The organism is Brenneria rubrifaciens (assembly GCF_005484945.1).
In the GTDB taxonomy this organism is placed as follows: domain Bacteria; phylum Pseudomonadota; class Gammaproteobacteria; order Enterobacterales; family Enterobacteriaceae; genus Brenneria; species Brenneria rubrifaciens.
Genome location: NZ_CP034035.1, coordinates 2,651,456 through 2,709,126, shown reverse-complemented (window position 1 = coordinate 2,709,126; position 57,671 = coordinate 2,651,456). Strand labels below are relative to the sequence as shown.

The window sequence follows — 57,671 nt, the reverse complement described above, 5'->3', positions numbered from 1 at the left end:
CAGGGATCGTTGGCGCTGGGCGCCACGCTGTGGCAAACCTTGTGGCGTGTAGTGTTGCCGTCTGCCAGCGCCGGGATTTTTGCGGCGCTGATGCTGGGCTTTGGCCGCGCCGTGGGAGAAACCATGATTGTGCTAATGGCGACGGGCAATACCCCGATTATGGATGAAGGATTGCTTCAGGGGCTACGTTCACTGGCGGCGAATATCGCCATTGAAATGCCGGAAGCGGCGTTCGGCAGCAGTCACTATCGGGTACTGTTTCTGACCGCGCTGATACTCTTTGTCTTCACTTTTATCGTGAACACACTGGCTGAGTCGATTCGCCAGCGTTTACGCCAGCGCTATCGTGACGAAGGAGAAAACGCGTGAGGTATTGGTTACGTTCCGGCAGGCCGTGGATATGGTTGACCGCGTCGTCCATCAGTATCAGCCTGCTGGCAATGCTAACCATTTTCGTCCTGCTGGTCGGTCAGGGGATGCGTTATTTGTGGCCGCAACCCGTATGGCTATTCACCTTGCAAGACAGTATTGCGCAGAGTGAAACCCTATCGGACGGTTCAGGCGGGCCGAGGGCGCTGATCGGCGAAATTTACGGGGAGCAAACCCTGTCGCCAGAGCAGCTCAGCAATGCGGGATTGCCGGTGCAGGCAGGAAAATCCGAAACGCGCTATTTGATTAAAATCGGCCAGCGCGAAATCTACCGGCAAAGCTTTCGTACGCTGTTATCCCGCGATATCGCCAGTATGCGTAAACCAGCCGATTTGCTGGCGATTAAACGCGCCGGCAACGACATGGCCTATGGCTATTTGGCTGGCATGCTGGAGGATGGGCAGCCGATGCTGGCCAATGACTTGCCAGGCACCTTTCAGCGTCGAGTGAGTCAGGTTCAGGAATTGCTGGCGATGGCGCAATCGATTCGACTTGGCGATATGGAACAGCTGAATCAGCAGTTTGAGAAGTTGCGTCTGGAAGAAAAGCAACGACAGCGGGAAAATACGCTGGATAGTCAGGCGCAGGCCCGCCTGAACGCCGAACGAATTGAACTGCGGCGGCATTTTGATGAACTGTCACAGCAATTGAGCCTACTGAATCAGCAAATCAACCGTGACGAGGTGCAACTGCGTGATGCCAAAGGAACGGCTTATTTCGTGCCGTTGAAAGACATTGAGCAGGCCTGGTATCCCAACGCGATGGGGCTGGGCGATAAACTCCGGCACTGGGGGCGGCAGGTCGGGTACATGCTGACCTACTATTCGCCCGACAGTAACAGTTCGGGGCACCTGTTACCGGCAATTTTCGGCACGGTGTTGATGGTGATTCTGATGTCGATCATCGTCATGCCGCTGGGGGTGGTGGCCGCGGTGTATTTACACGAATATGCCGGTAAAAATAGTCTGACGCGCTGGGTAAGGATCGCCGTAGTCAATCTGGCTGGCGTGCCGTCCATTGTGTATGGCGTCTTCGGGCTGGGATTTTTTGTCTATCTTATAGGCGGTACGCTGGATCAGCTCTTCTATTCCGAGAGATTGCCCAGCCCGACGTTTGGCACCCCCGGCCTATTGTGGGCTTCCTTGACGCTGGCATTGCTTACGCTTCCGGTGGTGATTGTCGCCACGGAGGAAGGGTTATCGCGCATTCCGATGTCGGTGCGTTATGGTTCGCTGGCGCTCGGCGCGACCAAAGCGGAAACGCTGTGGCATGTGGTTTTGCCGATGGCGGTGCCCGCTATGCTCACCGGGCTGATTCTTGCCGTGGCGCGCGCGGCGGGTGAAACGGCGCCGCTGATGTTGGTGGGCGTAGTAAAATCCGTACCGGTATTGCCGGTTGATGATATTTTTCCTTACCTTCATCTTGAGCGGAAGTTTATGCATCTTGGTTTTCAGATTTACGATCTGGCTTTTCAAAGCCCCGATGTGGAAGCGTCGCGGCCGTTGGTTTATATCACCGCGTTGTTGCTGGTCTTGATTGTGGTTGGGCTGAATCTTGCGGCGATTGGCATACGCCATGTGTTGCGCGAAAAATATCGTACGCTGTCATTCTGAATGTAAGGCGAGGTTATGAGGTTAAAGACGCAGAGGGAAAGGTTGCCGCCGTTGGATGTTCACCAGCTAAGCGATGAGCAGACCGCGTTGGCCGTGGAGCATCTCAATCTGTTTTACGGCACGAAACAGGCACTGAACGACATTTCACTGCGGATTCCTAAAAATCAGGTGACGGCGCTGATCGGCCCTTCCGGTTGTGGCAAGTCGACTTTGCTGCGTTGCTTCAACCGCATGAACGATCTGGTCGATAACTGCCGGACGGAAGGAGATATCTGGCTGCATGGCATGCCGATAAACGATCCTCAACTGGATGTCGCGGTGCTGCGCCGTCGGGTGGGCATGGTGTTCCAGCGCCCCAATCCGTTTCCTAAATCCATTTATGAAAACGTTATTTACGGCCTGCGATTACAGGGGCTGCGGGATCGCCGTTTATTGGATGAAGCGGTGGAGCAGGCGTTGCGTGCGGCGGCGTTGTGGCATGAAGTAAAAGATCGGCTGGGCGATAACGCATTAACGCTTTCCAGCGGTCAGCAGCAGCGGTTGGTCATTGCCCGCGCCATTGCCATTGAACCGGAAATCTTACTGCTTGACGAGCCTACCTCGGCGCTCGATCCTATTTCAACGCTGGTGGTTGAAGAACTGATCGGCGCACTCAGGCAGCATTTTACGCTGGTGCTGGTAACCCATAATATGCAGCAGGCCGCGCGCGTTTCCGATTACACCGCGTTTATCAATCAGGGGAAATTGATAGAATATAATCAGACGGACGATTTATTTACCTCCCCTTCCCAACGGGGAACGGAAGATTATATTACCGGGCGCTTTGGTTAAGCCGTATTTTATTTTTTTGGCGGATCAAGATAATTGACGCAGGTCGCCAATTGTCCGTGTCATTTAAAAAACCGTTGATAAACTGCGAGCGGTTTATTCGACAGCACAACGCTAATCGCCAACCCGCCGCATCGACGCTTTCCGGCAGCTTACACGCCAGTCCCACGATAATGGCGATATCGGTATGGCGGCCTTGGCCTGTTTCAGGGACTGTGAGCCATACACATCCACCACGATGCTCGTCACCGATGAAATAAGCAATTTGCCGATCAGAGCGTCCGTAGACATTTTGCCAGCTTTCATCGGCCCCACGGTATGTTAACCGGATGGACCGATATCAATTTTGAACATATCAAATACGCCGACCATAGCGGCTTTCTTCAAAACACCGGTAGTTTGCGTTGCGTACCGGCGTTGAAATAAGCCAATCAGAGCGGAATGGCATTAACCAAACAGGCTGTAAACGATCGCGCTGATGGCGATTAGCCCTATGATGGTGACAAAAGCGTTACTGATTTGGCCGCTGTATTTTTTCATTGCCGGCACTTTCTGAATGGCATACATCGGCATCAGAAATAGCAGGCAGGCGATAATCGGGCCGCCTAGGGTTTCGATCATACCCAGAATACTTGGATTCAGTGTGGCGACCCCCCAGGTGGTGATCAGCATGAACAGCGCCGTGATACGGTTCAGTTTAGTGGCGGAGAGGGTTTTGCCTTTGCTGCGCAGGCATTTGACGATCATGCCGTTAAAGCCTTCGCCTGCGCCGAGATAGTGACCGAGGAAAGATTTGGAAATTGCGATAGTGGCGATGACCGGCGCCAGATAACCCATGATTGGATTATTAAAGTGGTTAGCCAGATAAGACAGAATGGAAATATTTTGTATTTTGGCTTCCATCAGTTCGGCAGGCGACAGGCTCAATACGCAACTGAAGACAAAGAACATCACTGTCAGCACCATCATGATGTGGCTGTAAGACAGAATGCGTGAGCATTTCTCCTCGGCTTTGTCGCCGTATTCTTTACGTTTGGCAACGGCGAAAGAGGAGATGATCGGTGAGTGGTTGAAGGAGAAAACCATCACAGGAATCGCCAGCCACAGCGTCGCCAGCAAACCATTGCCAGTAACATTTTTCGCCAGTGAAACATTTTCAAAAATCGAGGTATTCCAATGGGGGATCAAATATAACGCCAGCGTCATTAATACGGCGACGAACGGATAAACAAGAATACTCATCGCCTTAACGATCATGGCTTCGCCAAAGCGAACAATGAACATCAGGCCAAGAATTAATATTAACGATAGCACCGCTCTTGGCGGTGAAGGCAGATGAAGTTGGTGGGTAATAAAACTATCTACCGTATTGGTAATCGCAACGCTGTAAACCAGAAGAATTGGATAAATGGCAAAAAAATAGAGCAGGGTGATTAATTTACCGGCACCAACGCCGAAATGTTCTTCAACAACTTCGGTGATATCTTCATCGCCTTTTTTGCCGGATAATACAAATCGACATAGAGCGCGGTGGGAATAATAGGTCATTGGGTAAGCAATAATCGCCATAATAATTAATGGGATTAGACCGCCAATCCCTGCATTTATCGGCAAAAAGAGTACACCGGCGCCAATGGCCGTACCATAGAGGCCCAGCATCCACACCGTATCGCTTTTACGCCAGCCCGAAGCACGCGCTAAAATGTGGCTGTTATCATGAATTGTGCTCATGTTAGTTTCTCCTTATTGAACACAGATATAAAAATTCCAGTACCGGCAAGTTGCCGCGACAGGGATAAGAAATGAACAAAACATATAATTATTTCGATGAACGAATACTGTTTCGAGGGCTGCATTCTATATTGATAGGGTCAAACAATAATATTGCGACAATAACGTGAATGAATTAAAAGTCATTATTCTAAAGAATTTTTTCGGAAATTGAAATATCAATTCTGATACTTTATTTCAACGCTCTTTAATCGTTCTTAATTGATACTTTATTTGATGTCTGATGGGTAAAAAATAACCTGCAATAAGCCTTTTATTAAAAATATCGCCTGAATAATAAACATCAAATAGTAGGATGTCACACAGAAAAATTTATTTATGCTCCAGACAGACGATAAATCCGTTGCCTGGAGGCGGGGCGATTCATTCAGCAGACAGTTTTTCCTGCGCCCAACGCAGAGCGCTTTGGTATTCATCCGTCAACATGGCCGCCAGCGATTGCAATGTTTGCTGAAGCTGAACGTTATTCTGAGCCTGTAGGTTCAAATGTCCCACTTTCCGCCCCGGACGAACCTCTTTTTCGTACCAGTGCAGGTGCACCAGTGGCAACGAGAGCCAGTCGAGATTCACGGCGCTGCCGATAAGGTTGACCATTACCGATGCGGTGCCGACCACCGGCGTTGGCATAGGCAGATCCAGAATGGCGCGCAGATGCAGTTCAAACTGGCTGATGGATGCGCCATTTTGCGTCCAGTGTCCACTGTTGTGTACACGCGGCGCGAGTTCATTGATCAGCAGGCGATCGCCCACAATGAAACATTCCATCGCCATGACGCCCACATAATCCAGTTCGCTCATAATCGCCGATAGCATTTGTTCGGCCTGTTGCTGGAGTTGAGGCATCGGCCGTTGAAGAACCACGCTGGCGCGCAGAATGCCATCCTCATGCAGATTGTGCGTCAGCGGGTAGAACACGCATTTACCATGAGCGTTGCGCGCGCCAACCAATGACACTTCACCGGAGAAGTTAATGCCTTGTTCAACAATGCATGCGCCGTAGCAGTCGGTGGGCAACGTGTCTTGTTCACCTTCGCGCAAACGCCATTGACCTCGGCCGTCGTAACCGCCCACGCGGCGTTTGACGATAGCCAGTTCACCTAAAGTGGCAAAGATATGCGGCCACTCTTCCTCACTGGCAAGTAATTGCCAGGGGGCGGTCGCCAGACTCAGCGCATCCAACAGCTGTTTTTGTGTAAGGCGATCGGCCAGACGCGGGAAAATGTCACGGTTGACGAACGCGGCGTGCGCGGCCAGTTCACTCGTCAGCGCGGTTTCCGGCCAGCGTTCGATTTCGGCGGTGATCACACTGTTGTGAAACGGAACAGACTCCGGTTCCGCATCCAGACCCACCGGATAAACGGCAATGCCCAAAGGTTCGCCAGCCTGACGCAGCATTCTTCCCAGTTGACCATTACCGAGCACGCAAACCGGTTTCATGCTTCCTCCCGGGGATCGGGGTTAGCAAGCACTTCATCGGTTTGGCTCTGCCGCCAGTCAGCCAAACGCGTGGCGATGGCGCTATCATGCAAGGCAAGGATTTGTGCGGCCAGCAGTGCGGCATTGGCGGCGCCGGCTTTGCCGATAGCCAGCGTACCGACTGGAATACCGCGTGGCATCTGAACAATCGAATACAGGCTATCAACCCCGTTCAGGGCGGCGCTTTGCACCGGCACTCCCAGTACGGGAACCAGCGTTTTGGCTGCCAGCATACCCGGTAAGTGCGCCGCGCCGCCTGCGCCGGCGATAATCACATCGAAACCGTTCCGGGCGGCTTGTTCAGCGAAACTGAACAGTTTATCGGGTGTGCGGTGGGCGGAGACAACTTCAACATGAAAAGGAATATTCAGCGTGGTGAGAATCTCTGCCGCAAACTGCATGGTGGTCCAGTCACTCTTTGAACCCATGACGATGGCGATTTTAGCCGGGGCAACGTTGGATGACATGCCTGTAAAGCTCCTGTGATTTTACATGTTCGTGACGCGGAATAAGCGGTGCGTCGGCCAGATAGACGGTGCTCTGGCGTTGAGGGCGTAGAGCATACCATGACCTTATGGCGAGGAAAACGGTTGCGTATGGCTGGGCGGCAGAGCGCAGACGTGATAATGGCGTAACTTAATGGCAAGAAAAGCATTAACTGACCAGACACGTCACAACGGAAAAACGATCAGTTCAATGTCCTGCGCGGTCACTTTAATCATTGAGCCTTCATGGTGCCAGGCGCCCAGCACGGCACGTTGCGCTTTAACGCGATCGTTGACGATCTGATGAATCGCCGGGCGGTGGGTATGGCCGTGGATCAGGGTGTTAACCTGATAGTGCTGGAGTCGGCGGATAACCTCTTCAGGATTCACGTCCATAATCAGCGGGGATTTATGCTGATTGGCGTTACGACTGGCTGAGCGCATTTTTTCAGCGACGTTGAGTCGAAGGCGCAGGGGCAAAAGCAGGAAAAGGCGCTGTATGAAAGGATTGTGCACCCGGCGTCGGAAAGTCTGGTACGCGGGATCGTCGGTACACAGCGTATCGCCATGTAAAATCAGCACCTGCCGGCCATACAGGTCGAGCACCGTTTCCGTGGGCAACAGGGTTAGCCCGCTTTGCCGGGCAAAGCGCTTGCCGATCAAAAAATCACGATTGCCGTGTACGAAATAGCAGGGAATACCCTGTTGATGCAGTTCATACAAGGCATCGGCAACGGTCGCGTGCAGCGGTTGCGGATCGTCGTCGCCGATCCAGGCGTCAAACAGATCGCCCAAAATATAAAGCGCATCCGCGTTCACGGCTTGATGACGTAAAAAACGCAGAAAACCGGCGGTAATCGCCGGCTCGTGAAGATTCAAATGCAAATCGGCAATAAACAGCGTCGCCATAGTCTGCCGGGATTACTCGCCGACGGTTACGCGGGTGATCACCACGTCTTCTTTGGGCACATCCTGATGCATACCGCTGCGGCCGGTCGCGACGCCTTTAATTTTATCAACCACGTCCATGCCTTCGGTGACTTCAGCAAAGACGCAATAGCCCCAGCCATCGGCACGTTCCGTGCGAAAGTTCAGAAAGTCGTTGTCGACGACGTTAATAAAAAACTGCGCCGTGGCAGAATGTGGATCGTTGGTACGCGCCATCGCCAGTGTGCCGCGGGTGTTTTTCAGGCCGTTGTTGGCTTCATTCTTAATTGTCGCGTTGGTGCTTTTTTGCTCCATTCCCGGTGCGAAACCGCCACCCTGGATCATAAACCCATTGATAACGCGGTGGAAAATAGTGTTGTCGTAAAAACCGCTACGGCAGTAATTCAGAAAGTTTTCTACGGTAACCGGCGCTTTATCTGCGAAGGTGTTGATAACGATATCGCCGTGGTTGGTATGCAACGTAATCATAGTAATGAACCCCAGATAGCCATAATTAAAGAGAATGCTATTCACCGAACGCGGTGAACGATCAAGAGCGCCCTTATAACATAACTGGCTGGCCGAGTCAGCAGGGCCTTTTCTTTGGTTGTGACATGGATTAATCTGAGAATGATTCTTATTCCTCTTAATAGCGCAAATAGACAGGTGAGTTATGCTGAACAGTATTAATCGAGTATTAGATAAACCCGATTTCGGAAAATTGTTGCTTCGTTCGTCGTTCAGTATCCTGATGTTGCTCCACGGATGGCACAAGATACACAGCGGTATTGACGGCATTAAAGGCATGCTCACGGCGGCGGGTGTGCCGGCCTTTGTTGGATATGGCGTGTATGTTGGTGAAGTGATTACTCCCGTGCTGATGATTTTGGGGATTCTGACCCGGCCTTCGGCATTGATTTTCTCCTTCACCATGTTTGTTGCCGTTCTCTTGTCGAACCCGGCCGGTTTCACCATGCTGGCGAAAACCGGGGCATGGGCCGTTGAACCAGCGGCGGTGTTCTTCTTTGCCGGTATTGCGATTGCCTTCCTCGGTTGTGGCAAATACTCGGTGATGTCAAACCCGCGCTGGCGCTGATATCACATTGTTCAGGATCGATCAGGCCCGGATGATTCCGGGCCTGATTATTTTTATCCCTTGTCAATTATCTGCTTATTCCGCCGTATCAGTCTTGCAATAGAAGGGGGTTCAGGTTTCAATACGCCGTTAGGGTTGCGAGGCCCTTAGCATATTGATGCTATTCACGCTGACAGCGAACGATGATTCACCTATCCTGCGAACACCTGGAATGCCCCGATGCTAAAGATTTTTAATACGCTGAGTCGCCAAAAAGAGGAATTCAAACCTATCCACGCTGGTCAAGTGGGGATGTATGTGTGCGGGATCACCGTTTATGACCTGTGCCATATCGGTCACGGGCGTACTTTTGTGGCGTTCGACGTGGTGGCCCGGTATTTGCGTTATTTGGGATACTCACTGAAATATGTGCGAAATATCACCGATATTGACGATAAAATTATCAAGCGCGCGACGGAGAACGGTGAAACCAGCGAGCAACTGACCAGCAGAATGATTGCGGAAATGCATGCTGATTTTGATGCGCTGAATATTTTGCGTCCGGATGCGGAGCCGCGTGCGACTCGCCATATTGCCGAAATTATTGCGCTGGTTGAAAAACTGATTGCACGCCGCCATGCCTATGTCGCCTCAAACGGCGACGTGATGTTTTCGGTAGATACCGCACCGGGTTACGGCGCGTTATCCCGCCAGGATCTCAGTCAATTGCAGGCGGGCGCACGCGTAGAGATTACCGAGGTCAAACGTAACCCGATGGATTTTGTACTGTGGAAAATGTCCAAGCCGGGTGAACCGCACTGGCCTTCTCCGTGGGGAGCAGGTCGACCAGGCTGGCATATCGAATGTTCGGCCATGAACTGTAAACAGTTGGGTGAGCATTTCGATATTCATGGCGGCGGCTCAGACCTGATGTTTCCGCACCATGAAAACGAGATTGCCCAGTCCAGTAGCGCGCATGACGGGCCTTATGTGAATTTTTGGATGCATTCTGGCATGGTGATGGTTGACCGGGAAAAAATGTCGAAATCGCTGAATAACTTTTTTACCGTGCGTGATGTTCTCGCCTATTACGATCCGGAAACCGTGCGTTACTTTCTGATGTCGGGTCACTACCGCAGCCAGTTAAATTACAGCGAAGAGAATCTTAAACAAGCGCGTTCGGCGCTGGAGCGTTTATATACGGCGCTGCGTGGCACGGATAGCCGCGTGGCAGCACAGGGGGGCGACGCGTTTGAAGCTCGCTTTCGTGAAGCCATGAACGACGATTTCAATACGCCGGAAGCCTACTCCGTGCTGTTTGATATGGCGCGCGATGTTAACCGGCTTAAAACGGAAGATCCGCATGCGGCGAATCAGTTGGCATCGGCGTTGCGCAAGTTGGCTAACGTACTTGGTCTTTTGGGACAGGAGCCGGAAGTCTTCCTGCAAAGCGGCGCACAGGCGAATGACGACCAAGTCAGAGAAATTGAAGGGTTGATCAAACAGCGTAAAGACGCCAGAGCAGCCAAAGATTGGACGTTGGCGGATCAGGCCCGCGATAGATTGAACGAGCTCGGTATCATTCTGGAAGACGGGCCGCAGGGAACGATCTGGCGACGTAAATAATCCGTTACCCTGGTTTCATTATCTTCAGTAAACGAAAAGCCCGCAGGTGAATCGCATCGGCGGGCTTTTTTATGACGGGCCGTCTCTGCCCGTCACTGTCGTCGGTGAAAATCGCGCCTGGCAATTTTTATCTGGAATATCAGGCCGCGACTTCTACCGTCTCGCCGGCAAACTCAACTTTTTGTCCGGCGACAATCTTGCAGCGTTTGCGCGTTTCGGTCTGCCCGTCAACGGTCACGTCACCTGCCGCGATAGACAGTTTGGCCGCCGCGCCGCTCTCACTCCAGCCCAAGAGTTTCAACAGGTCGCACAGTTCGACATACGGGTGGTTTTCGAGATGAAAAGTGTTCATAACATCCTGATTTATAGGTGTTTATATAGACGGCCGATTATTCGGCGCTATCGTGATATTCTTCGCAAGCCTGCAACGTGTTCTGAATCAGGGTGGCGACCGTCATCGGTCCAACACCGCCCGGCACCGGACTGATATAAGAGGCTCTTTCCTGGGCGGTTTCAAATTCCACATCGCCGACCACTTTGCCATTTTCCAGGCGGTTGATCCCCACATCCAGCACGATCGCGCCGGGTTTGATCCACTCGCCCGGAATAAAACCCGGTTTGCCGACGGCAACCACCAGCAGGTCGGCGTTTTCAATGTGATGGCGCAGATTTTTTGTGAAACGGTGCGCCACGGTAGTGGTACAGCCTGCCAGCAGCAGTTCCAGACTCATCGGACGGCCAACGATATTGGAGGCGCCGACAACCACTGCGTTCAGGCCAAAGGTATCGATCTTGTAGCGTTCCAACAGCGTGATGATGCCGCGGGGCGTACAGGCGCGTAGCAGAGGAGCGCGCTGACACAGGCGGCCGACGTTATACGGATGGAAACCGTCGACATCTTTATTCGGCGCAATACGCTCAATGACGTTGGTGTTATCAATTCCTTCCGGCAGAGGAAGCTGAACCAGAATGCCGTCAATCGTTTCGTCCGCGTTCAGTTTATCAATAAGCGCCAGTAATTCCGGCTCGGTGGTTGTCGAGGGTAAATCATAAGAGCGGGAAATGAAGCCGACTTCTTCGCAAACTTTGCGTTTACTGGCAACGTAAATCTGTGAGGCCGGATTTTCACCGACCAGGACAACGGCCAGCCCCGGCGCACGTTTTCCCGCTGCCAGACGCTGCTTTACCTGCGCAGCGACTTCGTTTTTAACCTGCTGCGCAATCGTTTTACCATCAATAATCTTTGCTGCCATCTGAGATGAGATCCATCAGTATTGAGTACGGAAGATGGTGCTATTTTGTCAGAAGCGGCGCTTGCTGTCAGGCATTGCGTAAACATAAATTGAGTCAGTGAGGCTATTTTCGCCATTATGAATTGACCATAACGCAGTTTCTGCCAGCGTGTTTGGCTCGGTAAAGCGCTTCGTCGGCGATGTTGATTACCCATTCTGGATCGGGCAGGGGGATTTCGGCAGTAAAAACATGGACGCCAGCACTGATGGTCACGATTTTTTCAGAATACGACGTCAGTTCATGGGGTATCCTCTTTTGCCGAACGAGATCCAGCGCACGTTGGGCAAGGGTCAACGCCCCTTCTTCGCTGGTGTCCGCAATAATGATGGCAAACTCTTCACCGCCATAACGCGCGACCAAATCGTCGATACGTCGAGGCATGGCGTTCAACACGGCGCCAATTTTACGCAGGCACTCGTCACCGGCCACGTGCCCGTAGTAATCGTTATATTTTTTGAATGAATCGACATCGATCATGACCAATGCCATGGGGGTGGACATTTCAGCAGAGCGCAGCATGGTTTGTTGCAGCAAAATATCGAACTGCCTTCGGTTGGCCAATCCGGTTAATCCGTCGAACAGCGCCAGCGTATGCAGCGTATGATTGACCGTGGTGAGCTCATCGCGCACGACGGTCAAGTCGAACTGGCTTTTCAGATTGATCTTTATCTGTTTCAGCATCAAAAGGCCGAGAACGACTATCGTAAGCAGGAGAATCAGCGTGATGGTGCCATAAACCAGGCTGTCCGTTCGCCATTTATCCAATACTTGCTCACGATCGTAGCCGGCGGCAATCAAGATGGGATAACGCTTCAGGCGGGTATAACCATAGATGCGTTCAATATGATCGAGGTTGGAAATAAACGTTACCGTACCACTTTCCGACTGTTTCAGACGTCCTGAAAAGAGCGGGCCATTTGATACATCGCGGTTAATATAAGTGTCGTCATAAGGACGGCCGTAAAGAATATTGCCATCGGAAAGCATAATGGCGAGCACATCCATATTTCCCAGGGAGTAATAGCCGTAATACAGCCGGAAATAACTCAGTGAGATGGTGGCAAGCAGAACGCCGTTAAAACTTCCATCAGGGTTGTTGATTCTCATTGAAACCGGAATGATCAGATCGTCCGTTAAGCGGCTCTTCAGTACGCTGCCGATGTGTATATCCTTACTGATGTTATTTTGATGATATTTGAAATATTCACGGTCATCATTATTGGCGTTCGAGGGTATTTTCTCGCTGGAGGTAACAAGCCAGTTCCCGTGGGCATCATAAATAAATATGCCGTGTAATTGCGGCAGGGTGGTTTTACGGTTATGAAGAATCTCTCTCAGGCGGAGTAGTTGAGTAGGGGATATGCCATCCCCGTTAATCCTCTCCTGGATGTCCTGGAGCAAAATATCAACTTGCAGGAACGTGTCTTCGGCTTGCCGGGCAAGCGACAGCGAGAGGTTTTTTGCATTTTTTTGTGTAGATTCAATAAGTTGTTTATAAGTATTAAATACTGCCCACCCATTCAGCATCATAACGGTAGTGATGATAAAAATCATAAAAAGGATCATTAGCCGTTGCAGAGGAATACGTAAATTCTTGAGATCGGCTTCAAGATTCACTTTCATCTTATCGCGCATCCTTAGCCGGAATATGTAATAACGATAAGTGTAGACTCTCTTGGCATCTCATATGTCTTTTGTACTGAGAAAATGATCAACAGAAAAATAGTGTTAATAGCCGTGCGTTAAGTGTGAAAAAAGTCACGTCTCTTGGGCATGAATGGAGGATCTAGACGGATAGGACTTTCAATGGGATGGCGATGCTTCAATATCTTTCATCGGCGCGCTTTCCGGGTGGGTGATGATTACTTTCAGGTCAATATGATTGAAAATAACATTTAACATTATGATTTTCTGCAACAAATATAAATTTATATTCTATATTTAATTGGCTGGCTGTTATTGGCAATAAGATAAAGGGGTCTGTTATCAATCAGGCCGTCGACGTATTTGCCATCTACCTGCAATTTAGGATTTATTGGATATAACAAGGATCGTCCGATCGATGAAAAGGTGACTTGACAGCGATTTTTAATTCAGGGGAAAAAGAAATGGATGTGGAAACTCGGATGATCGAACTTATTGTTAAATCTGGAGAAACACGTTCCTGCTCAATGGAGGCGCTTCGTTCGGCCCGCAGAGGAGAATGGGAACAGGTCGATCAATTACTGAAAATGGCGGCGATGGCGTTGAGTAAGGCGCAACTTATCCAAAAAAGGTTCATTGGTGGTCAGGATAAGGAAAAAACGCCCCTCGACCTCATTGTGGTGCATGCGCAGGATCACTTGATGAACGCAATTCTTTGCCGCGAACTGGCCGAAGAGATTATTGCACTTAGGAAAGAGGTGTGTGGCGTAAAATAAAATGAAAAGGTCATCGATTAAACTCAACGCCATTTCGCGTGAAAAATGAAAGGCTTTACATTCGCAAGGGAACGCGTGGTCATGTTACCGTCTTTGTTTATTGAGTCAGGATAATGGCCTTGTACCTGTCTGAATTTTAGTTGAATGGCAAATCCTAAACGCCCCGTATCGGTCATGTCCGGTAACAGGGAAAGCTCGTCAGCCAGCAAACGCCACTCGTCCCTGTCATCAAAAGTCTGATCCTGTGTCAACATCCCCACTCCCTGAATTATCAACGGGTATTTGCTATAGCAACCATTTCACAGGTGAGTGACTTTTACTCAGATCCAGTTCAACAAAGTCAGATGTCGCATTTTGCAGCTTCGCTCCCACTAGGTCAGAAAGGCGGAACGCTACTGAGACATGGCGCCCAATATTGCAACGTTCGAGGCCAGTTTAATTTTAATGGCAGATATTTATCTGAGGTGACTGCATGTGACAATAAGACCAGCGGTTTAACGCGTGGTGATACCGTTACCGAAGGGAAGAGTTAGGCGGAAATTGCTGAGAAATTCATGGCTCCGTCCCGGCATGTTTACATGCGCACATATCGCATATACGGCGTTGAAAAAATTTATACACTTGCAACAAAAAACCTCAACATTGGTGTAATGCCGATCAGTTAAGGATCGGTTGACCGATCCAGTGGCTGTGTAAGAATCCGGAAATGCTCACCCGTTTCCGGATTTTTTTATGCACATTGGACAGGCTCTTGATCTGGTATCCCGTTACGATTCTCTGCGTAACCCGCTGACTTCTCTGGGTGATTATCTGAACCCGGAACTCATTTCCCGCTGTCTTGCCGAAGCCGGCACCGTCACCCTGCGCAAACGTCGTCTGCCGCTGGAAATGATGGTCTGGTGTATCGTCGGTATGGCCCTTGAACGTAAAGAACCCCTCCATCAGCTCGTTAATCGGCTGGACATCATGCTGCCGGGCCGTCGTCCCTTTGTCGCACCCAGCGCTGTGATCCAGGCCCGTCAGCGTCTGCGAAGCGAGGCCGTCCGCCGCGTGTTCACGCAAACAGCGCAGCTCTGGCATAACGCCACGCCGCATCCGCACTGGTGCGGCCTGACCCTGCTGGCCATCGATGGTGTGTTCTGGCGAACACCGGACACGCCAGAAAACGATATCGCCTTCCCCCGCCAGACGCATGGCGGGAAACCAGGACTCTACCCGCAGGTAAAAATGGTCTGTCAGATGGAGCTGACCAGCCATCTGCTGACGGCAGCTGCCTTCGGCACAATGAAAAACAGCGAAAATGAGCTCGCTGAGCAACTTATAGAGCAAACCGGAGATAACACCCTGACGTTAATGGATAAAGGCTATTACTCACTGGGGCTGTTAAATGCCTGGAGCCAGGCGGGAGAGCACCGCCACTGGATGCTTGCTCTCAGAAAGGGAGCTCAGTATGAAGAGGTCGGAAAACTGGGTAAAGGCGACCATCTGGTGAAGCTGAAAACCAGTCCACAGGCACGAAAAAAGTGGCCGGGTCTGGGAAATGAGATGACAGCTCGTTTGCTGACCGTGACGCGCAAAGGAAAAGTCGTCCATCTGCTAACGTCGATGACGGACGCCATGCGTTACCCCGGTGGAGAAATGGCAGACCTGTACAGTCATCGCTGGGAGATCGAACTGGGATACAGGGAGATAAAACAGACGATGCAGCTGAGCAGGCTGACGCTGAGAAGTAAAAAGCCGGAGCTTGTGGAGCAGGAACTGTGGGGGGTATTACTGGCGTATAATCTGGTGAGATATCAGATGATAAAAATGGCGGGACATCTGAAAGGATACTGGCCGAATCAGCTGAGCTTCTAAGAGTCATGCGGAATGGTAATGAGAATGCTGATGACCCTGCAGGGCGCTTCACCGGGGCGAATCCCGGAGTTGATGGGTGATCTTGAATGTCAACGCCAGGATTGTTGGCCGTTTTTCGCCATTTTTAATGTCCGCTATTGGTCATTAATGTTGCCCACTTTCCGCCATTTCATCATCACTGATTGGCGTGGCGTTTTTTGCCAGCACTCCGGCTTTGCGTTTTTCCTTTAACCGGTAGCTTTCTCCTTTGATGTTCAGTGTGGTTGAGTGGTGTAGCAGCCGATCCAGGATTGCCGTTGCCAGCACGTTATCGCCGAACATCTCTCCCCAGTCGGCGAACCCTTTATTTGACGTCAGTACGATACTTGCTTTCTCATACCGACGGTTCAGCAACCGGAAGAACAGACTGGCCTCCTCGCGGGTCATTGGCAGATAGCCTATCTCATCCAGTATCAGCACCCGGGCGTAACCAAGCTGCTGTAGCTGTTTTTCCAGCCGGTTTTCCTGCTTTGCCTTCATAAGTGTGGCGATCAGCTTATCCAGTGGCATGAACAGCACCCGGTGACCAGCATCAGCCGCTTTTACCCCGAGTGCTACTGCCAGGTGGGTTTTACCCACACCTGGCGGCCCCAGCAGGATCACGTTCTCGCTGCGCTCCACGAACGCCAGCCCGGCCAGTTCCCGGACGATCTTACGATCTATACCTGGCTGGAAGCCGAAGTCGAACTGCTCCAGCGTTTTGACCCACGGGAACCGTGCCTGTTTTAGCCGAGACTCCATACCTCGCTGATGTCTCCCGTTCCATTCCTGTTGCAGCGCCATACACAGGAACTCGCGGTAGTTCAGCTCTTTTTTGGCCGCCAGCTCCAGCAGGCTTTCGACGTGGTAGCCCAGATGTTCCATTTTCAGACGACCCAGCAGTGCCTCCAGTTCGTGCATCACAACAGCTCCTCATACGCACTTAGCGGGCGATGTTCCACCTGACTGACCTGCTGCCAGAGCGGGGCGTGATGCTCCGGCACGGTCTGCCAGCCGGATGAAGCCGAACAGAGCCGGTGCGATGCCATCTGCTGCTCATTACTGTAGATCCGCAGCTCATCATCCAGCGAGATCCGTATTGAGACCGGCTGACCACAAAGGCTTTCCGGTACGCTGTAACGGTTTCCGCCAACCTCGATATAGCCATCCCAGGAGACATGGCGGATATCGAAGTAGCTGGTATCGAAGTCAGTATCCGGTAACGGCTGAAGATGCTCCTGTTCCTGCGTGAAGCGCTGTTCCGGTGTCTGCCTGAACTGGCGAAGTTCCCGTCGGTCAGCAACGTCAGCCATCCACTGCTCCAGTAACTGATTAACATGGGCGAAGCTGTCGAACCGGCGGTACCGGACGAAGAAGTTCTCCTTGAGGTATTTCACCATCCGTTCCACCTTACCTTTGGTTCTGGCCCTTCGCGGGCGGCAGGCCCGTGGCAGGAAGCCATAGTGGTCGGCCAGCAGCAGGAACCCGGAGTTGAACACCACTTTCCCGTTGTTATTTTTCAGCACCGCGGCTTTCTGATTATCGACCAGCACGGTTTTCACGCTGCCGCCGAAGTAGCGGAAGGCGCGAACCAGAGACTCATAGGTATGCTCAGCATCCTGCTTTGGTGCGGCGAAGACATGGAAGCGGCGGGAGAACCCCAGCGTGTTAACCGCGAAGCTAACTTTGCATCGTTGTCCGGCAACCTCAGCCTCAATTTCCCCCCAGTCATGCTGGAGCTGGTAGCCGGGCTGGGTTTCGAAGCGAACTGTTTTCTTCGATGGCCGCATCTTACGTTTGGGCTGGATGTAGTAACGCAACATGGAGCGGCCGCCGGTATAACCCATCGTTTTGATTTCCGCGAGGATGACCTCGCCGTTCCAGACGTTCTCTGCCAGACGCATGTCGATATAGTCCATGAACGGCCTGAGTTTAGCCATTTTGTGGCGTGTTTTTCTGGCCGGAGGTTCCGGGTATTTCAGGTACCGTCTGACGGTTCGCTCAGAACAACCCACCTGAGTGGCAATATCGACAATATACGCACCCTGCTGGCGCATTTGCTTTATCATGTAAAAGTCCTCTCTGCTCAGCATGCTGATGTCCTTTCTGGTGTGAGAACCTCAAGGAAACAACATGTTGGGTGGAGCGGACAAGCCAAATGGTGAATTACCGTCTTATATCACTGGCGCTGACAGCAGGTGATCATTCAATAGCCGGTATCCGTGAGGTGAGGTGTGTGACACTATCTGGTACGTTGGGAGGGGTGACAGGAGAGTGCCTGGTTTATGTGTCTTCGTCATCAATAGCCATTGCTGATAACACAATGTCTGGAAAAACGCTGTCTGTCAGCGGCATGTCTCTGGTGGCTTCGCAAGGCTTAAACATCAATGGGTGTGATGTTCAATTTTCAGCGGATAGTGTAATGAAATAATCGGTTTGTTAACCTGAATCAAGACGTGTTAGCCGTCCCAGCAAGATTCATAGGTGTAAACGACTCAATCTCGTTAACGGTTTTTTACGTTAATTCTTCGTAAATTCATAATCTTATCGAGATATCTTCGGACGTGAAAATTTCACAAATGTGGAAAACACCAGCAATCATGAGGGATAGCACAGTCATGATTGCTAAAACGATTAGGATTTCAATCATTAGCCTCTTTAGCAAGGTATTCATGGTCACCTTGGGGGGAATGTCGACGCTATCCAGCGTCGCTCCTTTTTTATCCGTCGAGCGAAATGGGTCTTCCCCGGTGTTGAACCCATACGCTCGTTCAAGATACTTCATTGCTAGCCACCATCTGGTTTTGCAACGCTGTTCCAACGCTTGCTTGGCAATATCCTGAGCCTGATTTAGCTTTTCTTTGTCGATTTTCATGACGACCTCAGTTACTGGTGGCTTAACTCGTTATACCGGCACATGAAAAGTGGGAAAAACAGCGACCAGCAATACCAATTGAACTAGCTGGCCGTGAAAATGTGCACTAGCGATGTGGCGTCGGTAGATCCGGCCGTTAATCTTTGTTTGCATTACATTCTCCTGAGGCACACTGAATACTTTTATGAGTGGGCTGGAGAATGAAAAAATTGCAGGATTGTTTCGTAACTTGTACCTATCAAATCAATTCGTGTTATTGCATTTTTATAATGTATTGATATGAAAGTATTTTTACCTTCGGGATTCGATGCTGGGGAGTAGAGGATTGTTTTTATTTAAAGATTTTTTGTTCAGCGATGATTGACATCCCCAATGGTAATCCCCCCGAAAACCGGTGTGTCTATAAGTAGAGTTTTCTCGTAATCTGAACTGGGGAGATTTCTATGAAAAAATCACGTTTTACCGACAGCCAGATCATGGCCATTCTCAAGCTTGCCGAAGCAGGAACACCGGTGGCTAAATTGTGTTGCGAGCATGGCATGAGCAGTGCCAGTTTCTATAAGTGGCGTTCACGTTTTGGCGGGATGGATGCCTCCATGATGGTCCGTCTGAAAGAGCTGGAAGACGAAAACCGCCGCCTCAAAAAGATGTATGCCGAAGAACGGCTCAAAGCCGAAATTATTCAGGAGGCCATGGAAAAAAAAGTGGTGAAGCCATCTCATCGAAAGCAGATAGCACAGGACGCGGTCAGAAGCCGAAATATCAGCATACGTTTTGCCTGCCAGTTGTTTGTTGCCAGCGAAAGTTGCTATCGCTATCAACCTCAGTTGAATGAAGAAAATGCCGTTATTGCCGACTGGCTGCTCCGTATCACTGACAGCCAGCGCAACTGGGGATTTTGTCTGTGCTTTTTGTATCTGCGTAACGTAAAAGGCTTTAAGTTCGACCACATGCTGTAATCTTAAAATGATCCCGGCATGTGATATCTGAGGTGGCTGCCATGACAACCTTCATTGGACTTGATGTTTCTCAAAAGAAAACAAGCATCTGCGTCATAGCTCATAACGGTAATAAAATTTGTACGGTTAACGTCGATATGCATCCTGGTGTTATAGCTGATTATCTCTTTTCTGAAGGATTTGATAAGTCGAAAGTGGGGCTGGAAACCGGGCCGCTTTGTGTCTGGCTTTACCATTCGCTCAAGAATTTTGGCCTGGACGTTGACTGTATCCACGCCCGGCACGTTCATGCCGCTTTGTCGATGCAGTTGAATAAAACCGATCAAAATGATGCTTTTGGTATCGCAAGGCTGGTTCTTTCCGGTTGGTACAAACCAGTACATGTCAAAAGTCTTGAATGGCATCAGCAAAGACTCATTCTTACCAGTCGGGAAAAGCTGGTTCTGCTCAGGGTTGCCGTAACGAATCAGATCCGCGGGCTCCTGAAAACATTCGGCGTTGTTCTTCCTCCTGGAAAAAACAGCGTTTTTGAACGAGCAATTCTTGAATCATCACCTTCACTGGAAACCGTTAAACCTACAGTTATTATGCTGCTGGATACCCGGGAACATCTTTCCGGGCAGATAAGAAAGCTGGAAAAAATTGCCCGAAAAGATCCTGTTTGTCAGATATTACAATCTATTCCGGGTGTGGGTGTTCTGACAGCATTAAGTTTTAAAACATCAATTGATGATCCTTCACGCTTCAGACGTGTCAGTGATGCTGGCGCTTTTCTCGGATTAACGCCGAGGAAATATCAATCCGGTGAGGTGGACAGAAATGGGGGGATATCAAAACAGGGTAACAGAATGACACGCACGCTTATCTACGAAGCCGCATCATGTCTTTTAACCCGTTACGGCACCGATACAAGCCTGGCAATTAACAGACGTCAAAAGACGAAATTATGGCGCGCCCTACAGGATTCGAACCTGTGACCTACGGCTTAGAAGGCCGTTGCTCTATCCAACTGAGCTAAGGGCGCGTTGGGAAATGATTAGACTGTCAGTAAGATGACAGTGGGCTGGATTATACCCACACACCTTGGTGAGTCAACGGATTAGGGGGCGATTTACGCTATACGGCGAATCCCTGTACAGCTTTGACCTGACTTGCTGTCGTTTGCGTTTTTTTCACACAGCTGTGAGCTTCACTCATGCAGAATGATGAGAAGAGGTTATCATTCATCCTTCTCTGCTATGCCGCTTCGGAAATCATCTGTAAGTTTTGCTCAGGCGTATTCGCCATAACATGGCGTTGGTACACTAAAATATGAACAAATGACAATACAGGGTTGTCCGGCACGGTTACTGTTGTTGGGAACCCCCGCAATTTCTGTCGAACTTGGGAATTTTTCGATTTATGCATACATTGTTATCCGTATTATTGCGTATTTGTTTGTTGGCGATGTTTATATTGCCTGTCGGATATGTTGCTGCGGCTGGATCAGATACCGATCCGCCGACTACACAGTCTGATGCGCCCGTGAAAATAAATATTGATGCTGAATTGGTGAAGCTGCAAAAGCAACTGGATAGCATTAAGCAGCAGGTGTCAAGTGCCAACACCGATAGCAAGTTCGGAGCGTTGAGCGACACCACGCTGCAACTGGTCAACAGTGCCGATGACCTTTCTGCGGCTGTCGCGCCCATCGGTGCGCAATTGCAGACGCAACTGGACGTTCTTGGGCCGGCGCCGGAGTCTGGTTCCACCATCAACGAAACTACTGAGGTCACCCGCAAGCGCAGCAACCTGAACGCTGAGAAGGCGAAGCTGGATGCGCAGGTTGAACAAATTCAGGCGCTGCGGACCAGTGCGTCGAACCTTTCCGCACAGATTATTACTTTGCGCCGTAATGCCTTAAAAACCCAGTTGGCATTAAATTCCGGCAGTATTTTAGGCGCGCGTTTTTGGTCACCGATTGTGACGCCGCAAGAGGAAGATCAGCGGCGGCTCGGTGTATTCAAAGATCAGTTGAGTCAGGCATTCCTGGTTTCCTGGGAACCTGGCTGGCGATATGGTTCCCTGTTTCTGCTGTTAATCGCCGCAGTTTTGGTCACCGCCGGGCGCCGTTATCTGGATAAGTATCTGGCTTGGGCCGGGATACATCTGTTGCCGGAAGGACGGTTAAGACGAAGTTTTCTGGCAACGGCGAGCGTGATGTCTACGGTGTTGACGATCGGCATTGCCGCAAATGTAGTGGATTTCACGTTTACTCGTCATGGCGAATCGGCTGAGCGAGTAGAGGCTTTTCTGGCTACCCTGGCGCAACTGGTGGTGTTTTGTTCGATGATTGCCGGGCTGGGCCGGGCGTTTCTCTCGAATCAACGACCATCCTGGCGGTTGCCTGCGATCGCCAATCCGGTTGCCAAGGCAATGAAGCCTTTTCCGATGATTGCCGCAGTGTTGATTCTGGTGTTTGGCGTTATCGAACAGATTACGGCCACCGTGGGAACATCCGTGGCAGCCACTATCATGGTCAATGGGCTCTCTGCACTTTTTCTGGCGCTGACCACCGGCGGCATTGCGTTAAAAAGCGATCAAATCCGGCGCCAAATGGTACGTGACGGTGCGCAGCCTGAAGCGCGCTCCACATTGGCAGGGATAATCCACCTTGGCGTACTGGTTATTTCGTTCTCGGTACTGCTTTCACTGGTGATTGGTTATATCTCGCTGGCCCGTTTCCTGACTTATGAGTTGATCTGGGTCGGTATGGTGTTTTCCTGCCTTTATCTGTTTTCAACATTTCTTACCGATATCTGTGAAAGCGTATTTTCACCCAATAATGCCAGCGGTCGGCGCATTAAAAACTCGCTCAATCTTGACGATCGGCATTTAGAGCAGGCAACGGCGCTGCTTTCCGCCGCGGGCAAAGTATTTTTGATTCTGATGGCGGCGGTGGCCTTGCTGAACGGCACCTTTGGCACCACAACGCCGCTGTCGCTGGTGCAAAAAGCCGTTGAACTGTGGGGAGGCAAGGGGCTGGAAACAGTGAGCATTGTGCCTGCCCATTTGGTGAATGCGGTTCTTTTTCTGTTGGTTGGCGTCTATGTTTTACGCTCATCGAAGCGTTGGCTGGAAGAGGATTTTCTCCCCAAAACGATGATGGATCGTGGTATCCGTGCGTCGTTGGTGACCTTGTTCAGCAATATAGGTTATATCCTCATTATCCTGCTGACGTTGGCAACGTTGGGGATTCAATGGAATAAGCTGGCGTGGATTGTCAGTGCGCTGTCGGTGGGGATCGGTTTTGGCCTACAGGAAATCGTAAAAAACTTTATCTCAGGCTTGATTCTGCTGACCGAACGTCCGGTCAAGGTGGGCGATCTGGTGAATATCAGCGGTGTGGAAGGGGATATCCGGCGAATCAATGTGCGGGCGACGGAGATTCAACTGGGTGACCGTTCAACGGTTATCGTGCCTAATTCACAGTTTATTTCGCAAAATGTGCGCAACATTACAATGGGAAATGCCCTCGGTGTCGCGACGATGGCGCTGACGTTTCCGTTGGATACCGATCCCGAAGAAGTCAGAACCATTCTGCTGGATGCCTACCAGGAGCATGAGGCGATTCTGGATGCGCCAGCGCCCTCTGTCTCATTCAGTCAGCTAACCCCGACGGGTATGGTGTTGAGTGTGACGGGGTATGTCAGCAGTCCGCGTCTGGTTGCCGGCGCGAAAAGCGATCTGTTGTTTGAAATTATCAAACGGCTGCGTTCTGCGAGCATTCCTTTAGCCGTGCCTCAAAGAATGGTATTGGAAAATCAGGCCGCCACATTGCCGGATAATGTTGAAATGGATCTGCGGTCGTAATCAAATTCAACGCAATAATTACCCGGCAAAATGCCGGGTAACGGGCGTCATCTTCATGCCGATGACAAGGGTGTTACATCACATAACCTGTTGCTTCACCATCTCAATATAGATTTCCCTCAGCCGACGGGTTACCGGACCAGGTTTTCCATCGCCAATCGTTTTGCCGTCAAGCGTGACGACAGGTAAGACGAAAGTGGTCGCTGAACTGATGAAGATCTCCGTGGCGTGATAGGCTTCGTCCGGGGTGAACAACCGTTCTTCCAATTTAATATCGTCGCTTGCCGCCAGTTTCAACAGCGAATGGCGGGTAATACCGTGCAGGATGTCGTTGCTCAGCGGGCGCGTCACCACGGTATTGTCATGCAGCACGATATAGCAGTTGCATGAACTGCCTTCGGTGATGAAGCCGTTTTCTACCATGAAAGCATCATCCGCGTGGTGGCGATGTGCATAGTCTTTCGCCATGCACGCAGCTAGCAGACCGACCGTTTTAATGTCCCGGCGATGCCAGCGGATATCAGGGCTGGTAACGACATGCAGACCGGTTTTGGCTTTCGGGTTGTCCAAAATGGCGCGCGCCTGAGTAAACAGCACCAGCGTGGGTTTCACATCCGCCGACGGGAAATGGAAATCACGATCGCCAGCGTTGCCGCGGCTTAGCTGCAAGTAAATGGCGCCTTCCGTCAGATTGTTTTTCTCAATCAGCGCATGGTGAATATGCTTCAGCTCAGCTGGCGTGACTGGCAGCGTAAGAGACAGTTCACGGCAGGAACGTTGCAGACGCCCAATATGACCATCAAATTCCGCTAACTTGCCATTAACGACGGCAGTCACTTCATAGACAGCATCTGCAAAGAGGAAACCACGGTCAAAAATCGACACCTTCGCTTCATTTTCTCTAACATACTGCCCATCAACATAAACAAGACGTTGCATCAACACACTCCTTACTAGTCGTTCAATGCAGATTAACGCATTTAGCCCCACAGCGCCGCTTCTGGCGGATGTATTTCGCTGCCGTTGTAACGCAATCCGTCAGTACGGTCGCGCTGCAATAAAAGTGGGCCATCCAAATCGACAACGTTTGCCCCTTGAGCCACGATAAAAGCAGGCGCCATAGACAGCGAAGTCCCCACCATACAACCGACCATAATCCGCATACCCGCCTGATGCGCACTGGCGCGTAGACGCAATGCTTCGGTGAGTCCGCCGGTTTTATCCAGCTTGATGTTTATCATGTCGTAACAACCGGCTATGGCTTTTAGAGAGTGGCTGTCATGGCAGGATTCATCAGCGCAGATCGGTATCGGATGCGGCAGGTCCGCCAGCACGCCGTCTTTTCCGGCAGGCAAGGGCTGTTCGATCATGGTCACGCCCAGCGCGGCCAGTTCCGGCGCCAGTTTCAAATAGAGACTCACATCCCAGCCTTCATTGGCATCGACGATTAAGCGTGCAGACGGCGCGCCGCGACGTACCGCGGCGACCCTGGCCAAATCGTCTTTGTCCGCCAGTTTCAGCTTGAGCAGTGGGCGGTTGGCGTTGCTTTGCGCCGCCTGATGCATGCGCTCCGGGGTATCCAGCGAGAGCGTGTAGGCGCTCTCCAAGACTTCCGGTTCGGCCAGATTCAGGCGTTGCCAAATTCGCTGGCGGTGCTGTTTGCACGCCAAATCCCAGAATGCGCAGTCAATCGCGTTACGCGCCGCGCCCGCCGGTAGACGGGTTTGCAGCATTTCGCGATCGAGTCCGTTACGGATATCGCTGCTCAGCGCAGCAATTTGTGCCATCACGCTTTCTATGGATTCTCCGTAACGTGCGTAGGGCACACATTCGCCATAGCCTGTGGTTTCACCAGAACGCAAGGTGACGACAACGACATCGGCCTGGGTTTTGCTGCCGCGCGAAATGGTAAATGTACCCTGTAGCGGCCAGCTTTCATGGGATATTTTAATGTCGGTCATAGGTCAGCCAATTGGTCAACGATACGTCCTACTCCCTGGCGGAACGGGTCCACAACAGGCAAGCCGAATTTCTTCTCAAGTTCAGCCATTAACGGCAATGCTTCTTCTTCGCTGAGAACGGCGCTGTTGATTGAAATGCCGACAAAGCGCGCATTAGGGTTAGTCAACTTTGCCATCGACAGATTCAGGTCCATGCAGGCGGCTAAATCAGGGATAGGATAATCGACGCCCCGCATGGTTTTGCGTGTCGGTTCATGGCATAGCACCAGCGCATCCGGTTGAGCGCCGTGGATGATGCCGGTTGTGACGCCGGCAAAGGAAGGGTGAAACAATGAACCCTGGCCTTCGATAACATCCCAGTGGTTCTCGTCATTGGCGGGAGAGAGCGTTTCAACCGCACCCGCGATGAAATCGGACACTACCGCGTCAATACTCACGCCGGAACCGCTGATCAGAATCCCGGTTTGTCCCGTTGCCCGGAATGTGGCGTTGCCGCCGCGGGATAGAATTTCTTTTTCGATTGCCAGCGCGGTATACATCTTGCCGCAGGAGCAGTCAGTACCAACCGGTAATAGGCGTTTACCTGAGCGTTTGCGTCCGTTGGCGACCGGAAATGTCTGTGAAGGATGACGCACGTCAAACAGCGAACGGCCGAGTTTGGCTGCTAATTCTCTGAGTTCTGGAACATCAGACAAACGATTGTGCAGGCCCGCCGCCAGATCCATGCCGCTTTCCAATGCCTGGCTCAGTACGGCAATCCACTGTTTCGAAATAATGCCGCCGCGGTTGGCAACGCCAATTACCAGCGTTTTCGCGCCTGCTGCACGAGCGGCGCTGATATCCATATCGGGCAGATCGCAGTCAGCTTGGCAGCCATTCATTCGAAACTGCCCGACACAATATTCCGGGTGCCATTGTTTAATGCCGATTGCAACCTTGGCGGCCAACTGATCGTGTGCATCCCCCAAGAATAACAAATAAGGTTTTTTGATATCCATTATTTACCCTCATAAATATTAGGAAGCGTTGATTGAAAGATCGCTTTTTGCAAAAATAATTTGATCATTGCTGTGAATTTAAAACTGATAATAATGATGAATATATTATTGTCAATATCAATAATTATTAAGTTATAAGAACTGTAATTTAATCATTTTTGTAATATTAAAAACTACAATTCAGTCTTTATTAAGCATTAAGTTTTTCAGTTTGTGTTTTTTTTAAAATGTGGCGGTTTTTTATAAAAACGAGATGGTAATTTATAATGTGATATTTTTTAACTATTTGATTTTAAATGATTATTTATATTTTTGTAAAAGACAGGAAATGCGCTAATTTGGTGAGTTGACTTATTATGGGGCACCAAAATAAAGCAACGCAATTTTTTGTGTTTAATTTGTTAATTAAAAATGGTTTTTCTTATTATCGATATCAATGATTCTAATATTTTTACGAATGGCTAAAAGAATAATTAATATCATGCGCGGGTCTGTCGGATTCCCCATGCCGGGAAAAATTTATGAGATGTCATATCGACAGAGTCCTTGATCTGAGATAGCTTAAATCACTGGTCCGCAAAGCGGGTCTAAGCGTCGCTCGGACGGTCCGGGCGCTCACGTTACTTTGAGGATGCTATGTCTGATTCCACTTCTCCGCGCCGTTTTACGCGCATCGATCGTCTTCCCCCCTACGTATTCAATATTACTGCTGAATTAAAAATGGCGGCTCGTCGTTGTGGCGAAGACATCATTGATTTCAGCATGGGTAACCCAGACGGTCCTACACCGCCTCATATCGTCGAGAAGCTATGTACCGTCGCTCAGCGTGAGGATACCCATGGTTATTCGACTTCCAAAGGCATTCCTCGTTTACGCCGCGCCATTTCGCGCTGGTATGCCGATCGTTATCAGGTGGAAATTGATCCGGAAAGTGAGGCGATCGTCACCATCGGTTCCAAAGAGGGGCTGGCGCATCTGATGCTGGCAACGTTGGATCACGGCGATACGGTGCTGGTGCCAAACCCCAGCTACCCGATACATATCTATGGCGCGGTGATTGCCGGGGCTCAGGTGCGTTCGGTTCCGCTTGTTGAAGGTGTGGATTTCTTCAATGAACTGGAACGGGCGATCCGTGAAAGTATTCCAAAACCAAAAATGATGATTCTTGGTTTTCCTTCCAACCCTACCGCACAGTGCGTCGAGCTGGATTTTTTTGAGCGTGTGGTGGCGCTGGCAAAACAGTACGGTGTGTTGGTGATACACGATCTGGCTTATGCCGACATCGTTTATGACGGCTGGAAGGCGCCATCGATTATGCAGGTGTCTGGCGCGAAAGATATCGCTGTCGAGTTTTTCACTTTGTCGAAAAGCTACAACATGGCGGGCTGGCGTATCGGTTTTATGGTGGGTAATCAGGAATTGGTCAGTGCGCTGGCCCGTATCAAGAGCTATCACGATTACGGTACGTTTACGCCATTGCAGGTGGCGGCGATTGCGGCGCTGGAAGGCGATCAGCAGTGTGTTCGGGATATTGCCGAGCAGTATCGTCAGCGGCGCAATGTTTTGGTGCGCGGTCTGCATGAAGCTGGTTGGATGGTGGATGAGCCGAAGGCCTCCATGTATGTTTGGGCCAGAATTCCAGAGGCGTATGCGCATCTGGGATCGCTGGAATTCGCCAAACGTCTGCTGGCTGAAGCGAAAGTTTGTGTTTCTCCAGGAATCGGGTTCGGCGATTATGGTGATACGCATGTCCGGTTCGCATTGATTGAAAATCAGGATCGTATCCGGCAGGCGGTACGCGGCATAAAAGCCATGTTTCGCGCCGATGGCATTATACCGCCGAACAAAGCCTCGTCAGGTAAGGTGCCTGCTTCCTGAATGATGCTGAGGTTCCCGGTCTGCCGGCCGGGAACCTATTTTCTGCTGGCGCGCGTTTTCCTTTTTCTGCGTTCGAACGGTGATAGGGGATATCGATAAAGTGGCAGACAGCCAGCAGACATTTGTTAGAATGCCCGTCGTTAATCTCAATCAGGATGAGCCGTGTTATGTCGTTATCTCTGTCTAAATTCGCTGTTTTTACACTCTTTTGTGTCGTACTGGCTGGCTGCCAGCAATCCGACACCTCCGCCAGTAAAGGGAAAGCGGCGGATAGCGCTGTCGCAGTACCGGCTAATGATCAATTGAATCAGCTTGCGTCTCTGGTGGCTGCCACCCGGTATCTGAAATCGCAATGCAATCGCAGCGATCTTCCCGATGAGTCAACAATCAATAATGTCGTGCTGGCAGTGGCTAAGCAGCGGGGATGGGATGTGACAAATTATCAGACTTTACCGCAACGCAGTGAAAGTCTGTATCAGGGGTTGTTAAAAGACAGCACGCCGAAGGAAACGCAGTGTTCGGAATTTAACCGCTCACTGACCCCTTTTATTGATGTCTTACGCACCTACCGTTAAGCGTCAGAGCCTTATCCGGCGGGATATTTACGTCAGTGAGTTTTCCGCCGGGCCCATCCTTTGAAAAAAGGAGAAGCGGTGAAAACTCAAATCTGTCATTCCTATGACAGACACTTTATTTTGATTAGTTTCCTTTAATCTCATAATAATCGCGGACGAAACTTTGACGTGGTTGCAAAAAAGTGGAAGCGCTATTTAATAAAACATCTTTTTATTGTTAATAGATCGTCTTTTCTTTTCTTCTATTACCGTTGAAAAAGATTGAGTGAAAGGAATTCATTGATAATTAGTATGGAAAATAAAAAATAGCATTGATTAATCTGTGACCTTTCATCACGGATTTTTAGCGACCAATGGTATTGAACCATCGGATTAATTTGGTCTTTGTCATGAAACTATTAAAATAGGTGTGTAAAAAGATGGCGATTAACTATTGCAGGATTTCTGGTGAACTGATTTTTGACTTGCATGTTACTGATTGAGTTATATGGGTTTTCGTGAAATATTGATCTGGCTAATGATAAGAATTGTTGGCATGATGAATCGTCTTTTCGGTGGTTAGATGTAATATTCAAAACAAAGGAGATAATGATATGGATTATTTTTTGCTCCATTCCAGAGCGACGCTTGGTGCAGCATTGCTATTCAGTGGGTTAATGGCAGTCGGCACTGATAGTGATGCAGCCCAGAGCGCCACCATAGACCGCTCAGCCGCCCCGCAGAATGTGCAGGTTCCCACTTTGGCCTATGACGATACAAGCGTTGTGCTGGCCTGGGAAAAACCGGCGCAGGCATCATCGGATATCAAGGATTATCATGTCTACATGAATGGTCAACGGCTGGCGGGAGCGATTGACAATCAGAATACCCATTCACCGGCAAAACCTTATATCGATAACTTTTATCGTTCTATTGACACGGCAGGCTGGCATACCCGCGTCAGCTTCCAAAATTTTAAAGTTACGGGATTATCGCCGGAAACAGAATACCGCTTCACCGTACGCGCGGTTTATGCTGATGGTAAAGAATCGGTGGATAGCGAAACCGTTGTCCAGAAAACCACCGCAGTGCCTCAGACGCTAAACGTAACCAATTTCGGGGCCAAAGGCGACGGCGTCACCAACGACACGCTGGCGATTCAGAAAGCGATTGATGACTGTACGATAGAGACTTACCCGCAGGGATGTAAAGTTGTGGTCGAAGGCGGCGAGTTTAAGACCGGCGCGTTGTTCCTGCACAGCAATATGACGTTTGAAGTGGCCGAGGGCGCAATACTGCGCGGTTCGGAAAACGGTGATGACTATCCGTTGGCGCGCGGTTATTACCTCTATCCCTACACTAAACCGTCATTGCCAAAACGTCCGCCTTCACTGATTAACGTTCTGGAAATCAATGATAAAGGGAGTACGCATGCTGGCACGTTTGAAAATATCCGTATCGTCGGCAAAGGCACCATTAACGGTAATGGCTGGAAGCGCGGCATCAAATCCGGTGACGCGACGACCATTAAGGACGAATTGGGCAGAAAGCTGCCGCAGTACCGGGCAAGCAAAGCGGACAAGGTATCCGACGATGGGATTCTGGCCAAAAATCAAACTGAAAAAGCCCTGGCTGATGGGATGTCGGTTAATGATGCCTACAAGCATCGCCGATCCAGCTTGATGACGCTGCGTGGTGTCAGCAACCTGTATCTGGAAGGGCTGACCATTCTGAATCCCGCCTATCACGGCGTGATGGTGCTGGAATCTGAAAATGTGGCCATGAATGCCTTAGTGCATACCACTTTTGATGCGAATAATGCGGACGGCATCGAGTTTGGCAACAGCCAGAACGTAATGGTATTCAATAACTTTTTTGATACCGGCGATGACAGTGTCAATTTCGCGGCGGGGTATGGCGCCGAAGTAGCGACACGGCAGCAAAAAGCGCAAAGCGGCGCGTGGATATTCAATAACTACTTCCGTAAAGGCCATGGCGCTGTAGTCACCGGCAGCCATACCGGCGCCTGGATCGAGAAGATCGTGGCTGAAAATAATGTAATGAATCTGACGGATGTCGGGCTGCGTATGAAAAGTCGTCCATACTACGGCGGAGGTGCGCGTGACGTCGTCTTCCGCAATAATGCAATGCGTGGTATTGTCGGAGAACCGTTTGTGTTCACCGTCAAATATAAAGCAGATGTGAACGATTCCCAGCCGGCGGCTGAACCCGCTCAATTTCGTGATGTGAAAGTTTCTGACGTAACCGTCGATGGTACGGCGAAGAAAAACAGTATCCTGGTCGATGGGATGACCGTAGATGAAATGGCGGCTTCATATGGGTTTTCTTTTAAACGTGATGCCTATCATCAGGGCTTGTATTTTGAAAATGTAAAATTTAAAAATACCAAAGCCACGGACATTACCTTCCTCAAAGACAGCACGTTCAAAAACGTGATTTTTGAAAATGTCGACGCGGCATGGAAGTTTGGTAATATCGAAAATATCAAACTAGACGACCGGGTTAATCGTGGTGTCTCTCTGACGACGAAGGGGGATGAAACCCTCACCCTCGAGGCGGCGACGCAGTAAGGATAAACCCCACGCCGTAAGGCGTGGGGGATTTTATGGATGAATAAGCAATGCCGCAATCCCCATCATGGTCGCGTAAAACCCTTTCATTAAACACACTGGTAGTAAAACTCCAGTCTTTACCTTTACCCCTTATTCGGCGTGTGCTTCTGAGCGGTATCCTACTGCTGATTTGCCAGCAACTGACGGTGCTCGCCTGGCGTGTTCTGCTGCCAAACGATCCTCATCCGGTCAACATTACCGTCACGCCCGCCCAGGCCAAAGAAAAACCCGCCGCATCGGATGACTTTACGCTGTTTGGCCGCCCGCCTGACGTCAATCCACCGACAGTAACGGCAGCCGCGTTGAACGGAGATATCCCGCTTTCCACATTAGACATCACTCTTACCGGTATTTTGGCGAGTGAAGACGACAAACGGTCCATCGCCATTATCGCCAAAGATAGTCAGCAATACAGCCGTAGCGTGGGTGACGCGATACCGGGCTATGAGGCCAAAATTGTGACTATTTTTGCCGATCGTGTCGTCTTGCAGTATCAGGGGCGCTATGAAGCCCTGCATTTATATCAGGATGACGCCGAAGGGAGAAAACCTGAGCATATTTATCTGGCACCGGATGGAGACAACTAATTTTGTTTAGTAAAGGACAGCGGTTTTCTGACTGCAAATGGTTTAGCAACGCGCGGTGGAAAGGATTACGCCTGCTGGGAGGCGCCCTATGCCTGATGGTTTCTTCATTTGCCTGGAGTGCTGAGTTCTCCGCCAGTTTTAAAGGGACGGATATTCAGGAGTTCATCAATACCGTCAGTAAAAACCTGAATAAAACAGTGATCGTCGATCCTTCCGTCAGCGGCAATATTACCGTGCGTAGTTATGACATGATGAATGAAGAACAGTATTACCAGTTCTTCATCAGCGTGCTGGACGTATACGGTTTTACCGTTGTGCCGATGGATAACAACGTATTAAAGATCATTCGCTCGAAAGATGCGAAGTCAACCTCGATGCCGCTGGCCAGCGAAGACGACCCTGGCGTCGGGGATGAAGTGGTTACGCGCGTCGTGCCGGTCAATAACGTTGCGGCCCGCGATCTGGCCCCGCTGCTGCGTCAACTGAACGACAATGCCGGCGCCGGGAGCGTGGTGCATTACGAGCCCTCGAACGTGCTGCTGATGACCGGCCGCGCCACCGTGATTAAACGGCTGATGGCGATTGTTGAACGGGTGGATAGAACCGGCGATCGCAATGTGGCGACGGTGCCGCTTTCTTACGCATCCTCGCTGGAAGTGGTGAAAATGGTGAATGAGCTGAATAAAACCGATGAGAAAACGGCGCTGCCTGGCATGATGACCGCCAACGTCGTCGCCGATGAGCGCACCAACTCCGTGCTGGTCCGTGGCGAGCCAAATTCCCGTCAGCGAGTGATTGATATGATCAAACAGCTCGATCGGCAGCAGGCGGTACAGGGCAACACCAAAGTTATCTATCTCAAATATGCCAAAGCCTCGGATCTGGTTGAAGTGCTGACTGGCGTGGGCGACAGCATCAAGTCGGAGCAGGAAAATGCGTTGCCGGCGCTGCGCAAAGAGATTTCCCTTAAGGCGCATGAGCAGACGAACTCGCTGATTGTGAGCGCGGCGCCGGATGTTATGCGCGATTTGGAGCAGGTGATCGCCCAACTGGATATTCGTCGTCCGCAGGTGCTGGTGGAGGCGGTCATTGCGGAAGTTCAGGATGCTGACGGCATGAACCTGGGCATTCAGTGGTCGAATAAAAATGCTGGAATGACGCAGTTCACCAACACCGGCTTGCCGATTTCCACGATGGTGGCGGGTGCGGATCAGTACCGAAAAGACGGCACGTTCAATAGTTCGGCGGCGAACGCGCTCAACAGCTTCAACGGTATTGCCGCCGGGTTTTATCAGGGCAACTGGTCGATGCTGTTGTCCGCTTTGTCGAGCAACAGCAAGAATGACATTCTGGCGACGCCGAGCATTGTGACGCTGGACAACATGGAAGCCACGTTCAACGTCGGTCAGGAAGTACCGGTACTGGCAGGGTCGCAGACGACTTCTGGCGACAACATTTTCAATACAGTGGAACGTAAGACCGTCGGTATTAAGCTGAAAGTGAAGCCGCAAATCAACGAAGGCGACTCGGTGTTGCTGGAGATTGAACAGGAAGTCTCCAGCGTAGCCGATTCTGGGTCCAGCAGCAGTTCGGAACTGGGGGCCACGTTTAACACGCGCACCGTAAATAATGCGGTATTGGTCAGCAGCGGTGAAACCGTGGTCGTGGGCGGTTTGCTGGATAAAAGCTCGCGTGAAACGGCGGATAAAGTGCCCTTGCTGGGCGATATTCCCGTGCTGGGATACTTGTTCCGCTCCAACAGTCGTCAGGTATCGAAACGTAATCTGATGTTGTTTATCCGCCCCTCCATCATCCGCGATCGAAGTCAGTATCAGAATGCCTCGTCGGAAAAATACCACGCATTCAGCGAGGAGCAACAGCAGCAGCGCGATGTCAAACATGGCAAAGGCATGTTGAGCAACGATCTCCTGCGCCTGCCTTCAACGGGTAATCCTTACACGTTCCGTCAGGTGCAGTCCTCTATTGTGACGTTTTATCCGGTGGGGGGACGATGAGCGACGATTCGCCGCGAATGATTGAATTACGTCCGATATTGCCTTTCGCCTATGCGAAAGGGCAGCAGATTCTGTTGCTGCAAGGCGAAGGGGAGGACGATCGGCAAGCCATTTGTGTGGCACTGACGTCCGCCTCCGCGCTGCTGGAGGCGCGACGTGTGGCTGGGTTTCCGTTAAAGATTCAACGTGTGACGGAAGCGGAATTCGAGCGTCGACTGGTCGTCAGCTATCAGCGTGACTCCGAGGAAGCGCGGCGTCTGATGGAAGATATCGGTAATGAAATGGACTTCTATACGCTGGTCGAGGAACTGCCGGACAGCGACGATCTTCTGGATACCGATGACGATGCGCCCATTATTCGTCTGATTAATGCCATGCTGACCGAAGCGATCAAAGACAAGGCGTCGGATATCCATATCGAAACCTATGAACGCTATCTGCAAATTCGTTTCCGGGTGGATGGCGTGCTGCGCGAAATCCTGCGTCCGCAGCGTAAGCTGGCGTCTCTCCTGGTGTCGCGTATCAAGGTGATGGCGAAACTGGATATTGCAGAAAAGCGCATACCGCAAGATGGCCGCATGGCGCTGCGCATCGGCGGACGAGCCATCGACGTGCGCGTGTCGACTTTACCTTCCAGCCACGGGGAGCGTGTGGTCTTGCGTCTGCTGGATAAAAACAGCGTGCAGTTGGATCTGGAAGCGCTGGGGATGTCGTCCCGCCATCGGCAGCGGCTGGATGCGCTGATCCACCGTCCCCACGGCATTATTCTGGTTACCGGTCCAACCGGATCGGAAAAAGCACCACCCTCTATGCGGCGCTCAGCCGCCTCAACGCCGCGGAACGCAATATCATGACGGTGGAAGATCCAATCGAGTATGAGTTGGAAGGGATTGGTCAAACGCAGGTTAACGCCAAAGTGGACATGACCTTTGCCCGTGGATTACGGGCGATTTTGCGTCAGGACCCGGATGTCGTGCTGGTGGGGGAAATCCGTGATGGTGAAACGGCGCAGATTGCGGTACAGGCCTCGTTAACCGGTCACCTGGTGCTCTCCACATTGCATACCAACAGCGCGTTGGGCGCGCTCTCGCGCTTGCAGGACATGGGCGTTGAACCTTTTCTGCTCTCAACATCGCTGCTGGGGGTACTGGCGCAGCGTCTGGTGCGGACGCTGTGTCCCGATTGCCGTCAGCCACGGCGGATCGACGCCGTTCATGCGGAGCAAATGGGCGTACCGCCCGACACCATGCTGCATTATCCCGTTGGCTGTTCGCAATGTAACTTTAGCGGCTATCGGGGACGTATCGGGATTCATGAGCTGGTTGTGATTGACGACCGGGTGCGGGCGGCTATTCACCGCAGCGAGGGGGAAATGGCGATTGCGCAGATGTTGGGAACTGATAGAACCACAATCCGGCAAGACGGGCTGGAGAAAGTGCTGGCAGGGATCACCACCTGGGAAGAAGTGATCCGCGTAACCAAAGAGGGATGATATGGCGCAGTACCACTATCAGGCACTGGATGCACAGGGGAAGAAATGCCGCGGCACCCAGGAGGCGGATTCCGCGAGACAGGTGCGCCAATTATTGCGTGAGCGCGGTCTGATGCCGATTGCGGTGAGCGAAAGCCCAAGCGGGGAGCACAGATCAGGCTCTTCCGGCTTTTCTCTTCGGCGACGACACCGTATCGGCACGTCCGATTTAGCGTTACTCACCCGGCAACTGGCGACGCTGGTCGCCGCCGCCTTGCCGCTGGAAGAGGCGCTGGAGGCTGTCGCCAAGCAGAGCGAAAAACCTCACATAAGCCAACTGATGGCGGCGGTACGCGGCAAAGTCATGGAAGGGCATTCACTGGCGGACGCCATGAAATGCTTCCCCGGTAGTTTTGAACGCCTGTATTGCGCGATGGTGGCGGCGGGGGAGACCTCCGGGCATCTCGATGAGGTGCTCAACCGGCTGGCGGACTATACCGAGCAACACCAGCAGATGCGCAGCCGGATTCAGCAAGCCATGATTTATCCCTGCGTGTTGACTGTGGTGGCGATTGCGGTCGTGAGCATTTTACTGTCGGCCGTTGTGCCCAAAGTGGTCGAGCAATTTATCCATATGAAACAGGCGCTGCCTTTGTCAACGCGTTTGCTGATGGGCATGAGTGATGCGGTGCGCACGGTGGGGCCGTGGGTGGTTTTGGCGCTGCTGGCCGCGGTTATGGCGTTGCGCGTTTTGTTGCGTCAGGAAAAGCGCCGTATCGTTTTCCACCGGCGTTTGCTTTATCTACCGCTGTTGGGGCGTATTGCCCGCGGACTGAATACCGCACGCTATGCCCGTACGCTGAGTATCCTGAACGCCAGCGCCGTGCCGCTATTACAGGCGATGCGCATCAGCGGCGATGTCATGACCAACGATTACGCCCGTCATCGCCTGGCGCAGGCGGCGGATGCGGTGCGGGAAGGCGTTAGTTTGCACAAAGCGCTGGAGCAGACCGCGCTCTTTCCCCCCATGATGCGCCACATGATCGCCAGCGGTGAACGCAGCGGCGAACTGGACAGCATGCTGGAGCGGGCGGCGGAAAATCAGGATCGTGAATTCAGTGCGCAGATGACGCTGGCGTTAGGGCTGTTTGAACCTTTGCTGGTGGTGAGTATGGCGGCGATCGTGCTGTTTATCGTGCTCGCCATTCTCCAGCCGATCCTGCAACTGAATACTTTAATGAGTTCGTGAAAGAACCAACACTTGAGTGAGGAAAAGTAAGGATGCAACATCGTCAGCGTGGTTTCACCCTGTTGGAAATTATGGTGGTTATCGTCATTCTCGGCGTATTGGCGAGTCTGGTCGTACCGAACCTGATGGGGAACAAGGAGAAGGCGGATCGGCAAAAAGCCGTCAGCGACATCGTGTCGTTGGAAAGTGCGTTGGATATGTACAAACTTGATAACAGCCGCTATCCGACAACGGAACAGGGATTAAGAGCACTGGTGACAAAACCAACCGTGCAACCGGAGCCGCGTAATTTTCCGCAGGATGGCTATATCCGGCGTTTACCGCAGGACCCGTGGGGAGCGGAATATCAGCTCATGAATCCCGGTCAGCATGGCAAGCTGGATATCTTCTCATTCGGGCAGGACGGTATGCCGGGTACGGAAGATGATATCGGTAACTGGAACCTCAACGGTAAATAAACGTGTTATGAGGAAACAGCGAGGATTCACCCTGCTGGAAATGATGCTGGTTATGTTGCTGGCTGGCGTGGCTGCCAGTCTGGTGGTGATGGCATTCCCGGCTGAGCGCCGGAATGACGGCGCCTGGCAGTTGGCCCGTTTTCAGACGCAGCTGGCGCTGGCGTCTGAAACCAGCCAAATCAATGAGTTCATGCTGGGGGTGCGAATATCCCCTGACCGCTGGCAGTTTTATCAATTGCAGAGGGAAACCTCATCGGCGACGCTGACCGGGGAAGACGAACGCTGGAAAGGCTATAAATGGCGTCCCTGGCAGCCCCGCCGCATTGATTCCTCCATCGTTCTGCCTGATGCGCTGCGCCTGGAACTGCTGCAGGTGGATGGAAAGAAAATGGAGAAAAAACGCAGTGAGGATGAGCCTGACATTCTGATCCTCCCCGGCGGAGAAATCACGCCTTTCAAACTCCTGTTGCGATCCAAAAATAAATCCCAGTTGTACTGGCTGGAGGTGGATGTCAACGGAATGATAAGAACGTCGCTCGAACCGGGAGAGCAGCCATGAGCAGGCAACAGGGTATGACCTTAATTGAAGTGCTGGTGGCGCTAACGGTATTTGCTTTGGCTGGCATCGCCGTTTTGCAGACGACGGCAACGCAGGCGGGAAGCCTGAGCCGGCTTGAAGAGAAAACCTTCGCCATGTGGGTTGCGGAAAATCAACAGGTGCAGTTGCGGCTAGCACAGCGCTGGCCGGAAACCCATTGGGTAAAAGGGGAATCGCAGTTCGCGGGCCAGCGCTGGTATTGGCGTTGGCAGGGGGTGGAAACGGGCGATCCTCAGTTCCGTGCGCTGGATGTCGAAGTGCGGCGTAGTAAAGACCAACTGGCTGCCGACGGCACGCTACGCACGTATGTGGTGAAACAATAATGCCGAAGAAAATTGTCGCGGAACAATCACGGCGTAACGCGCGCCAGCAGGGTTTTACGCTACTGGAGGTGATTCTGGCGTTGTCTATCTTCGCGGCATTGAGCCTCAGCGCTTTTCAGGTGCTGAATGGGGTGATGCGGAACGATGAAATTTCCCAACGCAAAGCGGAACGTCTGGCTGAGTTGCAGCGAGCTTTCACCCAGATGGACCAGGATTTTTCGCAGATGATTGCCCGCGGAAGCCGCGGCAGCACCTCTCTGTTTTACGCCAGCAGGGATCAACTGAGAAGTGACGACTGGGGCATCAGTTTTATGCGTAATGGCTGGCAGAATCCGTTCGGTTTGTTGCCGCGTTCTGAGCTTCAGCCAGTCGCTTATCGGTTGCGCAATAACACGTTGGAGCGTCTTACTTATCCGCATCCCGATCCCATCGAAGGGTTGGCGCCGGGCGTAAAACCGTTGCTTACTCAGGTTGACGGGTTCCGTCTGCGCTTCTTTACCCATAAAACCTGGCAAGACCGCTGGGAGAATCCGAATCAGTTGCCGCAGGGAATCGAAGTGATCTTGACGTTAAGGGACTACGGCGAAATGTCGCGGCTGTTTTTTATCACCACCGGGCCGGTTAAATAATGTCGTCTCGCCAGCGCGGAGTCGCACTACTGGTTGTCTTGCTGATACTGGCCATGATGGTGACGGTAGCCGCTGTCATTGCTGAGCGCAGCGGCAAGGCGTTCTTACGGACAACCAGCCAGCTAAGCCGCCAACAGGCCGAATGGTATGCTCTGGGGGGAGAAGCGCTGGCTGGCGAAATGTTGCTGCGTGATGCCCTGAACGCGCCTGACGTTACGTCTCTGGTGCAAGACTGGGCGCAACAGGATCGCAAGTTTTCTGTTGACGGCGGCGAAGTGTATACACAGCTACAGGATGCCCGCTCCTGCTTCAATCTTAATTCGATCAATCAGGGCATCAGCGATGATGGCACGCAGGTGGAAGCACCTTACCCCGCGCAGGTGTTTCGCATGCTGTTGCAACATTTGGGGGAGGAGCCGGCGAGGGCGGAGCAGATGACCGCCGCCGTGCGCGACTGGATTGATGGTGATAGCCATCCCCTGACGAACGGCGCCGAAGATGAAATTTATGCCTCGCTGCCGGTGCCTTATCGCCCGGCAAACAGGGCCATGGGTGAGATCAGTGAATTGCGCGCGGTATACGGCATGGACAGCGATCTTTATCGGCGCTTATTACCGTATGTTTGCGCGCTACCCGTCGATACGATGTTGATAAACATCAATACGCTGACGGAATTGCAGGCGCCGTTGCTGGCAGCACTTTTTCTGAAAGAAATGACGGTGCCGCAAGCGATGGCATTAATACAGAAAAGGCCGCGTACGGGTTGGGCAAGCTTGTCTGTGCTTCAGCAAACGGGATTATTGCCGGCAAACAGCCAAAAGACCGCGCAAAAAATACTGACGGTGAAAAGTGAATGGTTTTTTGCACAACTGCATGTGCGCCTCGGTGACAGTGATTTTTATCAGGGAAGCCTGATTCAGCTCATCGGCCAACAGGCGCTGGTCGTGCAGCGGCAATATGGAGGATATAGGACGGTGAACCCATGAAGCAACACCCGCACATCAGAAAGCCTTGTCTGATCGTTCGGTTACCGGCGCAAGAGCGGGAAGCCATCGAATGGCAGGTAAGATCACACAGTGGCGATCATGTTCTGGCTGAAGGGGGCGGTAGTGCGGAGCAGGTGCGAGAATCACTCGAGGCTTATCCTGCATTGGCGTTTTCCCGAGTACTGGTGCCTGCGACCGAGGTGACTTTTCATGCGCTGACGCTTCCCCGGCAGGCACGGCGTCAACTGGCGCAGATGGCGCCGTTTTTGCTGGAAGAGCAGTTGGCCGCCGATATCGAAAAGTTGCACTTTGCTTTACTGGAACAGCAGGGGGATACCGCTACAATCGCCGTTGTGGAAAAAAGTCGCATGCGCCACTGGTTATCACAGTGCGCCGGGGTGGGGATCGCCGTCGACTCGCTGTTGCCCGATGCCTGGGTGTTGCCACGGCATAAAGATGGCTGGAGTGCGCTGAATCACAATGGTACGTGGCTGTTTCGACAGGAGAATGGTCACGTTATGGCCGCGGAGTCATCATGGTTCGCCGAACTGTTGGCCACGTTCGCGCCGTTGCCGGTAATTTACAGCCATAGCGCACTGCCTACTGCCGGCGGAGAACTGGCGCTGGCTTTGTGGCGACCTCAACCTGAAACCGATTTATTTACTCTGGCGGCGAAGGCGCATCTTCCGCCCTCTGCCGATCTGCAACAGGGAGAGTTTGCATCGGTTAAATCGTGGCGTCATACCCTACTTCCCTGGCGGGGTGTCGGGGTGGCGCTGTCCTGTTATCTGCTGCTACTGATCGGCGAAATGGGCTGGTCACACTATCAGCTCTATCAACAGTCGGCGTACTGGCGTCAGGAAAGCATCAACGTCTATCGGCGAATATTTCCCTCTGAAACGACGGTGATTAACCCACGGCTACAGATGCAGCAACATCTGCAAAGGGCGTCTGCGGCAAATGGGGCGCAAGGGTTGCTCAGCCAACTGACGGCGTTACAGCAGCTCATCACACAAAACGGCAACGTACGGATTCAATCCCTCTCTTACCAGGCGCCAGGCGCTGAATTGCGGCTGGCGTTGAAGGCGGCGTCGTATCAGGAGTTGGAACAGTTACAACAACAGGCTGCGGCGTACTATCAGGTTCAGGCGGGAGAGATGCGCCAGGAAAAGGGATATGTCGAAGGACGATTAACCTTAAGGAGTCTGCCATGAACGAATTACGCCAACGCTGGCATGCCTTAAACCAACGCGAGCAGCGTTTGCTGTCGGTCTGTGCCGGCATGTTGTTGCTTTGTCTGGCGTATTACGCGGTATGGCAGCCCTGGCAGATCCGCGAACGCCAATGGCAACTCGCCATTTCCCGTGAACGGCAGACCGTCGACTGGATGCAAAAGCAGGCTGCGACATTGCCTCCGGGCGGGCAAACGCAACAGGACGTCCAGAGCCGTGACACCAGCCTGCCCATTCTGGTGTCGCAGAGTACGGGGCGTTACGGCCTGACGGTCGTTCGGCTGCAACCGCAGGGCAGTCAGGTTTCGGTGACGCTGGCGCGCAGTGATTTCAACGTGCTCATTCGCTGGCTGAGTGAACTGGAGCGGAAAAACGGCGTAAGGGTTCTGACGCTGAACGTTGATGCCGTGGAGCAAAGCCCCGGCAGCGTGGATATTACCAGATTGTTGCTGGAGAGGGCGGATGAAGGGTAACGCGCTATGGCTGTTTATCTAAGAATATTCAGTGGCGTATTTCACGATAATTGCGCAGCGTTTCGCAATCGCCAACGCGCCTTTGTCTGATCCATTGGCGTATCATGCAGACTATGAAAGTATGGAGGCGGTCGGTTCAAAACGGGGCATTGTTGACTCAACGTCATTATTTATATATCGGGGGATTGGCATGGATGGGATAGTGGCATTTGCCGAGGGATTCCCCGCAGGATGGTTGGGGGCATTAGCGCTGACGGGTCTGATGGTGGGCAGTTTTCTGAATGTGGTGATTTACCGGTTACCCATCATGCTGGAACGCCGCTGGCAGCGTGAAGCCCGCGCCCAGCTTGGTTTGCCGCTCTCCGTTGATGAACCACGTTATAATCTCTGGTGGCCGCCTTCCGGCTGTCCGCATTGTCAACATGCCATCGCGGTGAGAGACAACATTCCGGTATTGAGCTGGTTATTGCTACGCGGACGCTCCCGATGCTGTCAGCAGTCTGTTTCCGCACAATATCCACTGATTGAAACGTTGACCGTGTTGATCTTCATGACCGCAGGGCTGCTGTGGCCGCCGGGCATGGCGCTGGGCGGCGCGCTGATTTTACTATCATTCCTGTTAATGCTGGCGGCGATTGATACGAAAACACTGCTCCTGCCGGATGTGCTGACGCTGCCTTTACTTTGGCTGGGCTTGATTTTTAATCTGTCGGGCACTTTTGTTTCATTGGGTGATGCGGTGATCGGCGCGGTGGCAGGTTACCTCTCTCTTTGGTTACTGTACTGGGGATTTAAACTACTCAGCGGAAAAGATGCGCTGGGATATGGTGATTTTAAACTGCTGGCGGCACTGGGCGGCTGGCTAGGCTGGCGAGCATTACCCAATTTGGTGCTCATCGCCGCATTGAGCGGGTTGGTTATCACGATGGTATGGCGCTGGGCGCGACGAGAAAATGCCGAACACCCCCTGGCATTTGGTCCCTGGCTTGCGGCAGGCGGGGTGATTAGTGTGGTGCTTAATGGGATAGGCGATATTTAATGTGATCGTGGGTAATCTGCCTGTTGAACCATTCCTTTCCTGGTAAAGCCGAATTCATGGCAAAGCGCGTCGGGTATAAAAATAGGCTGAAGGTGTTATCACCCCCAGCCTGCTTTACGTTTGCTATTCTGTATATCTCTTTCCGTGCCTTACAGTAAACTCGCTTCTGTCAGGCAAATGACCGGTTATTCCACCATCAGCATAAAGGTACTCACCCAAACAACCAGACAGAATGAGACACCCATAAAAAAATACTTCACCGATATATTCTCCAGCAGAAACCACGCCAGCAACGATCCCGATTGTGCGTTTTATTATGGAAGAGAAATGCGCGCCGTTTGCCATCTTGCAGCGGGAAAACACTTCCCCGTTGTCATCACCAGAGGTAACACTATTGATGACGGGATCGGCGCTCAATCTACGCCGAGTGCGGGGGATAATTCAAGAGGGGCATGGCACTATATTTACAGAAATAGCATTAAAAAGCGTTCAGTGCTAACCGCCGCCAAATGGTTAAAACAGGTGTACGATGAACATGCGGGGAAACCGGGATTTTATGGCCGCTTTCAGCCCATTTTTATGATGATTTTCAGTAGGGAGCCGTATGGGATCAGTAGATGTTTTCGGAAAATTATGTTCGTTCCTGGACCGGCAGCAGGCCCGTTACCGTGTAGTGAAGCACGCCAGCGCCGGACGTTCTGAAGAGGTGGCGCAGCAGCGCGGGACCGCGTTGGGACAGGGGGCCAACGCGCTGGTGTGCCACGTAAAAGGAAACCGTGTGCGTCAGCATATTCTGGCCGTTTTACCCGCTGACCAACAGGCTGATTTATCGCGTCTGGCCCGGGGGATCGGGGGAACACGCGCTTCGCTGGCCAGCCCGGATGAAGTGGACGATTTAACACACTGTGTTTTTGGCGCTATTCCGCCGTTTAGCTTTCATCCCGATTTGTTGCTGGTGGCCGATCCTCTGTTATTTGTCCGGTTTGATGAGCTTGCGTTCAATGCCGGATCGCTCGAACGTTCAGTTATTCTAAATACGCAGGATTATCAGCGCATTGCCCAACCACGGATTTTGCCTTTTCTGAAGCTGCCCGCAGCGGGCTAGGTTCGGTATATTAAATACCAGGTAAATCGGGCAACTGCGGCCATCTCTGTTATTATTGCGGCAAATCACGCGCCGTCTTGAGACTGGCGTAGCCTTTCGTCGCGTTACCGTTGGTAATAAGAGTAATTATTGTGAGTACAACTTCTTTTTCTTCCCTTGCTCTGCCGGCCGAGCAGTTATTCAATCTCAATGAACTGGGCTATACCGCAATGACCCCGGTTCAGGCCGCGACGTTACCGGCTATCCTGTGCGGCGCCGATGTGCGCGCCAGGGCGAAGACCGGCAGTGGCAAAACGGCTGCTTTCGGTATCGGTCTACTCAATCAGATTGTTGTCGAGGAATTTGTCACTCAGGCGCTGGTGCTGTGTCCGACGCGTGAATTGGCCGATCAGGTCAGCAAAGAACTGCGCCGTCTGGCGCGTTTTGCGCAGAATATCAAGATCCTTACGCTATGTGGCGGCCACCCCATGGGGCACCAGTTGGATTCGCTGGTTCATGCGCCGCACATCGTGGTGGGAACGCCGGGACGCATTCAGGATCATCTGCGCAAGCATTCTCTGTCGCTTGACGCGCTGAAAGTACTGGTGCTGGATGAAGCTGACCGCATGCTGGATATGGGATTTACGGACGCGATTGATGAAGTGATCGGCTATGCGCCTACGGATCGTCAGACATTGCTGTTTTCCGCCACCTATCCGAATGAGATCGAACAGATTAGCGCCCGGGTTCAACGTCAGCCGTTGAGCGTCGACGTGGTGGATGAGAATGCTGAACCAGCAATCGAACAGCGTTTTTATGAAACCACGAAAGAGCAGCGTTTACCGCTGCTGATGGCCATTCTGAGCCACTACCAGCCAGCATCCTGCGTAGTGTTCTGTAACACGAAGCGTGATTGCCAGAGCGTATTCGATGCGTTGGATTCGCGGGGCATCAGTGTGTTGGCGCTGCATGGCGATCTGGAGCAACGCGATCGCGATCAGGTATTGGTGCGTTTTTCTCATCGCAGTTGCCGCGTGCTGGTTGCGACCGATGTGGCCGCCCGCGGTTTGGATATTAAAGAGCTGGAACTGGTGGTGAATTTCGAGCTGGCCTTCGATCCCGAAGTGCACGTACACCGCATTGGTCGAACCGGGAGAGCGGGCATGCAAGGGCTGGCCGTCAGTTTGTGTGTACCGCAGGAGATGAGCCGCGCTCATCTGCTTGAAGATTATCTGGGTATACCCATCAATTGGGCATCAACGACAGAAATCAGTCGCAGCGGCGTCGCTGAACTGGCGCCAGAGATGATGACGCTGTGTATCGACGGAGGGCGTAAAGCCAAAATTCGCCCTGGCGATATTCTGGGGGCGTTGACCGGTGAGGCAGGTTTAACCGCGGCGGAAGTCGGCAAAATTGATATGTTTCCCATGCATGCCTACGTCGCTATCCGCAAAGCCAGCGCGAAGCGGGCGCTGCATCAACTTCAGCAGGGTAAGATAAAAGGGAAAAGCTGCAAAGTCAGGTTGTTGAAATAATTTTGCGTTTAATACCTGTCGGATATTTTGCAGATCTATTGGCCTTGCGTAACGGCAAGGTCACAGGGATTCAGAATACGGTTCTTTGTGCAGTCGGTTAATCAATAAAACTTAATGGCAGCCTGTTAATTTCCTGACTATTAACGATAAATTCTATTTTTAATCGAAGGATAAAGAATCGTCATAACGATAACAGTGTATCTTAGTTATATTATTCTAATTTTAAAGTGATCCGTTATTACCAGTACCGTTATGCAGCATTTCCTGAATTTGCTGATAGACTTCGGCGGCAGACATATTGCTGTATGACATTGTGCTATCAAAAGTTAATACCCGCTCTTTACCCGGCCCCTGTAGGAAACTTAATAAAGCGAGATCTTCCTGAGTTATCCGTTTTCCAGTGAAAGCATCAAACATTTCGGATTGCCCGTCAGGATATTTAACCACGGAAATCAGTTTACCGTCGTACAGGGGAATCCCTGTCATGGTAAGCGTGTAGTCGGCGGCGTCATTCTGCTGCTCTTCCTGATGATCTTCAGGTGCTTTTTTCTCTTCACGCTCGTGATCAACCGCACGTTTTTTATCGGACGACAGCGTGACCTTAGTGCTGTTGTTTGGTGTCATTGAGGGGGATGATGAGTCAGAGTTTGTCGTTGATGTGTCAGTTTTATTGCCTGTGCTGATGGCAGTGACCGCATCCGCATTCGTGGCAACACCCACCGTGGGTACATTAGAATGGAGATTTACATTCAGGGACTGAATATCTGGAATAACCACAATATTAACTCCTTCATATCGCTATTTTTTTATGTCGACAGTTTCAAGCCGATGAATTACTTCAATATAACGAATCCAATTGATTGAAATAAACCATTTTTTATTAACTGGCGGCGGTAATGAGTCCATTGCAGGAAATACAGCCCCTTTCCCGGTGTCCAGACAGACCCGGCAAAGACATAATTGTGACAGATGGAATGACCTTAAAAATACGTTCCAGTAAGTTAAATCGGCCAATCTATTTTTTTCATTAATATCTAAAATGCATAAGTTTAAATTTTTTTATTGCTAACAATGCATTGAGCCTATCTGTATTAATTAGGTATCTAACTTTTTGACAGGCTAAATGTAAGTATGACCAAAGTATTTTCAGCCACAGTGTTGACACGGCATGGGGATGGAATAACGTGCTTACCTATAAAAATGATTTTTTCATTGCGTTACTGGTGCTTGTCTTGTCCTCTGATTGGCTTTCACTCCACAACCCCCATCTAACAGGTTACACTGAATTCCTATTTCTATATCGAACACCTGTAACATCATGAGCAGTATCAAATTAACCGTTAATTATTTATACCAGCAGTCTGGGGACCGGCGGGTTGCATCGCTGGCCACCGCCCGAATTTTTGTCGGAGATACACTGATCGCCACGGAAGTGATCACCGGCATGACGGAAACCCCAGTCAGTAAATATCTGCATCATTCACCGTCTCAGGGGCAACCTGTAAGGGTCGAATGGGATTCTGCCGGGATTACGTCTATGCTGGTGTCTGAAATACAGATGTGTCCCTGTTGTCAACATAATGAACCCGAATAAGGAAAGACGCTTTGGCTGGAGCAAGTTTACTGACGCTATTGGATGATATCGCTACGTTGCTGGATGATATATCCGTCATGGGGAAATTGGCCGTTAAGAAGACGGCGGGCGTATTGGGTGACGATCTGTCGCTGAATGCGCAACAGGTAAGTGGGGTAACGGCGAATCGTGAACTGCCAGTGGTCTGGCGCGTAGCGAAAGGTTCGTTTCTAAATAAGGTTTTTCTGGTGCCGGTTGCGTTGCTCATCAGCGCGTTCATCCCCTGGGCGATCACGCCGTTGCTGATGGTCGGGGGAGCCTATCTTTGTTATGAGGGAGTGGAAAAAGTGGTGCATAGCCTGCACCGCGACAAAAATCAGAATACGCCAGAAGCCCGGCAGCAGCGCCTGCTTGCGGCGGCTCAAGCTGATTCGGCGGAGTATGAAAGCGACAAAGTGAAAGGCGCGATCCGTACAGACTTTATCCTTTCGGCCGAGATCATTGCAATTACGCTGGGGATTGTGTCTGAAGCGCCGCTACTTAATCAGGTAATGGTGCTGTCGGGGATTGCGATACTGGTGACCGTTGGCGTCTATGGCATTGTGGCGGGTATCGTCAAACTGGACGATCTGGGCATGTGGTTGGAACAACGGTCATCCGTCGTGGCGCAAAAAGTCGGGGCCGGCCTGTTGGTTGCCGCGCCTTGGTTGATGAAAGTGCTCTCCGTGGTGGGCACGCTGGCGATGTTTTTAGTCGGTGGCGGCATTGTGGTTCATGGCATACCCCGTCTTTATCACGCCATCACCACCTTTGGCGACAGTTTTGGCGGTCTTGTCGCGGTGCTGATTTCCAATGTGGCCAATCTGGTGATTGGCTTGATCGTCGGTGCCGTCGTGCTGTTTATCGTCAACCAGATTGCTCGTCTGCGTAAAAGGCAAGCGTAAGCAGAAAAGAGGCCAGAAGGATAATCGCGCATGGATATATCATGTGCTGATGTCCTCCTGCCCTTTCAGATTAAATCCCGCATCCTTCGCGCCATTCTGATTCCTCGCGGCAATACAGAGATCGCTTCTTTGATAATGGCGTGCAAAGCTATATCAGATGGAATTTGTCGACGGCGGTAGACGTTGGGAGAAGTGTGATCCTGCGAAGTCGAACGAAATTTTAATTCTATAAATTATAAGGTTAAAATAAAGGTATAACCATTTATACCAACAATGATATCAACAAAAAACCCTCTTTCTAAAACAGTTGTTTCATGCTGGAAAAATCACCTCGATTATACTCTATCTAACGAATGATGGTGCAGGGAGTCGGCAGTAGGCATGAGGCCTACGTTTCAACAGTAATGTCTGCCATATGTGAGAAAACCGCTCTATTAGATTGTGCCTGGGAGCGGAACAGACGACGAAATTGCCGAACCCATCAAATCAGCTCTGCCGCAATGGACAAGGGTCAGATGAAGATATTACTGACATCATAGAGTGTTGATCAATGTGGAGCAGGGGATAATTGCTGATAAAGGTATCTATAAATTATTAAAAAAAATTTTTAACTCATGATCTCAATGAGTTCAATTTCAAGTGCGTATATACGAACTTAACTTTTTATCTTTCATATATGGATTAAAGTTAGCTCGCAATTGATTAGCGTGAAATCAGTTTCAAAATAAATAATTAAGATGCAACGTTAAGCGCCTGCCGCGAAAAAATAATATTATAATAATTAACATGTTACATAAATAGCCCTGAAAATCATTCAAAAAAATATAAAATTAATTTGACGAGAAATTTTCATGCTGATAAAAGTAGCACGAATGTAAACAATAGTTAATTCCAATGGTTAAAGTTTGAGGGAGTATGTTTACAATGTTAACGGATAAAAAGGATTCTTCCGGTTTCTCGTTCAATGGAAATCATGTTTTCGCTGAGTTTTACGGGGTTGAGGATTCATTACTTAATGATGAGAATTACCTTTCAGAGATAATGCGAAACGCAGTAGAAGTTTGTGGAGCAACAATTCTTAACGAAACATCTCATAAATTTTATCCCGAAGGTGTAACAACCTTACTTCTTTTATCAGAATCTCACGCTTCTATTCATACATATCCAAGTCACACAGCTGCCTTTGTCGATATATTCACTTGTGGGGATTGCGACCCAAAAGTAGCTATTCAACAAATAGAAAAAGCTTTAAAACCTAAAAAAGTTCATTCAACTTGCATCATTCGTGGAGAAACAAATAATGATTGAAAAAATAATTGAACCTATTGGAAAAGGTGTTAGCCGTGTATGGGATCTCGACGAAATTATATTTGAAAAAGAAACACCTTATCAGTCGATGGTAATAGCTAAGACGGGACAAGGTATAAGCCTGTTTTGCAATAATGAAAGACAAAGCGTCGAAGAATCACAACTTATTTATCATGAGGGACAAATTATTCCAGCAGCTTTGTTTTGCGGAAAAATTGAAAACGTATTAGTTATTGGTTCGAGTGAAGGCGTAATTAGCAAACTCGCTCTTGAATTGGGAGCCAAAAAAGTTACCCATGTAGACATTGATGCTGAATGTGTAGAAGCTTGTGCCAAATACTTACCTTACGGTTATAGTAGTGAAGAAGTCAGATTATATAAAGAAAAAAAAGGTCCCATCCATCTTATAATCGATGATGGATACAAATTCATAGAGGAGGCAGCAAAGAGGAATGATAAGTACGACATCATTATATTAGACCTGCCTGATGAGCAAGAAGATTCTGCACAACAGAATCGTCTGTATACTTCTACGTTTAATGAAAAAATCATAAGTCTTCTATCTGAAGAAGGTGTATTTATCTCTCAAGCGGGATGTACTACTTGGTGGAGGAATAACACTTTACGTAATTCCCTTAAAAGATATCAATCTAGCTTTAAGAGTACAGTTTTTTTTGAAATGGAAGAGCAAAACTGGGTTTGGCTAGTAGGATCTAACTTTGAATGTAATAACGCTGCTGAAAGAATGATAGAAAAACTAAACAAACTTTCATATAAACCGAAATTTATTGATAGCCAATCAATAATCAAATCTACAATAGTACCGTTTACTTTACGCAACAATAACTAATTATTGGAGTGAAAATGGATTTTCAAACAGAGGAAGTTCCTCAATTTTATTCGAATAAAAGTCCCGTAGAAGTTTATACCGAATGGGATCCACTTGAAGAAGTCATCGTTGGTATCATAGATGATATACGCATTCCTGAATGGGATGCCGGGCTTGATGCCGTCATCCCAAAAAAATCAAAAAATTTTTTTAAGGAGAATGCCGCAGGGCGTTTCCCTGAAGAACTCATTAATCTAGCCAAAAAAGAAGTCAATCAATTGGCTGATATTCTTAAGAGTGAAGGAGTAAGAGTCCGTAGGCCAGAACAAGTAAACCATCACAAAACTATTATGACACCACATTTCACTACTGGTGGTGGTTTTTATTCTGCAATGCCTCGTGATTGCTTATTTGCAGTAGGTAAAAAGATCATCGAAGTGCCGATGGCATGGAGAAGTCGGTATTTTGAAACGTTTTCTTTTCGAGAAATCCTGAATGATTATTTTTCTAATGGAGCTGAATGGCTGGCCGCCCCAAAACCAATGCTTAAAGACTCGCTTTGGAAACCTGATCATGATTGTGAGCAAGAGGAAAAATTTAGCTCAGTGATCAACGAATCAGAACCTGTTTTTGACGCGGCTGATTTTATGAAAATGGGCAAAGATATTATTGGACAACGAAGCCATGTTACTAATAACAAAGGAATTGAGTGGCTGCGTAGAACGCTTGGTGAAGATTATCGAATTCACATATATGAGTTTGATGATGCATCTCCAATGCATATTGATACAACAATTCTTCCATTAGCGCCTGGAAAAGTTTTAGTAAATAAGGCCTGGGTTTCAAAAATCCCAGACATTTTTAAAGACTGGGAAATACTTACCCCGCCGCCCTCAACACTCGATGATTCGCATCCTCTTTTCATGACATCAAAATGGATTCATACAAATGTTCTGATGCTTGATGAAAGAACCGTTATTGTGGAAAAAGACGAAGAGTTGTTACGGTCTGCGTTTCATAAATGGGGATTTAAAACCATTTTATGCCCTTTTAAACACTTTCAAACATTCGGTGGTTCGTTTCACTGTGCCACACTTGATGTTAAACGAAATGGAAGCCTGAAATCGTATGTCTGATATCTATAATGTCCGTGAACATCATGGTGGAATTCAAACAATTATTCGACATGCGGAGGTTGAACCTTTAGGAATTGAAAGCGTTGAACGTCAAACAGAAATGAAGGAACTGCTGGACAATGAATATAATGACTTTATTGAAAGGCTCACCCTTGACCGCGACAAACTCGATGCATGGAAATTAGATAGACTAAGCGCCTTAGTAGACTGGGCGTTTACGACTTCGCCATTCTATCGCGATAAGTATCAAAAGTGTGGTTACGAACTGGGGGCAATACGGTCTTACCAAGATTTTATGTCATTGCCGACTATTAACAAAGACGATGTAATCGCAAATTTCCCAGTTGGCATGCCATCTGATAAATACGATCCATCCAAATGTCGTTGGATGAGTAGCTCCGGCTCTTCAGGAAAGCAAGTGCAGATAATATTGCCACAGCATCGTGCAAACCTGGATATACTACATAAATACCGCATGTTTGAATTTATGTCAGACCGCAGGCTAGATCCCGCTCGCTGGATATACAATATTCATTATTGCGTTTGGTGGCATACATCAGTTTTGGGAGATTATAGAGTATTTACTCTAAGTCAGGACTGCCCTGGTTTTTATGCCATGAAACACATAAAGTATCTAAGACCACAGGTCATTTCTTCGATAGGTAGTTATCTCCAACAATTAGCCGTACTGGGTGAAAGGCTGGACATACATGGAGTAGAATTAATAACAACGAACTCAGAAACTACGACACAAGAAGAGCGAGATCGTTACGAAAGTATTTTTAGAGTTCCAGTTAGGGACGAATACTCATCAGAAGAACTCGATATTATGGCTATGCAATGTATAGATAAACACTATCATGTAGTTGAAGACGATGTTCATTTAGAAGTTATTAACTACGATGGTAGTGGAGTAGGAGAAATTGTAGGTACAGATTTATGGAATCAAGCAATGCCTATGATTCGATATGAGCAAGGCGATCTTTGTGAAATGGAAGATAATGGAGGTCGCTGCACCTGTGGGAGTCATTTTAAACGTTTGAAAAAATTACACGGCAGGGCTGATCAAGGGCTTACTACACTTGATGGTAAAACTATTCCACCCGGCAGCATACTGGACGCGGTTGAACGTTTCTTTTGTCAAGAAAATAGCAATATTAAAGAGTTCCGAGTGGTACAACTCGCCCCAGACCGCGTCGAAGTACTTTATGTTTGCCATAATATAGATATCAATCAAGATAGTAGTGTATTCGAAGCTTTTCAGTATCATCTTAGCAAACTTTTTACACATAAAGTCTTTGTTTTTCCGATAAAACTTGACCAGATTCCACCTGAGAAAAGTTATAAAAGAAGAACTGTAATCAATAAATGCTGAATCAATGATGAAAAAAATATTATTAGTTTCATGCGAGCTAGACATTTTGGAAAAGATCAAATCTTTGAAGAAAGAATACAATATCGCATCATATGAATTTGTTTTTCTCATCGAAGATTTTACGGTATCCGGAGAAATCATTGAAAGTCATAACATTTATGTTATAAAAGATTTTGCTATTCATACTGACGTTGCCTTAGTTGTAGAAAAAATTCTAGCCTTACATCAGATAAATGAGGTGATTTCGAATGATGAATTTTCTCTTTTCGTATCAGCCTATGCCCGCGAACGATTGAAGCTTCCAGGCTTAAAATGTGAGGATGCAAGAAAGTTTAGAGACAAGCAACTGATGAAAATTATTGCCTCACATCATAAAATATCAACCCCCGAGGAATTTCATCTGAGCGATGTATTACAGCAAAAAGTTAAATTACCCGTAGTGCTGAAGCCCCGTTCTCTTGCTGGCGCTGTCGGTGTTTCCGTGATTTATAATTTATCGGAGTTACCTGCTGAGCTAAAAGGAGTTTCCGATAATTATCGAGATATGGATGCAGGACAGTTTTTAATTGAAGAATATAATAGTCAAGATATCTTTCACATAGATTGCGTTGTGCTTTATGGAAAAATTGTATTTATATCTGTCGGTGCATATCAAGGTAGCCCTTTAGATTACTTAAAAGGTAAAGTTTTAGGGGGCATTTCTGTACCGCACAATGAAGTTCAATCAATGTGGTTGCCTTTTACTGAAAAACTGAAAAGTGCATTCACTTTTCCAGATGGGGTCTACCATGTTGAAGCATTTGAGGGTATAGAAGAGCCATCGCTTCTTGAAATTGCTTTCCGCCCAGGAGGGGGGCCAATTACAGATGCTATCTTACATACTTACGGTATTGATCTCAGACTTATTCATTTAGCAGCACAATTAGGTGTGGTATCGAAGCTGGTTTGTACAGATAAAGACATTGGTTATGCCTACTTATTATACCCTAAAGATCATCTTTCTTTAGTACCGAAAAAAGTGACTCATGTTTCCACTCCAAATTTAAAAGAATTAACCTCACTGAAAGTATTTAAAATCGCACAAATTGACGAAATAGCCAGTGGAGAATTCTATAATCATAAAGATTGTTTAGGCATGTTCATTTTTTCAGGTAAACCCAGTCTTATTAATAGAGAATATAAAAAAGTGATTGAGAATTACAATGTTACATTAGGAGTAAAGCAATGACGGCTCCGCTGATAGAATTGAGAAATGTTTCTAAAATTTATCGAAGTAAATTCAATAGTATTGGAGTAAGCGGCCGAATCAAAGACTTAATTCGGCCTACTTACACATCACATAAAGTGATCGAAGATCTTAGTTTTAAGCTTTATGAAGCGCAGTCTTTGGCTATTCTCGGTCCAAATGGCGCAGGGAAGTCAACACTTATCAAAATTTTATCTGGAATTCAACGTGCAGATTTAGGTGACGTTAGAGTTTTAGATACAGATCCATATAAAAAAAAGAAAGATATTTTTAAAAATTTAGGCGTAGTTTTTGGTCACAAAAACTGCTTGTGGTGGGACTTGCCTTTGCGTAACAGCTTAGAAATGGTACAACCCATGTATGGAATTGATCGTGACACTTTTGAACGTGATTTACGAGAGATTTTAGACTTACTAAATTTAAAAAAACTGATGGATAAACCGGTGAGGCTTTTAAGCCTTGGAGAACGAGTTAAAAGCGAACTTGCGTTTAACTTATCGTTTAGACCAAAAATATTATTTTTAGACGAACCGACTATCGGTTTAGATATTACATCTAAACATGAAATCCGAGAGCTTTTAAAATCACTTAAGCATGAGAGAGGAGTGAGCTACATTATAACAAGCCATGATATGGGCGATATCGACGGTTATGTGGATGAAATAATTTTACTACACAACGGAAAAAATAAGTTTCATGGTAACATTGAAGAATTAAAAAAAATTGTCCCGTCACTTGTTTCAATCACATTATTTTGTGGGAATGGATTAGAGCCAAGCTATGTCGCATCAAAAATTCGAGAAATATCAAGTAAAACGTCAGTAAACATTAAAATAAATGAATTTATGGATGAGGACTTAGAGCTTAGTATTTCTCTTTCACGTTCAGATTGCCCTCTATTCATACGGGAGCTGACATTCGAGCTGAGCTGTGCTTTTTCTGTTTCAACACCTTCACTTGAGGAAATGCTACGTGTTAAGTTTAAAGAGTTTAACTAACTCCCTCTTTTCCATGTACCTCTATTCAAGGAATGGATTACTTACTATCGTTAACGATAGAGCAATGTTTTTTACTGATTTCTTTATGGGGACTGTTTCACCATTTATTATTCAACTTATATTATGGAATTCAATATTTTCATCTCAAACTGGAAAAATAAATAGCTTCAGTTTTAATGACATTATCTATTATTATGCTTTTGCATTAATGTTATCTCGTATGAATAATGGTTATGATATGATTCGGACTCTCTCTGGACATATAAGAAAAGGTGAGTTGGAAGTCTGGCTAACTAAACCATTTCATTATTTAGCCCAAAGATTCTTTACTTTCTTCGGTGAGAGCATTTTGTATACAATCCCAGTGTTAGTATTGTTTTTTATCAGACATTTATCTTTTCTTGAGGCAGAAAAAGCAGACGTTTCTTTTTTATATACACTTTTAGCTGTAATAATGATTATAATCATTTCTCAGTTGCTCTGCTTTCTCCTTTCTTTCTGCCTTTCATTGCTTTGCTTCTGGGTTATTGAATATAATATTTTACTCTCATTTAGTATATTTAGCTCAGCGCTTCTTGGCGGTGTACTTTTACCTCCATCATTTTGGCCTGACTGGCTAATGCCGCTAATGAAGTACAACCCCTATCATTTTACTATTTCTGCACCTGCCGAATATATGACCACATATGCGGAATCAGTTTTTCTGCATTTTTTAATTGGTGGCATATTTTACATTTTTGTGTTTTTCTTAATTATTCGTATTGTTTGGTTTAAAGGAATGAATGTTTATAACGGCGCAGGTGGGTAATATGAATATTTTAATTTATTACTTCAGAATGAATGTTAAAAGGCAGTGTGCATATACCACAAATTTGTTGGGTGAATTCATCCTTTCACTAAGTTATTATTTTATTCAGTTTGTTTTTATCGATCAAATATCATCATTTTCTGGTGGTTTGGGTGTTTACAATAAAGAAGAAGTTAATTTAATATTTACTGTTTTCATTCTCTTAGGCCTTCTCTTAAGTATTTTTACTAACTCCATTGAAACTTTCTTTGAAAATGTTGCGGAAGGAAGAATAGAAGTTTATCTCACAAAACCGGTATCCGTGTGGGTAATGGTTCTTGTCGGTTGGTGCAAACCACTTAACATCCTCAATTTTTTAATTACTTTACTATTTGCATATAGCTTCGTTACATTACCGAATCTTTTAAATCCTACGCTGAGCTGGGGATATTTCTTTATATCTCTATTATGCGTTTTTTTAATTAACCTTTTCTTCTTTATGATATTTAATTTCTTTACTTTTATAACCAGTAGAAAAATGCCTGTTGACTACTTTCATGAGATGATTTTTGAGCTTTCATTTATTCCCATAGCAATTTATCCAACATCAATAGTGAAATGGATGCTTTTCATAATTCCAGTGGCATTTTCAGCATCGTTACCGGTGTCCTTATTACTAAACAAAAATGAATGGAATATAAAATACCTGCTCTTAAGCACAGTTATAATGTTCACTGTTATGCTGTTTACTTACAAAACTACTGTAAAGAAATTTAATGGATTAGGAGGTTGAAATGGACGCGTATCTCGTCGAAAAAATAAAGAAAATAAACACTAAAAAAGGCACGTTTGAAGCTTTTTTAGTTGCTTTTAGTAACATGGTCATTCCATGGATTATTGCTTACGCAGTATGCTGCGCGGTCACTTTTAGTAGCTTTTATTATATGCTCTTTCCATTTATTTCAATTTATATCGGCACACGGTTTAGAGCCATAAACAATATGTCCCATGAATGTATTCATTTCAGTTTTTGTAAAAATAAAAAACTTAATGAGTTTTTTGGGGAAATTTTCGCTATTGCCGAGTTTTCAAAATTCAAATTGATAAGAAAAGAACATCTAACTCATCATAAACATTTAGGTGATATGGATAAAGATATGGATTTTAATGGAATCCGTAAATATGGGCTTCATAAAAAAATGACTCGCCGCCGTGTCTTACGACATGTTCATCAAGCACTATTTCTACGTCAAATTAAAGACACCTTTTTTTTCATTATTTATGATGGTGACGCCCCTTTTTGGTCTAATGCTGTGCGATTGAGCTATGTATTGACTCTTTCATTTTTACTATTCAGCTTCCCTTTATGGTTTCTATTTTTATTCATTGTACCGTATTGCTATTTCTATCAAATTCAAAAACATCTTACTGATGTTCTTGATCATGGCGGATTACTGAATAATGATAGCTCAATACATAAATCTAGAAACTTCATTATAAAAAATCGTTTTTTAAGCGCACTTTTAATGCCTAGATTTGATGGCTATCACTTAGTACATCATTTACTACCCTGGTTAAGTGTCGAAAAGCACCATGTAGCACATAAAATTTTACTTGAAAATAGCGAGTATCTCACCAGTGAGCACTTAGCTATTAACCATATTCAGAGGTGGCTCAATGACAAATAAAATCGCTTATACGAATAATAAATTAACGCACACATGTTATGCGAGAGAAATCCGTTCCCAAGCCATAGAGCATGGGATTATTTCCCCCGATTGGGAATGGTTATTGACATCGGTGATCTATGAACATAACCAAATAAAACGCTTGGAGAGATTACTCTCTCGTATTGAGGATCTTATGAATGAAATTTGGAGTAATCATTACGATAATCTTGAGTTTTTATTACAAAAGTTAGGCATCCCGAAATGGATGGGTGACTACATTATGCTAGACAACGTTATGGCGCCAGTTCCTTTAAGATGGGACATCATTTACGAAAATAATATGTGGAAAGTAATTGAAATCAATACTGGTTTCTGCCTTGGGGGGCTAAATGGCTTTTCTATGAACAACGTTCGTAACAACTTTTATCGCGTAAGTGGTTCTAACTTAGATGTTCCCGATCTTGATAATTCTTTTTATTTTCTCGCTAAAGGTATCATTGATACTGTTGGTAAAAATTCTATAATCCCGGTGATAGAGACAACAGAAGGATACCATAAATATGATTTCTATTTACATA

53 protein-coding genes, 1 tRNA gene and 5 pseudogenes (2 of these 59 running past the window's edge) are annotated in these 57,671 nt (G+C 48.8%); 40 read left to right on the top strand and 19 right to left on the bottom strand.

The window, feature by feature from the left end:
- The 3 genes in view from EH207_RS12360 to pstB are tightly spaced (at most 15 nt apart) and all read left to right on the top strand, a layout consistent with a single transcriptional unit that may run on beyond the window.
- A protein-coding gene (locus tag EH207_RS12360; RefSeq protein WP_137714257.1) for an ABC transporter permease subunit crosses the window boundary here: on the top strand, positions 1-369 show its 3' portion. Its footprint begins 1,794 nt before the window's first position; 369 of the gene's 2,163 nt are visible here — the last part of the coding sequence; the start codon falls outside the window, past its left edge; its stop codon occupies positions 367-369.
- Complete coding sequence (gene pstA, locus EH207_RS12355; protein WP_137714256.1) at positions 366-2,042, top strand: phosphate ABC transporter permease PstA; 1,677 nt, start codon at positions 366-368, stop codon at positions 2,040-2,042. The genes EH207_RS12360 and pstA overlap by 4 nt, the downstream gene beginning before the upstream one ends.
- Before the next feature lie 15 nt (positions 2,043-2,057).
- Entirely contained in the window at positions 2,058-2,873 is an 816-nt protein-coding gene (gene pstB, locus EH207_RS12350; RefSeq protein WP_137714255.1) for a phosphate ABC transporter ATP-binding protein PstB, read from the top strand.
- Positions 2,874-3,003: 130 nt separating this feature from the next.
- Here the strand turns inward: pstB and EH207_RS18415 are convergent.
- The 6 genes and pseudogenes from EH207_RS18415 to ppiB form a co-directional block, all read right to left on the bottom strand.
- Positions 3,004-3,185, bottom strand: a pseudogene (locus EH207_RS18415) (serine dehydratase beta chain); the annotation flags it as partial.
- Between the two features lie 132 nt (positions 3,186-3,317).
- Entirely contained in the window at positions 3,318-4,601 is a 1,284-nt protein-coding gene (locus EH207_RS12340; RefSeq protein WP_137714254.1) for an HAAAP family serine/threonine permease, read from the bottom strand.
- A gap of 423 nt (positions 4,602-5,024) precedes the next feature.
- Positions 5,025-6,098 (bottom strand): 5-(carboxyamino)imidazole ribonucleotide synthase, encoded by a 1,074-nt coding sequence (purK, locus tag EH207_RS12335; protein ID WP_137714253.1) that lies wholly within the window; start codon positions 6,096-6,098, stop codon positions 5,025-5,027.
- A complete protein-coding gene (gene purE / locus EH207_RS12330; RefSeq protein WP_137714252.1) occupies positions 6,095-6,604 on the bottom strand; it encodes a 5-(carboxyamino)imidazole ribonucleotide mutase in 510 nt (169 codons plus the stop codon). Before purE ends, purK begins: the two co-directional genes overlap by 4 nt.
- A gap of 204 nt (positions 6,605-6,808) precedes the next feature.
- Complete coding sequence (gene lpxH, locus EH207_RS12325) at positions 6,809-7,531, bottom strand: UDP-2,3-diacylglucosamine diphosphatase (protein ID WP_137714251.1); 723 nt, start codon at positions 7,529-7,531, stop codon at positions 6,809-6,811.
- Positions 7,532-7,543: 12 nt separating this feature from the next.
- Positions 7,544-8,038, bottom strand: coding sequence for a peptidylprolyl isomerase B (gene ppiB, locus EH207_RS12320; RefSeq protein WP_137714250.1), 495 nt, complete (start codon positions 8,036-8,038; stop codon positions 7,544-7,546).
- Positions 8,039-8,222: 184 nt separating this feature from the next.
- Here ppiB and EH207_RS12315 point away from each other — a divergent pair, with 184 nt between their 5' ends.
- Both EH207_RS12315 and cysS read left to right on the top strand, forming a co-directional pair.
- Entirely contained in the window at positions 8,223-8,645 is a 423-nt protein-coding gene (locus tag EH207_RS12315; RefSeq protein ID WP_137714249.1) for a DoxX family protein, read from the top strand.
- 219 nt (positions 8,646-8,864) lie between these two features.
- Complete coding sequence (cysS, locus tag EH207_RS12310; RefSeq protein WP_137714248.1) at positions 8,865-10,250, top strand: cysteine--tRNA ligase; 1,386 nt, start codon at positions 8,865-8,867, stop codon at positions 10,248-10,250.
- Positions 10,251-10,389: 139 nt separating this feature from the next.
- On the opposite strand, the gene ybcJ is transcribed toward cysS, so the two are convergent.
- The 3 genes from ybcJ to EH207_RS12295 all read right to left on the bottom strand — a co-directional run bounded on the left by ybcJ (position 10,390) and on the right by EH207_RS12295 (position 13,166).
- Positions 10,390-10,602 carry a ribosome-associated protein YbcJ gene (gene ybcJ, locus EH207_RS12305; protein WP_137714247.1) on the bottom strand — a complete coding sequence of 71 codons (213 nt, stop codon included), beginning with the start codon at positions 10,600-10,602 and terminating at the stop codon, positions 10,390-10,392.
- Between the two features lie 37 nt (positions 10,603-10,639).
- Positions 10,640-11,503 carry a bifunctional methylenetetrahydrofolate dehydrogenase/methenyltetrahydrofolate cyclohydrolase FolD gene (gene folD, locus EH207_RS12300; protein ID WP_137714246.1) on the bottom strand — a complete coding sequence of 288 codons (864 nt, stop codon included), beginning with the start codon at positions 11,501-11,503 and terminating at the stop codon, positions 10,640-10,642.
- Positions 11,504-11,618: 115 nt separating this feature from the next.
- Positions 11,619-13,166: a sensor domain-containing diguanylate cyclase gene (locus tag EH207_RS12295; RefSeq protein ID WP_137714245.1), complete on the bottom strand. Its 1,548-nt coding sequence runs from the start codon at positions 13,164-13,166 to the stop codon at positions 11,619-11,621.
- 485 nt (positions 13,167-13,651) lie between these two features.
- Between EH207_RS12295 and EH207_RS12290 the strand changes: the two genes are divergently transcribed.
- Complete coding sequence (locus EH207_RS12290) at positions 13,652-13,963, top strand: PTS sugar transporter subunit IIA (RefSeq protein ID WP_137714244.1); 312 nt, start codon at positions 13,652-13,654, stop codon at positions 13,961-13,963.
- A 92-nt stretch (positions 13,964-14,055) separates the two neighbouring features.
- Here EH207_RS12290 and EH207_RS12285 read toward each other — a convergent pair.
- A pseudogene (locus tag EH207_RS12285) lies at positions 14,056-14,235 on the bottom strand (hypothetical protein); the annotation flags it as partial.
- Between the two features lie 460 nt (positions 14,236-14,695).
- Here EH207_RS12285 and EH207_RS12280 point away from each other — a divergent pair.
- A pseudogene (locus tag EH207_RS12280) lies at positions 14,696-15,919 on the top strand (IS4 family transposase); the annotation flags it as partial.
- 45 nt (positions 15,920-15,964) lie between these two features.
- Here the strand turns inward: EH207_RS12280 and istB are convergent.
- Positions 15,965-16,759: an IS21-like element helper ATPase IstB gene (gene istB, locus EH207_RS12275; RefSeq protein ID WP_137712891.1), complete on the bottom strand. Its 795-nt coding sequence runs from the start codon at positions 16,757-16,759 to the stop codon at positions 15,965-15,967.
- Complete coding sequence (gene istA / locus EH207_RS12270) at positions 16,759-17,931, bottom strand: IS21 family transposase (protein WP_009113448.1); 1,173 nt, start codon at positions 17,929-17,931, stop codon at positions 16,759-16,761. The genes istB and istA overlap by 1 nt, the downstream gene beginning before the upstream one ends.
- Positions 17,932-17,996: 65 nt before the next feature.
- On the opposite strand from istA, the gene EH207_RS12265 reads away from it, so the two are divergent.
- Positions 17,997-18,269 (top strand): hypothetical protein, encoded by a 273-nt coding sequence (locus EH207_RS12265; RefSeq protein WP_137714243.1) that lies wholly within the window; start codon positions 17,997-17,999, stop codon positions 18,267-18,269.
- Between the two features lie 105 nt (positions 18,270-18,374).
- Here the strand turns inward: EH207_RS12265 and EH207_RS12260 are convergent, their stop codons facing one another.
- A complete protein-coding gene (locus tag EH207_RS12260) occupies positions 18,375-18,713 on the bottom strand; it encodes a hypothetical protein (RefSeq protein ID WP_137714242.1) in 339 nt (112 codons plus the stop codon).
- 443 nt (positions 18,714-19,156) lie between these two features.
- Here EH207_RS12260 and EH207_RS12255 point away from each other — a divergent pair.
- Together EH207_RS12255 and EH207_RS12250 are read left to right on the top strand one after the other, a co-directional pair.
- Positions 19,157-19,663, top strand: a pseudogene (locus tag EH207_RS12255) (transposase); the annotation flags it as partial.
- Positions 19,664-19,713: 50 nt separating this feature from the next.
- Positions 19,714-20,649 (top strand): IS110 family RNA-guided transposase, encoded by a 936-nt coding sequence (locus EH207_RS12250; RefSeq protein WP_137714241.1) that lies wholly within the window; start codon positions 19,714-19,716, stop codon positions 20,647-20,649.
- Here EH207_RS12250 and EH207_RS12245 read toward each other — a convergent pair.
- Positions 20,620-20,696, bottom strand: a tRNA-Arg gene (locus EH207_RS12245). The genes EH207_RS12250 and EH207_RS12245 overlap by 30 nt on opposite strands.
- 377 nt (positions 20,697-21,073) lie before the next feature.
- On the opposite strand from EH207_RS12245, the gene EH207_RS12240 reads away from it, so the two are divergent.
- The gene (locus tag EH207_RS12240) at positions 21,074-23,524 is read left to right on the top strand and encodes a DUF3772 domain-containing protein (protein ID WP_137714240.1); all 2,451 of its coding nucleotides are present in this window, start codon (positions 21,074-21,076) and stop codon (positions 23,522-23,524) included.
- A 78-nt stretch (positions 23,525-23,602) separates the two neighbouring features.
- Here EH207_RS12240 and EH207_RS12235 read toward each other — a convergent pair whose 3' ends face one another.
- Genes EH207_RS12235 through dgcN form a run of 3 tightly spaced genes read right to left on the bottom strand, consistent with a single transcriptional unit; the run spans position 23,603 to position 26,483 of the window.
- Positions 23,603-24,463 (bottom strand): D-amino-acid transaminase, encoded by an 861-nt coding sequence (locus tag EH207_RS12235; protein WP_137714239.1) that lies wholly within the window; start codon positions 24,461-24,463, stop codon positions 23,603-23,605.
- A 41-nt stretch (positions 24,464-24,504) separates the two neighbouring features.
- Positions 24,505-25,485 carry an N-acetyl-D-Glu racemase DgcA gene (gene dgcA / locus EH207_RS12230; protein WP_137714238.1) on the bottom strand — a complete coding sequence of 327 codons (981 nt, stop codon included), beginning with the start codon at positions 25,483-25,485 and terminating at the stop codon, positions 24,505-24,507.
- Entirely contained in the window at positions 25,482-26,483 is a 1,002-nt protein-coding gene (gene dgcN / locus EH207_RS12225; protein WP_137714237.1) for an N-acetyltransferase DgcN, read from the bottom strand. The genes dgcA and dgcN overlap by 4 nt, the downstream gene beginning before the upstream one ends.
- Positions 26,484-27,119: 636 nt before the next feature.
- Between dgcN and alaC the strand changes: the two genes are divergently transcribed.
- The 15 genes and pseudogenes from alaC to EH207_RS12150 all read left to right on the top strand — a co-directional run bounded on the left by alaC (position 27,120) and on the right by EH207_RS12150 (position 42,608).
- Positions 27,120-28,361, top strand: coding sequence for an alanine transaminase (gene alaC, locus EH207_RS12220; protein ID WP_137714236.1), 1,242 nt, complete (start codon positions 27,120-27,122; stop codon positions 28,359-28,361).
- 167 nt (positions 28,362-28,528) lie between these two features.
- Positions 28,529-28,936, top strand: coding sequence for a type II secretion system pilot lipoprotein GspS (gspS, locus tag EH207_RS12215; RefSeq protein ID WP_137714235.1), 408 nt, complete (start codon positions 28,529-28,531; stop codon positions 28,934-28,936).
- Positions 28,937-29,529: 593 nt separating this feature from the next.
- Positions 29,530-31,506 (top strand): glycosyl hydrolase family 28 protein, encoded by a 1,977-nt coding sequence (locus EH207_RS12210; RefSeq protein ID WP_137714234.1) that lies wholly within the window; start codon positions 29,530-29,532, stop codon positions 31,504-31,506.
- 50 nt (positions 31,507-31,556) lie between these two features.
- Positions 31,557-32,135, top strand: coding sequence for a type II secretion system protein GspC (gene gspC / locus EH207_RS12205; protein ID WP_137714233.1), 579 nt, complete (start codon positions 31,557-31,559; stop codon positions 32,133-32,135).
- A gap of 95 nt (positions 32,136-32,230) precedes the next feature.
- Positions 32,231-34,150 carry a type II secretion system secretin GspD gene (gspD, locus tag EH207_RS12200; protein ID WP_137714232.1) on the top strand — a complete coding sequence of 640 codons (1,920 nt, stop codon included), beginning with the start codon at positions 32,231-32,233 and terminating at the stop codon, positions 34,148-34,150.
- Between the two features lie 17 nt (positions 34,151-34,167).
- Positions 34,168-35,642 (top strand): annotated as a pseudogene (gene gspE, locus EH207_RS12195) (type II secretion system ATPase GspE).
- Position 35,643: 1 nt separating this feature from the next.
- Positions 35,644-36,870, top strand: a complete 1,227-nt coding sequence (gene gspF, locus EH207_RS12190; protein WP_137714231.1) for a type II secretion system inner membrane protein GspF — start codon at positions 35,644-35,646, stop codon at positions 36,868-36,870.
- Positions 36,871-36,902: 32 nt separating this feature from the next.
- Positions 36,903-37,328, top strand: coding sequence for a type II secretion system major pseudopilin GspG (gene gspG / locus EH207_RS12185; protein ID WP_137714230.1), 426 nt, complete (start codon positions 36,903-36,905; stop codon positions 37,326-37,328).
- A gap of 7 nt (positions 37,329-37,335) precedes the next feature.
- On the top strand, positions 37,336-37,887 hold the full coding sequence (gene gspH / locus EH207_RS12180) for a type II secretion system minor pseudopilin GspH (RefSeq protein WP_137714229.1): 552 nt from the start codon (positions 37,336-37,338) through the stop codon (positions 37,885-37,887).
- The gene (gene gspI, locus EH207_RS12175; protein WP_137714228.1) at positions 37,884-38,249 is read left to right on the top strand and encodes a type II secretion system minor pseudopilin GspI; all 366 of its coding nucleotides are present in this window, start codon (positions 37,884-37,886) and stop codon (positions 38,247-38,249) included. The genes gspH and gspI overlap by 4 nt, the downstream gene beginning before the upstream one ends.
- Positions 38,249-38,878 carry a type II secretion system minor pseudopilin GspJ gene (gene gspJ / locus EH207_RS12170; RefSeq protein ID WP_137714227.1) on the top strand — a complete coding sequence of 210 codons (630 nt, stop codon included), beginning with the start codon at positions 38,249-38,251 and terminating at the stop codon, positions 38,876-38,878. Before gspI ends, gspJ begins: the two co-directional genes overlap by 1 nt.
- Entirely contained in the window at positions 38,878-39,864 is a 987-nt protein-coding gene (gene gspK / locus EH207_RS12165) for a type II secretion system minor pseudopilin GspK (RefSeq protein WP_137714226.1), read from the top strand. Before gspJ ends, gspK begins: the two co-directional genes overlap by 1 nt.
- Entirely contained in the window at positions 39,861-41,078 is a 1,218-nt protein-coding gene (gspL, locus tag EH207_RS12160) for a type II secretion system protein GspL (protein WP_137714225.1), read from the top strand. The genes gspK and gspL overlap by 4 nt, the downstream gene beginning before the upstream one ends.
- Positions 41,075-41,569, top strand: a complete 495-nt coding sequence (gspM, locus tag EH207_RS12155) for a type II secretion system protein GspM (RefSeq protein ID WP_137714224.1) — start codon at positions 41,075-41,077, stop codon at positions 41,567-41,569. Before gspL ends, gspM begins: the two co-directional genes overlap by 4 nt.
- Before the next feature lie 190 nt (positions 41,570-41,759).
- The gene (locus EH207_RS12150; RefSeq protein ID WP_137715343.1) at positions 41,760-42,608 is read left to right on the top strand and encodes a prepilin peptidase; all 849 of its coding nucleotides are present in this window, start codon (positions 41,760-41,762) and stop codon (positions 42,606-42,608) included.
- 185 nt (positions 42,609-42,793) lie between these two features.
- Here the strand turns inward: EH207_RS12150 and ypdK are convergent, their stop codons facing one another.
- Positions 42,794-42,853 carry a membrane protein YpdK gene (ypdK, locus tag EH207_RS18625; RefSeq protein WP_425456729.1) on the bottom strand — a complete coding sequence of 20 codons (60 nt, stop codon included), beginning with the start codon at positions 42,851-42,853 and terminating at the stop codon, positions 42,794-42,796.
- Positions 42,854-43,212: 359 nt separating this feature from the next.
- Here ypdK and EH207_RS12140 point away from each other — a divergent pair, with 359 nt between their 5' ends.
- Together EH207_RS12140 and dbpA are read left to right on the top strand one after the other, a co-directional pair.
- Complete coding sequence (locus EH207_RS12140) at positions 43,213-43,713, top strand: YbaK/prolyl-tRNA synthetase associated domain-containing protein (protein WP_137714223.1); 501 nt, start codon at positions 43,213-43,215, stop codon at positions 43,711-43,713.
- Between the two features lie 131 nt (positions 43,714-43,844).
- The gene (dbpA, locus tag EH207_RS12135) at positions 43,845-45,227 is read left to right on the top strand and encodes an ATP-dependent RNA helicase DbpA (protein ID WP_137714222.1); all 1,383 of its coding nucleotides are present in this window, start codon (positions 43,845-43,847) and stop codon (positions 45,225-45,227) included.
- Positions 45,228-45,449: 222 nt separating this feature from the next.
- On the opposite strand, the gene EH207_RS12130 is transcribed toward dbpA, so the two are convergent.
- Positions 45,450-46,004: a hypothetical protein gene (locus EH207_RS12130; protein ID WP_137714221.1), complete on the bottom strand. Its 555-nt coding sequence runs from the start codon at positions 46,002-46,004 to the stop codon at positions 45,450-45,452.
- Positions 46,005-46,545: 541 nt separating this feature from the next.
- Here EH207_RS12130 and EH207_RS18410 point away from each other — a divergent pair.
- The 12 genes from EH207_RS18410 to EH207_RS12070 form a co-directional block, all read left to right on the top strand.
- Positions 46,546-46,821, top strand: coding sequence for a hypothetical protein (locus EH207_RS18410; protein WP_137714220.1), 276 nt, complete (start codon positions 46,546-46,548; stop codon positions 46,819-46,821).
- An 11-nt stretch (positions 46,822-46,832) separates the two neighbouring features.
- Positions 46,833-47,744 (top strand): DUF808 family protein, encoded by a 912-nt coding sequence (locus EH207_RS12120; protein WP_137714219.1) that lies wholly within the window; start codon positions 46,833-46,835, stop codon positions 47,742-47,744.
- A gap of 924 nt (positions 47,745-48,668) precedes the next feature.
- Complete coding sequence (gene speD / locus EH207_RS12115) at positions 48,669-49,052, top strand: adenosylmethionine decarboxylase (protein WP_137714218.1); 384 nt, start codon at positions 48,669-48,671, stop codon at positions 49,050-49,052.
- Complete coding sequence (locus EH207_RS12110) at positions 49,045-49,902, top strand: spermidine synthase (RefSeq protein ID WP_137714217.1); 858 nt, start codon at positions 49,045-49,047, stop codon at positions 49,900-49,902. Before speD ends, EH207_RS12110 begins: the two co-directional genes overlap by 8 nt.
- Positions 49,903-49,916: 14 nt before the next feature.
- On the top strand, positions 49,917-51,017 hold the full coding sequence (locus tag EH207_RS12105) for an amidinotransferase (protein ID WP_137714216.1): 1,101 nt from the start codon (positions 49,917-49,919) through the stop codon (positions 51,015-51,017).
- Positions 51,010-52,392, top strand: coding sequence for a phenylacetate--CoA ligase family protein (locus EH207_RS12100; RefSeq protein WP_137714215.1), 1,383 nt, complete (start codon positions 51,010-51,012; stop codon positions 52,390-52,392). Before EH207_RS12105 ends, EH207_RS12100 begins: the two co-directional genes overlap by 8 nt.
- A 4-nt stretch (positions 52,393-52,396) precedes the next feature.
- Positions 52,397-53,620, top strand: a complete 1,224-nt coding sequence (locus EH207_RS12095) for an ATP-grasp domain-containing protein (RefSeq protein WP_246048887.1) — start codon at positions 52,397-52,399, stop codon at positions 53,618-53,620.
- Entirely contained in the window at positions 53,617-54,636 is a 1,020-nt protein-coding gene (locus EH207_RS12090; protein ID WP_137714214.1) for an ATP-binding cassette domain-containing protein, read from the top strand. Before EH207_RS12095 ends, EH207_RS12090 begins: the two co-directional genes overlap by 4 nt.
- The gene (locus tag EH207_RS12085; RefSeq protein ID WP_246048886.1) at positions 54,611-55,444 is read left to right on the top strand and encodes an ABC-2 family transporter protein; all 834 of its coding nucleotides are present in this window, start codon (positions 54,611-54,613) and stop codon (positions 55,442-55,444) included. Before EH207_RS12090 ends, EH207_RS12085 begins: the two co-directional genes overlap by 26 nt.
- Position 55,445: 1 nt before the next feature.
- Positions 55,446-56,216 carry an ABC-2 family transporter protein gene (locus tag EH207_RS12080; protein ID WP_137714213.1) on the top strand — a complete coding sequence of 257 codons (771 nt, stop codon included), beginning with the start codon at positions 55,446-55,448 and terminating at the stop codon, positions 56,214-56,216.
- A 1-nt stretch (position 56,217) separates the two neighbouring features.
- Entirely contained in the window at positions 56,218-57,111 is an 894-nt protein-coding gene (locus EH207_RS12075; RefSeq protein WP_137714212.1) for a fatty acid desaturase family protein, read from the top strand.
- On the top strand, positions 57,101-57,671 hold the start of the coding sequence (locus EH207_RS12070) for a hypothetical protein (protein ID WP_137714211.1). It continues 737 nt past the right edge of the window; 571 of the gene's 1,308 nt are visible here — the first part of the coding sequence; its start codon is at positions 57,101-57,103; the stop codon falls past the right edge of the window. The genes EH207_RS12075 and EH207_RS12070 overlap by 11 nt, the downstream gene beginning before the upstream one ends.

Excerpts from the sequence above, each read along its gene's own strand:
- pstB (WP_137714255.1), top strand. The coding sequence starts at position 2,058 with ATGAGGTTAAAGACGCAGAGGGAAAGGTTGCCGCCGTTGGATGTTCAC.
- EH207_RS12340 (WP_137714254.1), bottom strand. The coding sequence starts at position 4,601 with ATGAGCACAATTCATGATAACAGCCACATTTTAGCGCGTGCTTCGGGC.
- purK (WP_137714253.1), bottom strand. The coding sequence starts at position 6,098 with ATGAAACCGGTTTGCGTGCTCGGTAATGGTCAACTGGGAAGAATGCTG.
- purE (WP_137714252.1), bottom strand. The coding sequence starts at position 6,604 with ATGTCATCCAACGTTGCCCCGGCTAAAATCGCCATCGTCATGGGTTCA.
- lpxH (WP_137714251.1), bottom strand. The coding sequence starts at position 7,531 with ATGGCGACGCTGTTTATTGCCGATTTGCATTTGAATCTTCACGAGCCG.
- ppiB (WP_137714250.1), bottom strand. The coding sequence starts at position 8,038 with ATGATTACGTTGCATACCAACCACGGCGATATCGTTATCAACACCTTC.
- EH207_RS12315 (WP_137714249.1), top strand. The coding sequence starts at position 8,223 with ATGCTGAACAGTATTAATCGAGTATTAGATAAACCCGATTTCGGAAAA.
- cysS (WP_137714248.1), top strand. The coding sequence starts at position 8,865 with ATGCTAAAGATTTTTAATACGCTGAGTCGCCAAAAAGAGGAATTCAAA.
- ybcJ (WP_137714247.1), bottom strand. The coding sequence starts at position 10,602 with ATGAACACTTTTCATCTCGAAAACCACCCGTATGTCGAACTGTGCGAC.
- folD (WP_137714246.1), bottom strand. The coding sequence starts at position 11,503 with ATGGCAGCAAAGATTATTGATGGTAAAACGATTGCGCAGCAGGTTAAA.
- EH207_RS12295 (WP_137714245.1), bottom strand. The coding sequence starts at position 13,166 with ATGAAAGTGAATCTTGAAGCCGATCTCAAGAATTTACGTATTCCTCTG.
- EH207_RS12290 (WP_137714244.1), top strand. The coding sequence starts at position 13,652 with ATGGATGTGGAAACTCGGATGATCGAACTTATTGTTAAATCTGGAGAA.
- istB (WP_137712891.1), bottom strand. The coding sequence starts at position 16,759 with ATGCACGAACTGGAGGCACTGCTGGGTCGTCTGAAAATGGAACATCTG.
- istA (WP_009113448.1), bottom strand. The coding sequence starts at position 17,931 with ATGCTGAGCAGAGAGGACTTTTACATGATAAAGCAAATGCGCCAGCAG.
- EH207_RS12265 (WP_137714243.1), top strand. The coding sequence starts at position 17,997 with ATGGTGAATTACCGTCTTATATCACTGGCGCTGACAGCAGGTGATCAT.
- EH207_RS12260 (WP_137714242.1), bottom strand. The coding sequence starts at position 18,713 with ATGAAAATCGACAAAGAAAAGCTAAATCAGGCTCAGGATATTGCCAAG.
- EH207_RS12250 (WP_137714241.1), top strand. The coding sequence starts at position 19,714 with ATGACAACCTTCATTGGACTTGATGTTTCTCAAAAGAAAACAAGCATC.
- EH207_RS12240 (WP_137714240.1), top strand. The coding sequence starts at position 21,074 with ATGCATACATTGTTATCCGTATTATTGCGTATTTGTTTGTTGGCGATG.
- EH207_RS12235 (WP_137714239.1), bottom strand. The coding sequence starts at position 24,463 with ATGCAACGTCTTGTTTATGTTGATGGGCAGTATGTTAGAGAAAATGAA.
- dgcA (WP_137714238.1), bottom strand. The coding sequence starts at position 25,485 with ATGACCGACATTAAAATATCCCATGAAAGCTGGCCGCTACAGGGTACA.
- dgcN (WP_137714237.1), bottom strand. The coding sequence starts at position 26,483 with ATGGATATCAAAAAACCTTATTTGTTATTCTTGGGGGATGCACACGAT.
- alaC (WP_137714236.1), top strand. The coding sequence starts at position 27,120 with ATGTCTGATTCCACTTCTCCGCGCCGTTTTACGCGCATCGATCGTCTT.
- gspS (WP_137714235.1), top strand. The coding sequence starts at position 28,529 with ATGTCGTTATCTCTGTCTAAATTCGCTGTTTTTACACTCTTTTGTGTC.
- EH207_RS12210 (WP_137714234.1), top strand. The coding sequence starts at position 29,530 with ATGGATTATTTTTTGCTCCATTCCAGAGCGACGCTTGGTGCAGCATTG.
- gspC (WP_137714233.1), top strand. The coding sequence starts at position 31,557 with ATGCCGCAATCCCCATCATGGTCGCGTAAAACCCTTTCATTAAACACA.
- gspD (WP_137714232.1), top strand. The coding sequence starts at position 32,231 with ATGGTTTCTTCATTTGCCTGGAGTGCTGAGTTCTCCGCCAGTTTTAAA.
- gspF (WP_137714231.1), top strand. The coding sequence starts at position 35,644 with ATGGCGCAGTACCACTATCAGGCACTGGATGCACAGGGGAAGAAATGC.
- gspG (WP_137714230.1), top strand. The coding sequence starts at position 36,903 with ATGCAACATCGTCAGCGTGGTTTCACCCTGTTGGAAATTATGGTGGTT.
- gspH (WP_137714229.1), top strand. The coding sequence starts at position 37,336 with ATGAGGAAACAGCGAGGATTCACCCTGCTGGAAATGATGCTGGTTATG.
- gspI (WP_137714228.1), top strand. The coding sequence starts at position 37,884 with ATGAGCAGGCAACAGGGTATGACCTTAATTGAAGTGCTGGTGGCGCTA.
- gspJ (WP_137714227.1), top strand. The coding sequence starts at position 38,249 with ATGCCGAAGAAAATTGTCGCGGAACAATCACGGCGTAACGCGCGCCAG.
- gspK (WP_137714226.1), top strand. The coding sequence starts at position 38,878 with ATGTCGTCTCGCCAGCGCGGAGTCGCACTACTGGTTGTCTTGCTGATA.
- gspL (WP_137714225.1), top strand. The coding sequence starts at position 39,861 with ATGAAGCAACACCCGCACATCAGAAAGCCTTGTCTGATCGTTCGGTTA.
- gspM (WP_137714224.1), top strand. The coding sequence starts at position 41,075 with ATGAACGAATTACGCCAACGCTGGCATGCCTTAAACCAACGCGAGCAG.
- EH207_RS12150 (WP_137715343.1), top strand. The coding sequence starts at position 41,760 with ATGGATGGGATAGTGGCATTTGCCGAGGGATTCCCCGCAGGATGGTTG.
- EH207_RS12140 (WP_137714223.1), top strand. The coding sequence starts at position 43,213 with ATGGGATCAGTAGATGTTTTCGGAAAATTATGTTCGTTCCTGGACCGG.
- EH207_RS18410 (WP_137714220.1), top strand. The coding sequence starts at position 46,546 with ATGAGCAGTATCAAATTAACCGTTAATTATTTATACCAGCAGTCTGGG.
- speD (WP_137714218.1), top strand. The coding sequence starts at position 48,669 with ATGTTAACGGATAAAAAGGATTCTTCCGGTTTCTCGTTCAATGGAAAT.
- EH207_RS12110 (WP_137714217.1), top strand. The coding sequence starts at position 49,045 with ATGATTGAAAAAATAATTGAACCTATTGGAAAAGGTGTTAGCCGTGTA.
- EH207_RS12105 (WP_137714216.1), top strand. The coding sequence starts at position 49,917 with ATGGATTTTCAAACAGAGGAAGTTCCTCAATTTTATTCGAATAAAAGT.
- EH207_RS12100 (WP_137714215.1), top strand. The coding sequence starts at position 51,010 with ATGTCTGATATCTATAATGTCCGTGAACATCATGGTGGAATTCAAACA.
- EH207_RS12095 (WP_246048887.1), top strand. The coding sequence starts at position 52,397 with ATGATGAAAAAAATATTATTAGTTTCATGCGAGCTAGACATTTTGGAA.
- EH207_RS12090 (WP_137714214.1), top strand. The coding sequence starts at position 53,617 with ATGACGGCTCCGCTGATAGAATTGAGAAATGTTTCTAAAATTTATCGA.
- EH207_RS12080 (WP_137714213.1), top strand. The coding sequence starts at position 55,446 with ATGAATATTTTAATTTATTACTTCAGAATGAATGTTAAAAGGCAGTGT.
- EH207_RS12075 (WP_137714212.1), top strand. The coding sequence starts at position 56,218 with ATGGACGCGTATCTCGTCGAAAAAATAAAGAAAATAAACACTAAAAAA.